Source organism: Falsiruegeria mediterranea M17 (assembly GCF_900302455.1).
Taxonomy (GTDB): domain Bacteria; phylum Pseudomonadota; class Alphaproteobacteria; order Rhodobacterales; family Rhodobacteraceae; genus Falsiruegeria; species Falsiruegeria mediterranea.
In genome coordinates this window covers 56380-114050 of sequence record NZ_ONZG01000007.1, presented here as the reverse complement: position 1 = coordinate 114050, position 57671 = coordinate 56380, and the positions used below count along the sequence as shown (strand labels likewise).

At 57.5% G+C, this 57671-nt stretch carries 45 protein-coding genes and 2 tRNA genes (2 of these 47 only partly in view); 18 read left to right on the top strand and 29 right to left on the bottom strand.

From position 1 onward, the window contains the following. The 3 genes from TRM7615_RS14520 to TRM7615_RS14510 form a co-directional block, all read right to left on the bottom strand. Positions 1-1544: the 5' portion of an AAA family ATPase gene (locus TRM7615_RS14520; protein WP_108788772.1), read on the bottom strand. 1081 nt of this gene lie to the left of the window's left edge; 1544 of the gene's 2625 nt are visible here — the first part of the coding sequence; the start codon lies at positions 1542-1544; its stop codon lies off the left edge, out of view. Beyond that, a complete protein-coding gene (locus TRM7615_RS14515) occupies positions 1541-2674 on the bottom strand; it encodes a metallophosphoesterase family protein (protein WP_108789102.1) in 1134 nt (377 codons plus the stop codon). The genes TRM7615_RS14520 and TRM7615_RS14515 overlap by 4 nt, the downstream gene beginning before the upstream one ends. A 140-nt stretch (positions 2675-2814) precedes the next feature. Continuing rightward, positions 2815-3789 carry a helix-turn-helix transcriptional regulator gene (locus TRM7615_RS14510; RefSeq protein WP_108788770.1) on the bottom strand — a complete coding sequence of 325 codons (975 nt, stop codon included), beginning with the start codon at positions 3787-3789 and terminating at the stop codon, positions 2815-2817. A gap of 536 nt (positions 3790-4325) precedes the next feature. On the opposite strand from TRM7615_RS14510, the gene TRM7615_RS14505 reads away from it, so the two are divergent. Together TRM7615_RS14505 and TRM7615_RS14500 are read left to right on the top strand one after the other, a co-directional pair. After that, entirely contained in the window at positions 4326-5354 is a 1029-nt protein-coding gene (locus tag TRM7615_RS14505; protein ID WP_108788768.1) for a hypothetical protein, read from the top strand. Between the two features lie 378 nt (positions 5355-5732). Further along, on the top strand, positions 5733-6116 hold the full coding sequence (locus TRM7615_RS14500; RefSeq protein WP_108788766.1) for a hypothetical protein: 384 nt from the start codon (positions 5733-5735) through the stop codon (positions 6114-6116). A 66-nt stretch (positions 6117-6182) separates the two neighbouring features. Here the strand turns inward: TRM7615_RS14500 and TRM7615_RS14495 are convergent, their stop codons facing one another. From TRM7615_RS14495 to TRM7615_RS14475, 5 genes are all read right to left on the bottom strand, one after another. After that, positions 6183-6596, bottom strand: coding sequence for a hypothetical protein (locus TRM7615_RS14495; RefSeq protein ID WP_108788764.1), 414 nt, complete (start codon positions 6594-6596; stop codon positions 6183-6185). Positions 6597-6606: 10 nt separating this feature from the next. After that, a complete protein-coding gene (locus tag TRM7615_RS14490; RefSeq protein ID WP_207775239.1) occupies positions 6607-6984 on the bottom strand; it encodes a hypothetical protein in 378 nt (125 codons plus the stop codon). A gap of 453 nt (positions 6985-7437) precedes the next feature. Then, complete coding sequence (locus TRM7615_RS14485; protein WP_108788762.1) at positions 7438-8769, bottom strand: hypothetical protein; 1332 nt, start codon at positions 8767-8769, stop codon at positions 7438-7440. After that, positions 8766-10871 (bottom strand): tyrosine-type recombinase/integrase, encoded by a 2106-nt coding sequence (locus tag TRM7615_RS14480; protein ID WP_108788760.1) that lies wholly within the window; start codon positions 10869-10871, stop codon positions 8766-8768. Before TRM7615_RS14480 ends, TRM7615_RS14485 begins: the two co-directional genes overlap by 4 nt. Positions 10872-10901: 30 nt before the next feature. Beyond that, on the bottom strand, positions 10902-11129 hold the full coding sequence (locus tag TRM7615_RS14475) for a helix-turn-helix domain-containing protein (RefSeq protein WP_108788758.1): 228 nt from the start codon (positions 11127-11129) through the stop codon (positions 10902-10904). Between the two features lie 268 nt (positions 11130-11397). Between TRM7615_RS14475 and TRM7615_RS14470 the strand changes: the two genes are divergently transcribed. From TRM7615_RS14470 to TRM7615_RS14440, 7 genes are all read left to right on the top strand, one after another. Next, positions 11398-13608 carry a hypothetical protein gene (locus TRM7615_RS14470; protein ID WP_108788756.1) on the top strand — a complete coding sequence of 737 codons (2211 nt, stop codon included), beginning with the start codon at positions 11398-11400 and terminating at the stop codon, positions 13606-13608. Between the two features lie 183 nt (positions 13609-13791). Then, entirely contained in the window at positions 13792-14178 is a 387-nt protein-coding gene (locus TRM7615_RS14465; RefSeq protein WP_108788753.1) for a transposase, read from the top strand. Continuing rightward, the gene (tnpB, locus tag TRM7615_RS14460) at positions 14175-14528 is read left to right on the top strand and encodes an IS66 family insertion sequence element accessory protein TnpB (protein WP_108788751.1); all 354 of its coding nucleotides are present in this window, start codon (positions 14175-14177) and stop codon (positions 14526-14528) included. Before TRM7615_RS14465 ends, tnpB begins: the two co-directional genes overlap by 4 nt. A 55-nt stretch (positions 14529-14583) precedes the next feature. Further along, on the top strand, positions 14584-16095 hold the full coding sequence (gene tnpC / locus TRM7615_RS14455) for an IS66 family transposase (RefSeq protein WP_108789100.1): 1512 nt from the start codon (positions 14584-14586) through the stop codon (positions 16093-16095). Between the two features lie 253 nt (positions 16096-16348). Beyond that, positions 16349-18307 (top strand): hypothetical protein, encoded by a 1959-nt coding sequence (locus tag TRM7615_RS14450; RefSeq protein ID WP_125133693.1) that lies wholly within the window; start codon positions 16349-16351, stop codon positions 18305-18307. Positions 18308-18321: 14 nt separating this feature from the next. Then, positions 18322-19827 carry a hypothetical protein gene (locus tag TRM7615_RS14445; RefSeq protein WP_125133692.1) on the top strand — a complete coding sequence of 502 codons (1506 nt, stop codon included), beginning with the start codon at positions 18322-18324 and terminating at the stop codon, positions 19825-19827. Positions 19828-19829: 2 nt separating this feature from the next. Continuing rightward, positions 19830-25349, top strand: a complete 5520-nt coding sequence (locus TRM7615_RS14440) for an ATP-binding protein (protein WP_108788745.1) — start codon at positions 19830-19832, stop codon at positions 25347-25349. A 13-nt stretch (positions 25350-25362) separates the two neighbouring features. Here TRM7615_RS14440 and TRM7615_RS14435 read toward each other — a convergent pair whose 3' ends face one another. Continuing rightward, positions 25363-26820 (bottom strand): DNA cytosine methyltransferase, encoded by a 1458-nt coding sequence (locus TRM7615_RS14435; RefSeq protein ID WP_108788743.1) that lies wholly within the window; start codon positions 26818-26820, stop codon positions 25363-25365. Between the two features lie 169 nt (positions 26821-26989). Here TRM7615_RS14435 and TRM7615_RS14430 point away from each other — a divergent pair, with 169 nt between their 5' ends. Next, the gene (locus TRM7615_RS14430) at positions 26990-27706 is read left to right on the top strand and encodes an HhH-GPD family protein (RefSeq protein ID WP_108788741.1); all 717 of its coding nucleotides are present in this window, start codon (positions 26990-26992) and stop codon (positions 27704-27706) included. Positions 27707-27802: 96 nt separating this feature from the next. On the opposite strand, the gene TRM7615_RS14425 is transcribed toward TRM7615_RS14430, so the two are convergent. From TRM7615_RS14425 to TRM7615_RS14410, 4 genes are all read right to left on the bottom strand, one after another. Beyond that, positions 27803-28498, bottom strand: a complete 696-nt coding sequence (locus tag TRM7615_RS14425) for a hypothetical protein (RefSeq protein WP_108788738.1) — start codon at positions 28496-28498, stop codon at positions 27803-27805. A gap of 146 nt (positions 28499-28644) precedes the next feature. Then, positions 28645-31035, bottom strand: coding sequence for a site-specific integrase (locus TRM7615_RS14420; protein ID WP_125133691.1), 2391 nt, complete (start codon positions 31033-31035; stop codon positions 28645-28647). Between the two features lie 120 nt (positions 31036-31155). After that, positions 31156-31230 (bottom strand) — tRNA-Asn (locus TRM7615_RS14415). Positions 31231-31323: 93 nt separating this feature from the next. Next, positions 31324-32235, bottom strand: a complete 912-nt coding sequence (locus TRM7615_RS14410; protein WP_108789098.1) for an MBL fold metallo-hydrolase — start codon at positions 32233-32235, stop codon at positions 31324-31326. A 44-nt stretch (positions 32236-32279) separates the two neighbouring features. Between TRM7615_RS14410 and TRM7615_RS14405 the strand changes: the two genes are divergently transcribed. After that, entirely contained in the window at positions 32280-33599 is a 1320-nt protein-coding gene (locus TRM7615_RS14405) for an ATP-binding protein (protein WP_108788734.1), read from the top strand. A gap of 94 nt (positions 33600-33693) precedes the next feature. Here TRM7615_RS14405 and TRM7615_RS14400 read toward each other — a convergent pair whose 3' ends face one another. The 4 genes from TRM7615_RS14400 to TRM7615_RS14385 all read right to left on the bottom strand — a co-directional run bounded on the left by TRM7615_RS14400 (position 33694) and on the right by TRM7615_RS14385 (position 38686). Continuing rightward, the gene (locus TRM7615_RS14400; RefSeq protein WP_108788732.1) at positions 33694-34725 is read right to left on the bottom strand and encodes an HNH endonuclease family protein; all 1032 of its coding nucleotides are present in this window, start codon (positions 34723-34725) and stop codon (positions 33694-33696) included. After that, entirely contained in the window at positions 34725-37040 is a 2316-nt protein-coding gene (locus tag TRM7615_RS25340) for an AAA family ATPase (RefSeq protein ID WP_125133690.1), read from the bottom strand. Before TRM7615_RS25340 ends, TRM7615_RS14400 begins: the two co-directional genes overlap by 1 nt. Before the next feature lie 15 nt (positions 37041-37055). After that, complete coding sequence (locus TRM7615_RS14390; RefSeq protein ID WP_165821442.1) at positions 37056-38504, bottom strand: hypothetical protein; 1449 nt, start codon at positions 38502-38504, stop codon at positions 37056-37058. A 108-nt stretch (positions 38505-38612) separates the two neighbouring features. Then, positions 38613-38686: transfer RNA gene (locus tag TRM7615_RS14385), tRNA-Ile, on the bottom strand. Positions 38687-38872: 186 nt separating this feature from the next. On the opposite strand from TRM7615_RS14385, the gene purM reads away from it, so the two are divergent. The 3 genes from purM (at position 38873) to rnd (ending at position 41796) form a co-directional block, all read left to right on the top strand. Continuing rightward, positions 38873-39919, top strand: coding sequence for a phosphoribosylformylglycinamidine cyclo-ligase (gene purM, locus TRM7615_RS14380; protein WP_108788728.1), 1047 nt, complete (start codon positions 38873-38875; stop codon positions 39917-39919). Then, a complete protein-coding gene (gene purN / locus TRM7615_RS14375; protein WP_108788726.1) occupies positions 39916-40512 on the top strand; it encodes a phosphoribosylglycinamide formyltransferase in 597 nt (198 codons plus the stop codon). Before purM ends, purN begins: the two co-directional genes overlap by 4 nt. Positions 40513-40635: 123 nt before the next feature. Further along, the gene (gene rnd / locus TRM7615_RS14370; protein ID WP_108788724.1) at positions 40636-41796 is read left to right on the top strand and encodes a ribonuclease D; all 1161 of its coding nucleotides are present in this window, start codon (positions 40636-40638) and stop codon (positions 41794-41796) included. Positions 41797-41811: 15 nt separating this feature from the next. Here the strand turns inward: rnd and TRM7615_RS14365 are convergent, their stop codons facing one another. Further along, entirely contained in the window at positions 41812-42336 is a 525-nt protein-coding gene (locus tag TRM7615_RS14365) for a hypothetical protein (protein ID WP_108789094.1), read from the bottom strand. A 149-nt stretch (positions 42337-42485) separates the two neighbouring features. On the opposite strand from TRM7615_RS14365, the gene TRM7615_RS14360 reads away from it, so the two are divergent. Next, a complete protein-coding gene (locus tag TRM7615_RS14360; protein WP_108788722.1) occupies positions 42486-42896 on the top strand; it encodes a SufE family protein in 411 nt (136 codons plus the stop codon). Here the strand turns inward: TRM7615_RS14360 and TRM7615_RS14355 are convergent. Both TRM7615_RS14355 and TRM7615_RS14350 read right to left on the bottom strand, forming a co-directional pair. Continuing rightward, the gene (locus TRM7615_RS14355; protein ID WP_108788720.1) at positions 42893-43609 is read right to left on the bottom strand and encodes a DUF1638 domain-containing protein; all 717 of its coding nucleotides are present in this window, start codon (positions 43607-43609) and stop codon (positions 42893-42895) included. The two genes, TRM7615_RS14360 and TRM7615_RS14355, sit on opposite strands and share 4 nt — an antisense overlap. A gap of 4 nt (positions 43610-43613) precedes the next feature. Next, the gene (locus tag TRM7615_RS14350; protein ID WP_108788718.1) at positions 43614-44312 is read right to left on the bottom strand and encodes a cobalamin B12-binding domain-containing protein; all 699 of its coding nucleotides are present in this window, start codon (positions 44310-44312) and stop codon (positions 43614-43616) included. Positions 44313-44668: 356 nt separating this feature from the next. Between TRM7615_RS14350 and TRM7615_RS14345 the strand changes: the two genes are divergently transcribed. Continuing rightward, a complete protein-coding gene (locus TRM7615_RS14345) occupies positions 44669-45757 on the top strand; it encodes a PA0069 family radical SAM protein (protein ID WP_108789092.1) in 1089 nt (362 codons plus the stop codon). Between the two features lie 7 nt (positions 45758-45764). Here TRM7615_RS14345 and TRM7615_RS14340 read toward each other — a convergent pair whose 3' ends face one another. From TRM7615_RS14340 to gltX, 3 genes are all read right to left on the bottom strand, one after another. Next, on the bottom strand, positions 45765-46982 hold the full coding sequence (locus TRM7615_RS14340) for a calcium-binding protein (RefSeq protein ID WP_108788716.1): 1218 nt from the start codon (positions 46980-46982) through the stop codon (positions 45765-45767). A gap of 495 nt (positions 46983-47477) precedes the next feature. Continuing rightward, positions 47478-48773, bottom strand: coding sequence for a citrate synthase (gene gltA, locus TRM7615_RS14335; protein ID WP_108788714.1), 1296 nt, complete (start codon positions 48771-48773; stop codon positions 47478-47480). Positions 48774-48896: 123 nt separating this feature from the next. Continuing rightward, positions 48897-50312, bottom strand: coding sequence for a glutamate--tRNA ligase (gene gltX, locus TRM7615_RS14330; RefSeq protein ID WP_108789090.1), 1416 nt, complete (start codon positions 50310-50312; stop codon positions 48897-48899). Positions 50313-50391: 79 nt separating this feature from the next. Between gltX and TRM7615_RS14325 the strand changes: the two genes are divergently transcribed. Then, the gene (locus TRM7615_RS14325; RefSeq protein ID WP_108788712.1) at positions 50392-52413 is read left to right on the top strand and encodes a ComEC/Rec2 family competence protein; all 2022 of its coding nucleotides are present in this window, start codon (positions 50392-50394) and stop codon (positions 52411-52413) included. Positions 52414-52416: 3 nt separating this feature from the next. Here the strand turns inward: TRM7615_RS14325 and lexA are convergent, their stop codons facing one another. From lexA to TRM7615_RS14295, 6 genes are all read right to left on the bottom strand, one after another. After that, positions 52417-53115 (bottom strand): transcriptional repressor LexA, encoded by a 699-nt coding sequence (gene lexA / locus TRM7615_RS14320; protein WP_108788710.1) that lies wholly within the window; start codon positions 53113-53115, stop codon positions 52417-52419. Positions 53116-53195: 80 nt separating this feature from the next. Beyond that, a complete protein-coding gene (locus TRM7615_RS14315) occupies positions 53196-54368 on the bottom strand; it encodes a molybdopterin molybdotransferase MoeA (protein ID WP_108788708.1) in 1173 nt (390 codons plus the stop codon). After that, the gene (gene moaC, locus TRM7615_RS14310) at positions 54365-54838 is read right to left on the bottom strand and encodes a cyclic pyranopterin monophosphate synthase MoaC (RefSeq protein WP_108788706.1); all 474 of its coding nucleotides are present in this window, start codon (positions 54836-54838) and stop codon (positions 54365-54367) included. Before moaC ends, TRM7615_RS14315 begins: the two co-directional genes overlap by 4 nt. Further along, on the bottom strand, positions 54838-55650 hold the full coding sequence (trpC, locus tag TRM7615_RS14305) for an indole-3-glycerol phosphate synthase TrpC (protein WP_108788704.1): 813 nt from the start codon (positions 55648-55650) through the stop codon (positions 54838-54840). Before trpC ends, moaC begins: the two co-directional genes overlap by 1 nt. Further along, entirely contained in the window at positions 55647-56666 is a 1020-nt protein-coding gene (gene trpD, locus TRM7615_RS14300) for an anthranilate phosphoribosyltransferase (protein ID WP_108788702.1), read from the bottom strand. The genes trpC and trpD overlap by 4 nt, the downstream gene beginning before the upstream one ends. Next, positions 56663-57244 (bottom strand): anthranilate synthase component II, encoded by a 582-nt coding sequence (locus TRM7615_RS14295; RefSeq protein WP_108788700.1) that lies wholly within the window; start codon positions 57242-57244, stop codon positions 56663-56665. Before TRM7615_RS14295 ends, trpD begins: the two co-directional genes overlap by 4 nt. Positions 57245-57420: 176 nt before the next feature. Here TRM7615_RS14295 and TRM7615_RS14290 point away from each other — a divergent pair, with 176 nt between their 5' ends. Next, on the top strand, positions 57421-57671 hold the 5' portion of the coding sequence (locus TRM7615_RS14290; RefSeq protein ID WP_108788698.1) for a divergent polysaccharide deacetylase family protein. 1231 nt of this gene lie beyond the right edge of the window; the window shows 251 of its 1482 coding nt (coding positions 1-251); the start codon lies at positions 57421-57423; its stop codon lies off the right edge, out of view.

The window sequence follows — 57671 nt, the reverse complement described above, 5'->3', positions numbered from 1 at the left end:
TCTTCAGCAGATTTGCGTTCTTTTTCAGACTGCCGGGCTGCCTGCAGCGTCGAGCAACCAGCCGCTTCGAGCGCAGCGTCGAATTCTGCCTGCGCCTCATCCAATGCGGCTTCCTCACGTTGTTCAGCCGGGTGCACGCGGATGGACCCAACTCCGGCGACAGCGATGTCTCCGCCATCGGGCAGGGCCACACGATGCCCGGGGGCCAAAGGATTGCCATCCAAGGACACCCGATCCTGTTGACCGGCATCTGCCGTCCAAGTGATGGCAGCGGCCGAGGCTTCGCGGGAACGCTTCAAAAGGTCGAGCTCCTGCCAAGCCTCTTCCAGTCGCTCCATCTGGCCGGCATCAGGGGACCCGCCGATCGTTTTTCTGGCGGCTGCGGCCTCGGAGGAATGGCCTTGGGCCTCTTCCAGGCGCTTTACCAACTCCTGCCGACGGTCCGCCCCTTTTCGGTCGGCCTCAGCAGCCTGTGCCGCATCACGGGTTTCTTCTGCAGAGATTTGGTTTTTTCGTGCCTCCTGCTCTGCGATCTTGGCCCTTTCCAAACCCTGTGTTGCCGCGTCCAGTTGATCCTCGGCCCCGGCAACGCTCTGCTGGAGTTCATCCAGTGCTTTCTTCGCGTCGCGGAACTCCGACAACTGTTCTTCAGCCGTTTTGATCCGGCCCTGATGGGCCTCCAGTACAAGCCGAGCTGTTTGCTGGGCTTCGTCCGCTTTTGCCTGGTTTTCCTGGTGGGCCTCAGATGCCTTCAATGCAGCTCGAGCAGCCTCCAACGCGTCCACTCTTTCCTTCATGGCAACGGGATCAACAAGCGCGGTTTTTTCGTCCTGTAACGCGCGCCGTTCCACCAGCTTGGCGCGCAGCTGTTCGACCTTGCTCCGCAAATCCACCCTCTGGTCGTCCAAGTTTGCGACGGTTTGCTCTGCTTCCCAGAGAGGCCCGTGTTTTTTGATGGCGCCTGACTTGGTCAGATAGGTCTCAAGATCGCTTTTCAACCTGGCGCGAATCTTCTCCATCTGGCGGCCACCGGTGATGTCTTCGATCTCGCCTGCCACGGAGGACAGCAGATCGCGCCGCGCGGCCAGCGTGTCGTCATCCTTCCCGGAATGGAGTGATGTCAGCCCCTGACGCACCCAAAGCAGGCCGGCCGGGCCACCATCCTTGGGTGGTTTGATCAGGGAGCGGATCCACTCCTCGGCGTCTTCGGCCTGCTTGATCAGGTGACCATCTCGATGAACCGTGACACTCTGTTGACCTTTCTTTGACGAGAACACCTTCGAAACCCGGTAGGATTGTCCATCCACTTCGATGTCGGCAGAAATTTCAGGGTTGCCACCTGCATGTGGTGCAAGGCTGGCCGCCTCTTTCTGCTTCCAGGATTTGGCCTCGAAGAAAAACAGCGCATGCATGGCGTCGAAGAGGGTCGATTTCCCCTGTTCATTCGGTGCTGCGAGCACATTCAGACCCGGACCAATATCAGTTATTTCAACGGGTTGCGTGAAGCGACGGACGTTGTTCATACGGATCGACAGGAGTTTCATTCCGCGGCCTCCTTCACAAGGCTGTAGAGTCGCGTCAGCGCCGCGTCGGCGATGTCCCTGTCTGATCGGGCAAGGTCGCCGTCATCTGCTTCTTCCTTCAAGGCCTCAGCAGCGATGCGAAGGGCCCCACCGCGGGCAATCTGATCCAGATCATCGGGTTGGTATTCAGTGTGAAGCTGGTGGTCGCTCCATTCGAAATGGCAAAATTCCGGGGCGATCCTTTGGATCTGCTCCATCAAAGCCATCCTCTGATCAAGGTGGACGTACCCCTGAAGGTGCAACTTGACGAGCGTGTTGCGCCAATTGCTGCTGTCGTCTGGCAGGAGTTCCATGAGATTGGATACCGCATCAAGCCCGGGCGACAGCGGCAGCTCCAGTTCCTGCCAGTCATATTTTCCCATCGGGATATCCGTGACCACCGGAACATTGCCCGCGGCGTCGAGCGAGACCAAAAGGCAGGTGCCGCGCCCAGTGTGCTTGAACCGGTCCCGTTCCGGCGCGCCCGAATAATGTGTGCGCGGCGTGATCTCCAGGGCGCCGTGCCAATCACCCAGAGCCAGGTAGTCCAGGTTGGCGCGTTCGGCACGATCGGGCGGGATGGTCTCTGCACTGGGTTCGTCTGGGCGGAAATCCACGACACCACCGTGCGCAAGGCCGATGCGCAAAGCCCCATCAGGTGTTTCTTGATGCATCATGGCCTCGGTCAGATCATACCCCGATTTTCGGCGCGGGCAGGGGGCGGGCAGAAGATAGGCCCCTTCGGTGATGGCGACTGGCGTATTGTCGCGCAGCACCTTCACGTTTTCAGGGGCATGTTCCGCGAAGGTCTGCCAGATCAGATCGGCCGTCAGGCTGTCGTGGTTGCCCGGAATGATCCACCAGCTCAGCTGATCCGCCTCTGCCATCGCCGTAATGGTTTGCCGAATGAGGCGGGGCGAAGGAGTTTCCTGGTCGAATGTGTCGCCGGCAAGAAGGATGTGTTCAACACCGTGTTCATCCGCGGCCTTGATCAATGCAGGAATGATCTCGGCATGTGCCTGGCGAAGATCTGCGGTCACATCCTCATCAAATCGTCCATAGGCTTTGCCCAGATGAAGGTCAGAGGTGTGGAGGAAACGAATTCCTGTCATCGTGCAAGCCTTTCGTGGCGAATGGAAACCCAGCGGGTGTGTTGAGGCCAACATGTCATGCGGGGGTGTCAAAACCTGTCATGGTCTTCGGTGGGTGTATGGGAAAAATTCTTGAGGTGTGGAACGTAATGTGAACATGTTCAGGGTAGTGCGTTGAAATCGCCGCGTTGGAATCCCTTCACCAATTTGGCCAGTTGCGGTGGGTGGAGGACTTCTACGCTGTCTCCCCACTGGTACAGATGCCACGCCATTTCCAACCAGCCAGAGGCTGCAAATCGAACGTCGAGTGACCCATCTTCTTGGAGTTCAGCCTGTTGGGCCGGATGGAAATGCCACTCCGCCGCACGTTGGGCTGCATCTGGAGTGAACCTCCAAAGAACCGGGCCATATTCATCGGCGCTCTGAAATGATCCGAAAGCATGGGCTGCGTGGTCGTTGAGATCAAAATTCGGATCGCGGTCGAAAAACTCGTCGATCACTTCAGCTGAATCGATCAAATCGAGCCGGAAATGTTTCATGGTCTGTTCGCCCGGGCTTTTCGCGACCAGGTATCGGCGGGCACCGAGGAGGACGCCGTATGGTTCAACCAGTCGTACCGTGCCTTTGTAGGAAAAGTGCAGCAGATAGGGACCTCGGATGGCATCCGAAATGGTTTCACTGATTTCCTTCGAAATTTGCGTTGAGGGTCCTGGCCTGGCTGCCACACCGTAAGCTTCCAGCATCCACTCAGCATCGGCTTCCAGGCGACGTGCCTCCCGGGTGGGCAGCGCTGCCATCAACCGATCCCGGAGCGCGGCAAGCGCATTCCTTTGTCGAAGGTCTCCGTTCTCTGACAGCCTTTCAATTGAGTAGTCGAGGGCTTCGAGTTCTTCGTCTCCGTGCATTTTCAGTCGGGCCAGCGGGGATTCGCGAAGGGTCCATCGTTTTGTGCGATCTGGATCAATCAAGATTTCAACGGCGATGGGAAAGGCTTGTTCCAAGGCGTTAGTCATGCGTTGTGCAGTACGTCTCGCTACCTGGAATTCATCTTCGATCTCTTGCAGGGTAACACCCCGATGCCTGGCTGCAGCGAAATCCGCAAGACGCAACAAATCAATAGCTTTTGAGTAGGACATTGATTTTCCGAAAAATAATGGTTTCGGACAGAGTATTGAATTGTGCGGAAGGGGGAGTCAATCGGTGGTTGTGGTGGGGCGCCTTTCAACCACAAAGGCGCTCCTTGCGGAATCTTCAAACCACAATTGCGATTCTTGGCCTTCGAAGGAAAAGTCGCTTAAGTGAGCTACAGGAGCGGCATCAAACCGTGACAGGTCCACCGACCTGTTTTCTTGCCATGCCCTACCATGGCCACAAAGTCCGGCCATTTCAAAGTTGCTTGTCGGATCGCACCAACATTTCCTTTTTTGTTTGTCATACAATGCCGGTAGGTCCACTGTGCGGTTATTTATTAAAATGGTTAACCCACTAACCTTTTTTCTCCGCTGGAGAAAAAACGCCACCCTCTGGCCAACGCCTGACGGCAAATGTTGAAAAATTTGATCCTGTTGGCTGGCTGCTCGGGAAAAACGTGCGCCGTTGGATTCCTGCTTGCATAGGGAAGATTGTCGCTTAGCATCACGACACCTCACTGCATGAAGGCGTTGGATTTGTGATGGCCGGTATCGATAATGTCTACCGCGACAGCGTGCGTGAGCGCGATCTCGACAATTTCCTCGTCGAGGAGCTTTTCGCGTCGAAAGAGTTTCGAGACTGGGTGCTGTCCCGTCTGGACGGAGCCTTCATTCCGCCCGGAGAAGGTGAAATCAAGCTGAGAAAATCTCCGCTGCGCGCAAGCGCGGACGGCCGTCAGACCGACGTTCAGATCGGATGGTTCGAACGGAGCGAATTGCGCGCCTGCGTTCTGATCGAGAGCAAGGTAGGCTCCGGTTTCACCCCGGGCCAAGCCGAAGCATATGCCCAAGAGATCGAGGCCGCGCGCGACCGGCTCGGAGCGACCGCGGCAGCGGGCTTGCTGGTCGCTCCCGCTGCGCGTTTCTCGGCCCTTGTCCATGATGGAGCGTTCGACGCCGAGCTCTCGATCGAGGAGATTGCCGAATTTCTCCAACAGCGGCGCGCGCATTTGCCCGGCAATGAGCTGGCGTTGCGGCTGGAGGCGCGGATTGAATTGCTCGACGCCCTCTCTGGGAAGCGTGCCGTGGGCAGATGGAGCGGAGGCGAGACAATTGAGGAGAAGCGCGATTTTGCGACGCCCTATGAAGAAATGGCCCGCAGGATTCTACCTGAACTCAGGGTGCGGCCTTCAGTAAACAGTAAGAAGGCCACCACCAGGATATTCGAAGGTTTGGAGGTGCCCGGCCTCCCGGCGCTCAAACTCCGGCACGAATTTGGAAAGCAGGAAGCTTGGAAATACGCCAATATCCAGGTGTCCGGAAGGGCTGATGCCCTTTCGGCTGTCCGGGCAAGCGGGCTTCTGGAAGGAACGACGTACAAAGCTGAGAAGGCCAACAAATCGCTTGCAATCAGGGTGATAACGCCAGGGATTGATGAGACGAAACCCTTCCACACCGAGCGCCATAAAGTCGAGGAATCTCTGCGCGCGATCCGTGACATGATCGACTGGATGAAAGCCAACAGCGCCGGACTTGCAAAGGTGCTCGATCAAGATCCACCAAAACGGTAAAAATGCGTCTTTGTCGATTCCCGCCTAAAGAAATCAATCCGCTGTCAGCGTATTTCCTGGCGCGCGCGCAGCTGCCGAGGTCGCATTGCTCGCGGAAGGGTCTTGTGCACCTCGCAGCGCCTTTCAACCGCAAAAGGCGCTCCTTGCTGAATCTTCAAACCACACTTTCGATCCTTGGCCTTCGAAAGAAAGGTCGCTTAACTGAGCAACATGAGCAGCATCAAACCGGGACGGGCCGAGGCAGCCTGAGAGGAAAAAACCGAACTTGTTGGGTGCGGGCCGGGGCGTTCACCCGATGGATCAAACAAAACGATTTCTCAAATTCCGCAATGAACACATCTCCTGTCCATCAATAGCAATGGAACAAAGGAGAACGAAATGCCGTTCCAGAATTTCTTGTCCGATCTCATGCTTGAGACCATTTCAAACGGATATCTGCTTCTCGAAGAGGAGAGGCGGATGGTGCGCTTCCGGCTCTTCACAGAAGAATGCTCGGTGTCCGGGCTTCTGTGTAGCCGCCCTGACTGGTCAGATGAACGCGGTCGTCCGGGGTTGATGCCCGTAATCGACGAAGTGGTTCTGATTGAGGGAGAATCCAGAACGACCGTACCGCAACCGTCAGACAATATGGTCGATGTCTACGATGTGCTTCGAGAGCGTCTGTCGCCTGAGAAGCTCTACACCAAGGACGATGAGCTGGGCTGGTTGTTGACCTCCTTCAAGTCGAAGCCGCTTTGTGAGGCCCAAGAAAAGGTCGCGTGACATCGATCGAAGACTAAAACAATGAAAGAAGCCGGCACCCGAGAGGATGCCGGCTTCTTTCTTGATTTACCCAGCAAAGAACGCCGCGATTTGGGCGGCACGACGCCTGTCGATAAGCATCTGCCGTGCCGACATGAAAGCTTTCCAGCATTCCATCAGCCAGCGCTTCTTTTCCAACTCGCGATCCCACAGGTCGTCGTAGCTGGTATCCGTTTCCAGCGCGTAGGACCCGTATCCGTCCCGATGCTCGTTGAGATCTTTGACGAGCGCCTTTTTCATCTTTGGCCAAATGTGCTCATCATGGATCGAGAAAACCTCGCCCTCATCCAACCGGATAAGAGTTTCGCCAATCTTGGCATGGGTCATCCCGTCCACTTTGGGCAGGATTTCCCGCCAATTCTTGGCGAGCGCCCGGCCGGATTGGATGGCCTGGAGGGCGAGGAATTCGAGGTCGGGCAGAGCTTCCTGGTCTCTTGTCATGACGTTCTCCTCATGCTGCCAGTTCGAAATCGAAGACCGGGATGACGGCCTCCTTGTCGATGGATTCCATGCGATCGCGAAGACCATCGGTCAGAAGGCAGATGTCTTCGACCATTGGCTCGGACGGGTCGAGGTCCGCGAAAAGCGCGGTTTCGAGCGTGTCCGGATAACCGACGTTTTCGAGAGACAGCACTTGATAGAGCGCGACGAGGTCGAGCTTGACCTTGCGCGTCAGGTGACGCGCCCTCGACAGGCTGTCGAGGAGCGACTGAACGCGTCGGAGCGCGGGAGCACCGCCGAGCAGGAGCGCTGCGTTTTGCAGGGCTTCATCGTGTGCAAATAGAAACTCCAACAGGGCACGGGTGGCCGGCGAGAGTTTGGTATTCATGGGCATTACCTCCAGTGGTTTCGGGGTGGGCGCCGCCCGGAATGGACGACTCAAGATTTCCTGGAGTGGTTGGGCCCGCTTCACTTGATGTGTTCTGTGGTTCTCCTTTTTCCTGATGAGGCTGGTTGAGGTTCGGGGATTTCCCTGTGTCTCACGGAAGGGACGCAGGGAAATTCCAGATCCCTCAATCCTGCCCATGAATTCATCGGTCGCCAGTCGGTTCGCGAAGGCGCATTGCGCGTTGCCCAAAGGCATTTCGTCGGTCGTTTTTAGGATGTTGAGCCGGGTCTGGATTTAGTGCGGCATGTTGAGGAAGTTCCGGCGATGGGTGGATTTTGTTGAAAACGGTCGCTGATCACCCCGTGCGGGTGATGATGCCCCTTTTTCAACATGACGCGGAAAATACAGAAATTACAGGGGTTTGTGGAGGCCAACGGGTTCCGCTGACCGCCGTTAGATATCCAGGTCCACGCCGGTTCCGCGGCAGGATGCGAGGAAGCTACCGAATTCCTGGGCAGCTCCAATACCTTCGGAATGGTCGTAGTGGCGGGCCGTCGTTGCCGCCGACTTGTGGTCGAGCAAAGACGTGGCAGCCCGCCCACCTCCAGCCAATGTTTCGCTGGCTTCGGTCGCAGCATTGTCTCGCAAGCGCTGAATGGGGATCCTGACCCCAAAGGCCTTCTCGGTCATGTTGCCGGTCAGCCTGCCAATTTGCTTTTCGCTGATTGCCGCGTTCCGAGATTTGACGGATGGGAACAGTACCAAACCGTCGTCGAAGATTGGGCGAAACGATTGGCGGTACTCCCGGAGCGCCGCTGCCAATTGGGCGTTTCGGAATGTCCGAATGAAAGGTTCACCTTGTTTTCGGTCTTCCGGGAGTTTCAGCATCGAAGCGGGGATGCAGACCTGGATCGTCTCGCTGTCGAGCAGCCTGATTGTGCTGTCGAGCTCGAAGCATGATAGGGCTCGAGCGCGCTGTGGCACCGCCGTGCCAGTTGCAAGGATCAAACCGTTCCGGAATTGCAGGGCTGCGTGCAGACCCCGCATTGAGCGCGATCTGGCTTCCTCGATGTGATGAAATCCGAGAGCATAGATTGCAGATGCGCCGACGAGTTGCGCACCCGTCTTGGTGCTCGGACCTTCGGTTTTTGCACGCTCGCGCCAGTCGTTGGCAACGAATTCGCAGGCAGGGGATGAGAAGCTTGGCTCTACAAGTGAAACGCCACCCAGGATACGCAACATGTAGTCTGAAACCGAACGAATGGTCGCGGCCTGCCCACGCGTTTCATCGCTTTCGAGTAGGCGGTTTCCGAAAGCTTCGAGCTTTGCACCGGTAGGCGACAGGTCGAGACCGGAATGAGAACAGAAGTCTTTCCATCTCCTCATCGCGTAGATGACCGATATGAAATAGCTGGCGCTCCAGATTTTGCTCCCTTTGACCCGCTTTCCCTTCCTGGACAAAACCATGTGTTCGGCCATGGGTTGCCGCCACGTTGCGGGTAGGTGCCAGATGGCTTCCTCGACCTTTTCCCATGCAGATTTGGGGGTCGGTTTCGGCGTGACACGATGGCTGCGCAGGATCTGCCCGAAATGCGTGGTCGGACTTGGCCCCCATTTTTCACTCGCCAAGCGTTGAACATGAGCGAATTCGGCCAGGGCTGTTGCGCCGACTTCATCAACGCGCTGTTGCAGGTGGGCCGACAGTTCGGCCCTCCCGGGGACTGGATCTTCCAGGGTTGCAGAACGGATGTCCTCGATGAGCTGAAGATGCTGGTTGTCGGTCATTTTTTGCTCCTTGTTGAGCCCCTCCTTGGCGAGGTGGCGTCGAAATTCACGTTCAGCTTTTCTTGCCACTCATCCAGAACGAGCGTTTCATCGAGCTCGGCGTAGTAGTCGAGGGTGGTTTGCAGGCTTTTATGGCCCAACAATCGCTGCACTTTTGGCAGGTTATCCGGGCTGTCTTTCAGCCAGATCCATCCGATTAGGTGACGGTAAAGATGGGGGTGAATGCTCACCCCGACATGCCTCTCCAAAAGACGGGTCACTCGCTTCAGCAGCGTGCTGAAGTGTTTGCTCTGCGCTTTCTCGCCTTGAGATGGAAACAGGTAGGGGTTTTGCTTGTCTTCTGGTCGGAGGATGCGTGGGCGAAGAACTTCGAGATAGTTCCTCAACAGGCGACTGGTTCGCTCACTCAGCGGAATAGGCAGGTCTGCATCGCCTTTACCGCGCATTTTCACCTCGATGGCCGGGATGGTAAGCCGGGCCCGGTCGCCTTGCCAGGAGACCCAATCCAGCCGAGCACGCAAAACGTTGTCGCTTCGGGGTGCTCGGCTCATCAGGATGTCGTGTGCCAATGCCGCCATCACGTCGCGGATCAGGTCACTATCCATGACATCGACCTTGGCAGGAAGCGTGCCTGTCTTCCTTCCTTGCAGACGCCGGCGCCTGTCGATCTCCGTGTTCACGTTCATGATCACGGTGTCCGTAAGGTTCATCGTCTGGAAGATCTTTTCCTCGGTGAACTGATGGAGTTTTGCCCGATTTCTTGGAGAAATTCCTTTGAAGCCGGGATTGTGAAGCGCGATGAGATCGGAAATCTCTGCCAGATCCTTAGCCGAGCGCCCTATGAAATCTGACGCAATCTTACGTATTGCCTTCAGGACACTTGAAACATAGCCGCTCGGATAGTCGCTCTTGTTACCGTCCGCGAGCGTTGCCGCACCGACTTCGAGAAACTCAGGGTCTGTGAGCTCGTCGATTGTTTCCGGGACAACGTCTGTTGCGGCGACAATGGCCTTTGCCATGGAGATGACATAGCCCCGGCGGCAAGCCAAAGTCTTGTCGGCCCACCGGCTTTTGCCGGTCAAAAACCCCTTCGAAGCCATGAGTTCAGGCGCGCCTATTTCTTTTGGTTTTCCAGAGCGGGCATGCCGTTTTTTCTTTGCGGCCCTAAGGCGCGCCATCTTCTCAGAAGCCGGCTTTTCCATTGCATCGAGAGAAGCGATGAATTCGGTTCGTGACAGCCCGTCTCGGGACATTTGGCCCGTGGCCCACGGCGCAACCCGATTGTCGAACTCTTCGAGCAACGATACGAGTTCGGAAACGCAGACGCCAAACTTGTCGCGGCCATCTTCGAAAGGGTGCGAAGGGGAGGTAAATCCGAACCTCGAGAATTCGGGGTGCTTGGACATGGTGCGCAGCAGGCTTGCAATCTCCCGGACGTGTTTTTCACATTGTGCTTCGCCCTTGGCAGAGACCTCGATCCGATGGCGATAGTATTCCGCCAATGTATCTGCTGAAATCTGGCCGGGTTGAATGCCCTCGTCATGCAGGAAGAGGAGAAAGGAACCGGAAATCAGTCGAGCGGATACAGGCAGATCGCTTTCCCGGATCGCTTCGTGGGCCTCTTTGTACACTCCGCAGATGTCGTCGATCCTACGACTGCGTTGCCGAGACTGCCCGCTTCCTACGGCAGCCACTAACATGGAACGGTAGGTAGACATGCTTCCCTTGCTAAGATTGAAGCTTGCAGGAGTATGGCGGTCAAAAAAGTCGATCACGTCCTGCTTGCAGACAACCTTCAGCTCAGGCACCCAGTCGGCATTCCGGCAAAGCCACCCCAACCGCGAACTCAGTGATTTGTTCCCGGCGTCCCTGGCTTCCGCGATCAGGTCCGAATAGGTCCGGGGAGGCTCGGCTCCAAGCTTTGAAAGATCCTGGCCTATGGCATCTGATAGGGCAACGAGAGTCGTGTGGCGGGGTTGAAGCCCGGGGATGTTTAGAATGTCGGCCACGGCTTTTGCGTTCAGCCCCGCACGTAGCGAGAGCGATCGCCGAGATTCACCGCTGGTTTCGAGATAGTCATTCAGGGTTTGCACAAGTGTCATCTTGCTTGCTCCAGCTCAAAGGGTGATTGGTTAATCGAGGTCGAGATCCGGCCTTCCGATCTCAGGCCGGACTCGAAGCTCGAAGACCGCGAGCCACTCGTCTTTGACTGTCCAGGATTTTCCCAGTTTTGCTGCCTGCAGCTTGACCAGCCCGTTCGGTGTCGGGCAGCCGTGGTTGATCCAGTCCCGGATCGTGTGCGGGTCGCGCTTGAATATTTCGGCGATTTCGTTGGTTGAGTAGTACTTTGGCGTTTTCATTGGTTTCCTCCCTTTTTCTGGAGAGGAAATGGTTCCCTGAAGCGCCGAGCGGAAATTTTCTAAGAAATAATAATTGCGGTCCTTTGTTTGTGTTCTTGGTCGCCGATATTTGTTTGTCGGAGCTTTGTCGTGACCGAAAAATGGGTCACGCCAGTAATAAGAAATCTATTTCCTGTCTGCCCCAAATCTTCCGGATCAAACCGCTGTTTCCGTGGTTTCCGCAACAGACCGACTTCCCCGTCAGTTGAAATGAAACGGAAAACTGACGATGAATATGAATTTCTCCTCGACTGGTGTTTTGAGGGACGGATCTGGAAGGTTTACTGGGCAGGGTGCATTCGACACGGACTTGCCAACGCCAAAAACCAAATTCACCACACTTACGGAGGTGGACGGCGATCTGCGCGAAGCATTGGAAGGTGCCGATGAGGTTCTCGCAAGCTGTGCAGAAACAACCTGCGGCGTTGCCACCGTTGTATGTCGCGCAAGCCCTGGGGCAGGGAAAAGCCGACTGGCAAGGCTATTGATGGCGGAAAAGGCGCGCCGGGACGAGGAATGCCGCGTGTCATTCCACTTGCCAACCTTGGATCTTGCCGAGGAAGCCGCCAACGAGGCTCGCGATCTTGGCCTGAAGGCGCAAGCAATACGTGGCCGTTCCGCTAAGCGCCCAGATGGCTCGGGAACGATGTGTGCTAAAGTCGATCTTGTTGAACGCGCCAGCCGTTTGGGGATCGGTGTTCGTGACAGTTTTTGTAGGCGCGTTGATGAGGATGGGAACGAGCAACGGTGCCTGCACTTTTCCCATTGCGCATATCTGCAACAATTCCGCACCGAGGCGGAGCACGCTTTCCTCGCTACAAACTACCTTTCACTGCCAGATCCGGTCGAGAAATGCGATCTGCGGATCGTTGACGAAACTTTTTGGCAGCAGTTCCTGTCGATCAGGGATGTTTCGACTGTAGCTTTCATCGAGCCTCGCACCTTTTTTCCAAGGTCAATGGCCAGCGACCATGCGGGCCTACTGGATGCCGCCAAGCAGGTCGTGGCGGCGTTGATTGACGGCTCGTCTCCGTTATCTCTTCCGTTTACATCCGAGGATTATTCCAAGTTTTCCGCCTTGGAATGGCAGGGAAAGGCACCAGACCCCGATCTGGCCCCTGATCAGAGCGGTGTTCTTCAAGACCATCTCCTGAAACATGCCGAGTTTTGCTTTCGTCAGGTCTCCAAGTTTTCGGCGATTTGGTCTGTCTTGGCTGATGCAAAGGAGGCCGGCCTTTCAGAGACAGAGCGGCTTCGCCTGCGCACGGATGGTGACAGGCATTTCATCCGGATACTGCGCCGCAAGGAGCTTTTACATTCCGAACCGATGCTGGTGCTTGATGCGGATGCCGACGACGACATCCTTTCTGCCCTCGGCTGTGATGTACGGGCAAAGCACGAAGTCGCGCTTCGTCCCAATGCAAAAATCACACAGCTTCATGACCGTCGCATGACGAATGGGAGCCTGCTGACCAAGCCTGGCATTCGGGAAACTTGGCGGCAGATCATCGCCCGGGAAGTGCTCATCGACAAGTTGGGACAGGGTAGTGGTGTGCTGGTCGGCGCGACACGCAAGGTCGTCCGTGCATTCTTCAAGGATGCCGGGCACTCCTTCGATGGAATGACCGAAGAACAGGTTTCCGAATTCATGCTCGAGACAAAGTTGCACGGAGCCCAATGGTTGTGGTTTGGAGGTCGTGCGCTCGGTTCGAACAGGTACAAGGACTGCTCGAGCGTCGTCGTCATGGGACGAGAGGAATTGCCGGTAACAGCGCTGGAGGATCAGGCACGGGCGCTTTGGGGAGATACTCCAGGGAAGCCGCTTGAACTAATCGAGCCTGATGAGACCGGTATGCTTCGGATGCCTACCGCCACGGTGCCTTACGAAATGACGAATGGATCAGCCAAGGCGGTACAGGCACCTTGTCACCCCGACCAGCGCGTCCGCCGTTTGCAGTTGCAGTCGCGCGAATTCTCAACTCGTCAGTTGATTGAACGCCTTCGTCTGGCCCGATCGTCCTATCCAAAACGGGTGATCATTGGATGCAACATTCCGATCCCGGGAATGCCGGTTGATGATTTGATTTCGTGGCAAGAATTATCTCCGCGTCGAATTGAAGCTGCGGCTATCGACGGTTTGCTCGGATCAGGTGGAGTTAGATTGTCGCCGGATGGCCTGGCGAAGGCCGCTCCGAATGTTTTCCCGACACAGGAGGCTGCTCGCACATATTTGAAACGGAACGAAGTTCGGTTCTCGTTTGCATGTGATAGTGATAACGGGAAATTCTTAGGAGACCGACTGCAATTTGCCTCCCTAAGGCGGAATGTTCGGCATGCGCGCAGGGAAAGCGCACTATTGTTGCGCCTTAGTGGTGACATCAGGGGTGACGCAGAGCGCCTGTGGGGTGACTTGAAAACATTCGAACTCGTGAAATGCTAACAAATCCCGGCATCGAGATTCACAAACCAAACGGAATTCCTTGTTCTCCTGAGATGATGGGCGTTGCTTATCGACTTTCGCATTTCAGCCACTTTAATCGTAACCGGTGTCGTGTTCCCACACTTACGGCATAGCGGCTGATCTGCGATTCATGGGCTTCTTTGAATTGTGGAGAGTTTCTCGATGGGAGCTACAAGCGAGTTTCTGGCAAGGGTGCCGCGGCGTTCGGACGGTAAGCGAGATTGGCCTCCGGAGCTGAAAGCGCGGATCGTGGCGGAGACGTTGATTGAGGGCGAGACGGTCAACGCGGTTGCTAAGCGATATGAGCTGATCCCAAGCACTGTGTCTGATTGGCGACGGATGGCGCGGCAAGGCAAGCTGGTTCTTCCAAATTTGGAGGGGATGGATTTTGTTCCTGTTGAGATCGAGACGCCTGCGCCTGTAGCCGAGCCTTTTCCCACCACGTCGTCCAGGACGATTGATGTGATCAAAGGCAATGTCACCGTTCGTCTTGATGCCACAACACCCGCGACACGGATTGCCGAGATCGCAAGGGCCCTGTCCACGTGATCACACCAACTCATAAGGTGCGGATCTTTGTGGCCAGCGATCCGGTGGATTTCCGCAAGGGCCATGACGGGCTGGCCGCTCTGGTGCAAAGCCACCTGCGCCAGAAGCCATTCGACGGGTCCGTCTATGTGTTCCGCGCCAAGCGGGCGGATCGGCTGAAGCTGATCTATTGGGACGGCAGCGGGCTGGTGATGGCGTACAAGCGGCTTGAGGATAACAGCTTCAAATGGCCCGCGATCAAGAACGGGGTGATGCGCCTGGAAGCGGCCCAGTTTGAAGCGCTCTTTGCGGGTTTGGATTGGCGGCGGGTGCAGCCCTTGGAGGTGGCAGAACCTGCTGCGGCGGAGTGACTCACGGAGGTGTTTGCGCGGGTCATTATCCTCTTGTTTTGTTATGGAAGCGGGCATGAATATGCCTGACGAATTGCCCGATGACATTGCCGAACTGAAGGCGATCATCCGTGCGCAACAGGACCAGAATGCGCGGCTTGAGGCCTTGGTCGCCTCCTTCAAGAAGGCACTCTTTGGGAGCAAATCCGAGAAAGTAGATCCAGCCCAATACGAACTGGAACTCGAAGATATCGAGACGGCCATCGCTCAGGTCGAAGCTGAGATTGATGCGGACGAACGCACCGCACCCGTTCGACCACCGAAGCCGCGCCAGACCAACCGGGGATCACTGCCCAGGCATCTGGAGCGGGTGGAAGTAGTCATTGAGCCTGAGCTTTCCTGCCCCTGCGGGGCCGAGCGTCATGTTATCGGCGAGGATGTCAGTGAACGGCTGGATATTGTCCCCGCCCAGTTCCGGGTCATTGTCACCCGCCGCCCAAAATACGCCTGCCGGTCCTGCGAGGTTGGGATTGCCCAAGCCCCGGCACCCGCCCATATCATTGCAGGCGGCATGCCAACCGAGGCCACTTTGGCCCATGTGCTCGTCTCGAAGTATGCGGATCACTTACCACTTTATCGGCAGGCCCAAATTTACAGCCGCCAGGGCATTGACCTGGATCGCTCGACCTTGGCTGCTTGGGTCGGCAAATCGGCGTTCGAACTGACCCCGGTCTATGACGCCCTGATGGTCGATCTGAAGCGTTCCACCAAACTCTTCATGGATGAAACGCCTGCCCCAGTCCTTGCCCCAGGACGCAAACGCACCAAAACCGGATACTTTTGGGCCTTGGCCCGCGATGACAGGCCATGGGGCGGCGAGGACCCGCCCGGTGTCGCCTTCACCTATGCGCCGGGGCGATCCGGTCAGCATGCGGACAAGATTTTGAACGGCTTCAGCGGCATCCTGCAGGTGGATGGGTATGCTGGTTACAACCGCCTGCTCAAACGCCCTACGCAGGATGTGACACTGGCCTATTGCTGGGCACACGCGCGGCGTAAATTGCACGATGTCACCCAGTCCAGCGAGGCTCCAATCGCGCAGGAAGGCTTGGCGCAAATCCAGGCGCTCTACCGCATCGAAAAAGACCTGCGAGGCCTGAGCGCCGACCAACGCTATGCTGCACGACAAGAACGCTCAAAACCCATCATCGATGACTTCGAGCTTTGGCTCGCCCAAAACCGCGCCCGCGTCTCGGTCAAATCGCCAACCGGAGAAGCCCTGAAATACATCACCAAATATTGGGACGGGTTGATCCTGTTCCTCGCCGATGGCCGCATCGAGCTCGACAACAACGCAGTCGAGCGCACCATTCGTCCCATCGCCCTGAACCGCAAAAACGCGCTCTTCGCCGGTCACGATACTGGCGCACAAAACTGGGCCGTCATCGCGTCCCTGATCGAGACCTGTAAACTCAACGGGCTCGAGCCCCATGGCTATCTGTCAGGTGTCCTGACCGCCATCGCCAAAGGTCACAAACAAACGGACATCAACGAGTTGCTACCCTGGAACTACCCCAAACCCGTGTGACCAGCGCACCGGTTACCTTTAATCTGTTCTCGAGAGCAATTGAGTTTCAAGTAGTTACGAGGAGCTCTGGGCGTATTCATGGCCTTGGCGAATTGGATTATCAGCATGCCTTCAACGAGCTTGGATAACCGCCGAAACCGTGCGAGAAAGATCTCGTGGAATATTCGCAAGAGTTGTGTTGAGGCTAATGTCATACTCAGACTGGATACTTGAACGTTCATTTGGGGGCCTTGGAACTGCCGCTGCGCCTGGCGTGGCAGCCTCGGTCGATGGATGGGTCGATGGCCCATCGGCACCCGGTGCTTTGGAAGCGTGTAATCGCCTTGTACTCAGTGCAACTCGTAAAGATTCTTCGGACTCGGTTTCGACCATAGTGTTGTTGGTTGGCGGAGCAGGTAACGGCAAATCTAAACTGGCCGCCGACACCATTCAGAGGCTTGAGACAGCCAAGTTGATTGGCCACGCTGGAGGTGTTCAGAGACTTTACGAATACGAGCTCGAGTGTGGAAAGCGCCTCAATGTCTTGAACGACGCCACTATTCAGCCCGAAGGCAAATCTACATCCCCGCTGGTGAATGATCTGGTCCGCTCGATGGAGCGGGGAGATCACATGCTCGCATGCGTCAACAGGGGCGTTCTAATCAATGAAATGAGAGGTCTAAGTTCGATCGCGTATAAGGGCTACGAGGCTGCCGCCGGGGCTATCATCGCGTGGTTGCTTGGTCAAGAATTTGAGAAAAGCTGTGAATTGCATTTAGAGGTGCAGGAAATGGCACAAACGGACCATTACTCCTATGGGGTTATCAAGACGGAACAAGACACGGTAGCCGAAGTCCACGTGGTTTTCATGGACCATGCCTCGCTCTTGGAAGAATGGCCCTCAGTGCGAGAGAAAGCGGGAAACCTTCAAGGCCCGGTTTGTTTAGACCCGATTGATGTAAGGCCTCTCGATGCCGAAAGTGGCACGGAAACCAAGCTGGCATTTGGGGTGTGCGTATCTGGGACAAGTGGAAATTTCTTGGATGCCCATGGTGACGATGAGCTCGATCCAATATTGGCCAATGCCAAGGTTCTTTCGTCTTCATTGGTGGCCAGGGGCTGGTGCGCCGTGGCCAGGGGGGCCGAAGTTGTCTCGGGCACCCATTTTACCTATCGCGAATTGTGGGCGCTGTATGTCCATTCGATCGTTGGTCCTGCCGCCCCTGAAACTCTTGCCAAGCTTTCGAGCCATGTGGAACGCTTGATTGGTAAAGCGAGGTCAACAGATAAGGATAAGAGACTTTCGGCCTTGTTGGGGCTCGGTCGATTGAGAGCTCACATGTTGCTCTTTGATGCCGGAAAGCCAAGCGATGCCGATGACGATCTTGTGCCGGTAGACGACTTTGATTGGCCATTGACCTCGAACGAAGCGCTCGCGGCCATGACGCTGGCTGACCCGCTTCGTGATTTTGGCCCAAGCGATGGCGAAGGCTATCGCGAAATCGCAGAACTTGTTTCGGAAATCGAAGAAGGGCGAAAGCCGGGAGAAATGCTCGCGGCGAAGGATCCCAGGTTTGCTGCTATCTGGACTCCTCTTGATGCAGAAATCGAACGAGCGGTCCTACAAGAAACCAAGCCAGGGCGAGACAAGGCGACGATGAAAAGACGTAATTGGCTCCTGGGTTGGTATGGTCGGTACTTCTACAGGATGGTCGGTCTCGCGCGTGGTTGGCCTGCACATTTCAGTTTGATTTCCGAATGGCAAGAATCTTGGCTTGACGCTAACAAACGAGGGTCCCTGTCATCGGCTCTCGAGAATGCATTGTTTGAGATTGTCATGCCAGGTGATGGCCAGCGGGGTGAAACATATTTCTCGATACTCGGCCCTCGTGTTGAACCTGCCAATGGGGCCGCAGCCGGTTCCTACATTGAATTGTCGCGCAGGGATTTTGACTTGAGAGCATCGACAGCAGGAGACCGTATTGAGCTTACTTTTGAAAAAACCATGCGTGGCAGAGAACCGAAACCGGTTGTCGAAGCAGTGCTTGATTTTCACCTCCTGAGGGAAGCGGTTGCTCGCAAAGGTGGGCATGGATTTACGGATTCTCTGTCATTGATCGAACCACGAATTGAGCGCATGCGAGCAGGTCTTGTTGCCGGGCAGCTCGCGGATCGAGACAATTCGAGACGATACCAGTTTATCCGCGGCCGCCACGTAGTCTCGTCGCGATAGTAGAAAGAATTAGCATGGCGAAAGACACCTCATTCCTTGGTTTGAACCGCCCGGAATATATCCCTTCGCGAGAACTTTTCATGTCTGAGTTGGCGTGGTCCCTTGCACCACCCCATTGCGCTTCGAAGTTGGATGAAGGGGGAGGAACAAAAGGAATTGTTTATTCTGTTCGAAATGTAACCAAGCCAGGGAACCGAGTTGACCCTTTTCAAACGCGACCAAAGATGGGCGATGAAAGGTTTTTGGAAGTAGCTTCGGTGCTGGAGCAACAGTTGGGTATCAGGAAGGCCGAAGACCGAGATGTCGCGGTAAGGTGTCTTCTTGATGATATTGAGGCACCCACTTCCCGAAATTCGGCGCGCACAACTGCAACCCCACTCATGATAGAAGCCGCGTTGCTTCAAGAAAGACGCGGTGTAACGGGCAAAGACAACCCTGCAAATATCGCTCGGATCGTGGAGCAGATGTATGCACTGGGTGGAGGTTCGAGATCGGCGGCGTCCCAATGGGTAGGGGCCGTCAATGGTGCTGGCCAAGGAGGAATTCCGGCCTGGGCTGTTGAGGCCATCAAAGTGCTCTTGCCCACAGACTTGAAAGACGCGCCAGCAGCGATCGTCGAGAAAAGCACGCAATCACTCAAAACAGGAATTCGGGTTCCGAGATGGCTCGAACAATACCCAAGCACACCGTTCCATTGGTTTGCCGAGAGTTGGGGAAACCTTTGTTCATCCGGGTGGATTGACGCCATGCCGAGAAGACGTTGGACGGATTGGGCTTCATGTATTGCACGTACAGCCATCGGGGCTGGTTTTCTCTTCGAGATGCACTTGGCGAGGAGAATGGTCGCTGGTCTGGTGGCAGAACGAAACCCGGAGAAAACCGTGTCCATAGCTATGGACGAGGGAAATCGCCTCCTGGCCTGGGATGACAGGCACGGCACATCGGAAGCAGATGTTGGCCCAACTATTAACAGGCTCGTGGCGGAAGGATCTGCTTGCTTGGAGCTCTTGGATAGGCTGGCGAAACCGTCTGTCGAAGACGGGGTAGAAAAGCCACCCGTAATCAGGCCTCCTTGTGATTTTGATGACGTTGAGAACGGTCTCGTTGAATGGCTGCGAGCCGCGCGTGGTGCAATTGAGGAGTCCGGGCAAAACATCGCGCAAGATGTCGCCGAAGCGCTCGAGGCGGATATCTCCGGGGGGGGCAAAAACCTAAAGGAAACGATCCGGTATTCTCTTCTTGATCGGAGCGAGAACAAGAAATCTGACTTGTATGCATTACTACGTGGTGCGGGCCGTTTCACGGTTGTTGAACCCGGGCAAGAATGGCTGGTGGCAGTGGCGAGCATGTGCGCGTCCAAACCCGGGCGCATTGCTCGAATGGCGGATCTGCAGAAGTCCCTAAGAGCACTTGGAATGGAAGTTGCCCAATCTACGCTCGTGGCTCGCCTCGAGCGATTTGGTCTAACCAGGAGCAGTCACGATGCGGATGAGGCTTTGGAAATAAGGGCGGGGTTCTGAGTATGAGAGAGAACATCCTGGCGCATGCCTTGGGAACATTGTTGTCCAGCACACCTGGGCTTTACAGGATTATCCTCCCCGTGTCTTTTGATGAGGCGTTTAAGCGCGTAGTTGCCGGAAGCTTGGCGGAGCTTGGCGGGATCCCTGTAGTCGTCGACGAGGTTTCGGGGCCCACCGCCATTGGGGAAGCGATCGCGAAGCGAACTGTTGATGACGGCGCGAAAAATAAGGCTGTCGTCCTAATCGCGACGGAAGGTCGGGTGAGCGAGATAAAATCACTCGAGGCCTATCGTGACGTATTGGCTGATGGGCTTCCAGGTGGAGCAAACCGAGGACCCGCGATCGTGACGGTAAGTGCGCTCGCCGAAAGGATCGCAAGTTCCACCTACCCAGGGTTAGACAGCAATGGTTTGGCCAAGACGCTCGAGTTTGTTTTCAAGTTCTTGGCGAAAGCGCACGAGGAAGTTGGGAACGACGGTCTTAGGTGGACTTCTTCATTCTGGGACCACATCGATAGACTTTGCAGTGCGCTACCCGCTGCCTTGTCGGTCATTCCCGAAGGTTTCCCTCATAAGGCTCGGAACGCTGTATTCATGGCAGCAGGATTGCCGAGGCCGGATGGTGGGGATGTTAAATACGCGGACAAAAATAGCCCAGAGCGATATGGTAAGCGTATTCGGGATGGTTGGACCAAGCGTGATGAAATTGAGCTTAGTATCGACCTGATCGACCAATTGGAAGGTGGCGCGGACGGACATCCAATTTGTGAGCTGCCGATCGAAGAATATCCCAGCGTTCGTGCGAATTTCGGCCACCCCGTGTTGGCCTCGTGTTTCCTTGGAAACGATGAAACAAGGTTGAAAGCATGGCAAGGCACGTCGGAAAAAGCGTTCTTCTCCGCGAGTGTTCCTGATACACCGGATCATGTCTTCTACGAATTGGACGCAGAAGATGCAAAGCAGCGCATGAAGCAAGTGGACGTTCGGGGAATAGATTACGTATTACCTCGAAAATCCGGCGCGAAGGTCAATGACAAGCAAGTTTCCTTGGGTCGTTTCGTCTTGGAAATTCGGGGGGTGAACTTCCCTGAAGGTGTTACGGATCCCTGCAAAGTCAGCACGAAGCTGCATTCGAAAACCAAGGCAAAGTTGCTTAAAACACTTAAAGCCGAGGATGGAATTGAGGTCGAGTTCGAGTTGCATCGAACCGTCAAGAAGCAGGGCGAAAAATGGCGCGAGAAGCCGATCGTCCTCGTCGTTGAGCCCACCGACGCAAGCCAGTGGAAACCAGTTCAACTCAAGCTTTTTGTGCCTCACCCAGGGCGGGTATCCATTATCGCGATCGAAGAAAAAGGTGCACGAGGAAACCCGAGTGCAGTTTTCTGCGATGAAACACCGTTCAATTTTGACGAAAACACGTCTGTTGTAACGATTGATCGAGAAACAGCTGGCGAGGTCAAGCTACAGCTAACTGAGCCGCGTTCGAATTCCGATCTCATCGTTGTTGGGAACAAGTCAGTTCCCTCTTGGAGCGAAGGATCTTCGCTGCGTGTGGCGTCTCCCGAGGAGAAAAACAGGTATAGGCTGGGAAACATCGGGGGCGATCGAGAGCTTTCAATCGACCAAGACGTATTCCAGATTTCAGCGCCCCAAATCGAACATGGCCAAGTAAACCCGGTATACGCTGCGGTACTGGGTGACAGTGTCGTTCCAGCAGGAGATGATCTAAGGAGGGAACTACTTTTTGATCCGAGGGGATACCTGGAAGCTTGGTACCAGGAGCAAGTTCTCGCCACGGAGCCAAGTGAACAGGTGAAATCGTGTCTTGGCACAGTTGTATTGGATTCGAATTCCCAGAATGGAGACACGATTGCCTGGAATGAGCAGGTAAGTGCCTTTGCAGATTTCCCAGGGATCGTGAACGTCCGGTACCCACAAGTTACAGATTACAATAAGTTTTGGAGTGCATTCGCCAACCTGGGACTTGGGGCCATTGGCGGGACAACCGACATTTCCCAGTGGCCGAGTGCGCTCGACTTGAGAAATATCGAGATCGAATGCGTCGAAGCCTACCTTGCAGCATACGATGATCTTCTTGGCGCATCCGATGGGACCGCGGCAAGTAGGATGCATGCCTACCCGTTCTCCGCCATACTCTTTGACAGGGGGCGCGGTGACCCAGAGGGAGCGTTGCTTTCCCCTTTGCATCCACTCCGTTTTGCTTGGCTTTGGAGCATCCAGAATGCAACCGATGAGATCGCTCGAAGCGATATCTATGGAAAGGTCTCCGGGTCCTTCTTGCGTTTCATTGACGGTGAGATGTTACCTGTCATCGGGCCTTCCGTTCGCGATGCAACACGATGGATCTCGATGGGCTTGGCAGCGGGACCTCAAGAGTTCTTCGCGGGTTGGTCCCTGCTGGTTGGAACCGAGTTCCACGTAAACCACCGAGGGCGCGCGATACACCTCGTGGGTCGTGACCTGCCTTTTGGAACGCCATCTGGTTTGGACCAAGGGGGCGTTGAGGCTGCCTTGAGGGACTTCCTCAGGGTTTTCCCCGCCTCTCCGCAGCTTCGAATTTCCCTAACCGCGCCTGCCAATGGAGAGCGCTATGCTGAGACAGACGAGGCGATCGTCGCCGCGGCGAGCCAACTGTTAGTTCGAAATACCAGTACGCTCCCAGGTGGGATCAGAATTTTGGACGATAACCGGAGAAAGGGGCTCCCTCCCTCCGCCTCGTCTGTTCTTGGTCGCATTGATCCAGATGCTCTCTCTGTTCGATCACGTGGTGGAAATGTCCCGTTCGAATGGACCTCTTTGCCAGGCTCAGCGGCGCGCAAACAAGTGGACGTCCAGTTCATAGAGGACTCCATCGTCACGCTTTCTGCGCCCGAGGTTATGGACGACGGGGAAACGATTGGAACCTCGGGTGGAGGTTTGCCAATTTCTCGGCAACGCATTTGGAGCAACAAGGGGCTAAGCGCCAATCAATCCAGTTTTGATGTTTCCCTCGGGGAAAAGTCGTTCGTTGGACTTCAGGGGTTTGCCTCAGCATTGTCCGGTTTTGAAAGCTTGGGGCTAACGGGTGGACACCCACGGTTCATGGCTGGCGTATCTATCGGCGATAACCTTCTTTCTGGCACTGCGCGTTGGACGATAACCGGGAACCGGCATCTTGACCCCTCAGCTCTATCTCTCCAGCTGCGAAACCTTGCTGCAGGTCTTTACCTGTGGGAATGGAGGCCAGCTTTCCTATCGCGCGAAAACCAAAGTGGTGCGATATCGTCGATCTCCTCGACGCATCCATACACGGTCTTGGCTAAGCCGTCTCACGCGCTTGCCGAGGAAGTTGGTGGAATTCTGGACAAGGCGGGAATGGCTCGGTCAACAGACGAGGTTGCCCAACTTGTAGCCTCGCTGGGCACACGTGGCATCGGGCTTTCGTCGTTGCTGACCATGGGACACACGCAAAGCCAAGGCGCCCTGGGATTTTGGTTGGCGTTCTTGACGTTGATGTCCTGGGAGAAAAATGCGCCGGAAGGCGAGGCCCGATGCGTCGTTCCCGTAGACGCGGTTTACCCGTTGCTGGACCTAATTGGACACGGTGCGAAAAAGGCTGACGAACAAAGAAGGGCCGACCTTCTCCTGTTGTCTTTGAAATCTGGCGGCGACAAGACTCAGGTCTTTCTGCACCCTGTGGAAATCAAGATGCGAGGAGGCGACAATGGGAACAGTTTCCCCGGGGTGGGGACAGATAGTCTGAGCGATCCGTTGGATCAACTCTCGTCCTCAGCCGATGTATTGAGGCGGGTTTGCACGAATTACGAGGCAACTGAGGGCGGTCTCCAATTGGTCAATGCCGCAATCGCCAGCCTCGTCGAGGTTGCCTTCGCATTGCGACCTAAGGGCGCGGCTAAAAACGTCGAACAGGATGTCAAGGCGTTGGAGGCAATCGGGAACGGCCAGGCGGTATTGCACACTTCTCCGGGCACCTTGTTGTGGTTCCAAACGGGCGCATCCGCTGGAGGAGGGGATCTTTACGAGGTACGAAGCGGGGCGACGGGTGCCCCGGACCAATTCTTTGCAAACCCGATAGTTGTTGATGACCCTGACAAACTCGCGGCGCTGAGAACAGAAATCGAAACTTCCGTGTGCCAAGAATTGTCGCCGCTGGTTGAAAAGACCCTGAAAGAAAATCAGGATCCAAGACCAGAAAAAGGGGGAGAACGACAATCTGCGGAGGAACCGGGAGTCGAGGAGTCGAAAGACGAAGTAGTTGCCGAGTCAGAAGGTGCTAAAATCTCTGATGAAACAAGCTCAGTGACCGAGGGTGTTGCGGTGCCGAGCGCCCAGCTCCCAGGCCGAGGCGAGGTAGTTTCGCAGGGCATCGAAGTGCTCGTCGGCTCTGACGAGCGCGGAAGCAAAGTAGGGAGCGTATGGTTCAAACCAAGTGAGACGCGGTTGAACCAACTCAATGTCGGCGTGGTGGGCGATCTGGGGATGGGGAAAACCCAGTTTCTCCAATCTTTTGTCTTCCAGATTGCAAATTCAGGTGCGTCGAACAGAAACGTGCCCCCAAAATTCTTCATCTTCGATTATAAAGAAGACTATCAGAAACCTGGGTTCATTGAGGCGGTCGGAGGTAAGATCCTTGATACTCACCGTTTACCAGTGAATTTCTTTGCCATTCCTCCCGCGTTGTCGGATGCGCGCTCAGTTTCACGGGACAAAGTCAGACGTGCGAATTTTTTCGCTGACCTGCTGAGACGAGTGGCAAAGATTGGCCACGTGCAACGCAATGACCTCTACGCGTCGATCATGCAGGCTTATGATGACTGCCCAGAGGGCATTTTCCCCACCATAGATGACGTTTTCAACCAATATTCCACTCATGGAAAGAGTGACTCTGTGATATCTGTCCTAACGTTGTTGAAGGACTTGGAAGTTTTTGAAAAGGATAGTTCGAAGACAGCGAGCTTCGTCGAAGTTTTTGATCGGACAACAGTGCTCACACTGGGTGACCTTGCTGACGCTGGTCAGGATATCGTCGATATCGTGGCCACTATGTTTCTTGATCATCTCTATGCAGATTACATGAAAACTCGACCTAAGTCGCCTTTCCTTAAGGGGGAAGATGGCGTCACCCGGAGACAGGTCGATTCCTTCGTGCTGATCGACGAGGCGCACCACGCCATGAACCGCGATTTCGATGTGCTTATGAATCTTATGCTCGAAGGGCGAGAATTTGGGATGGGGGTCGTGCTATCTTCTCAGTTCCTATCGCATTTTGACGCTGGAAAGCACGATTGGTCCGAAGCTCTTTCAACCTGGGTAGTCCATGGGGTCAGATTCGCAACTGCCAAGCAGTTCGAGCGCATCGGCTTTCGAGGAAACCTTGCAAGCATGGCCGTAGATGTAGCTGGCTTGAAACCCCACATGGCCTATTTCCGATGTGCCAACGGATACAACGATGGATTGCTGATGAAAGGAAAGCCGTTCTTCGAGTTCTTGCAAGAAGGTTAGCGGGATACTCGCTTCACGCACTTTGGGCGAGTTGATTGTCCTGTTCCGTGTTGCATTGGTTTTGGCTCAGGATCGCCCGAAGGTGGTTGCCAATTGCCTTTGCGAGGAGTGGAGGTACGGCGTTTCCAACCTGCGTGTATTGAGGAACCTCGAATTTTCGCCGAGGACCGCCAGTCGTTTCTTTTGATCGGAACTCGAAAGTATCCGGAAATGACTGGAACCTGGCCAGTTCTCGCACGGTCAAAGTACGAGCTTCGAAGGGATGTACGAAGTCATCTGGAAGGCTAACAACTGTCGGGGCTGGCTGTTTTGGGTTCAGGGCTCTTTGGCTGTGCTTCTTGGTTCCGAGGCGAAGGCTGTCTTCAATCAGCTTTCGCGCGGTCTTCTTATCAAACCCAAACTTTTCTTGGGCTTGTGAAATTTTCAACGTTACGAATTCCCGTTTCTGCGTAGCGCTCATCTCGGTGTCAGCTGACACCGTCAAAATCAGGGGGTCGATCTTGTATTCCGAGAACTGGTGGTAGAGGCGAAAGCGATCCTGAACCCTTTCCCCGTGCTTTCGCCTAACGTGATTACGAAGCACCTTGGCCGTCGCGCCCGCGAGGGCTTGGGATGCAGGGACCAAAACTCGCCCATTCAAATCCTTGACATACGGGGAGACAAATGCGGAGTTCGTGTTCTTGTGAAACGCCAGATCAGAAATCGCGTCCCACGAGGGTATAAGCTCTGTTCCTTCGGGCAAGCCATGCGTTGCCCATGGAGCTAAGGTTGGTCGCATATCTTCGCCGCTGGCGGGGTCCAAGTCACGATGTGAGTCCCAGGCTTCGGCAGTGAAGACCATGTTGTCGGTAGCGAGATCCGCTCTCAAGCCAACCAAGAATACTCGAGGCCGGTTTTGAGCGACACCGAAGTGCTTCGCGTTAAGTGCCATCGGCTGTACTTTGTAACCGCGGCCAGTTTCCTCGAGGGCGCGTTGCAATTCTTCAAATGGAGAAGCCTTCCCGTGTTTTCGAAAGGCCTGCCGCATTCCCGCGACGTTTTCCATGACGACCGTCTTTGGTTGTACACGTTCAACGAATTCGAGGAATTGCCAGGGAAGGTCATTCCGTTTGTCAGAGGGATCTCTTCGCCCAGCAAGTGAGAATCCTTGGCAGGGTGGACCACCAGCAACAAGGTCTATTTCCTTTTCACGAAGGCTTTCGAAGATCCTATCGCTGTCTAAAACTTTCTGGAGTTCGCCTACAACTAAACCCCTGACGAATTGGTCGTCGATAGAATCTGATACGTATCCCGGCCATTCGTCTTCTGTTTCCAATCGCTTTACGAGATTGTGAAAAAACGTTTCCGCGGCCATTTCGGATTTTTCCACGGCGAGCACGTGCGAGAAGCCCGCTTGCTTTAAGCCAAGAGATAGACCGCCGCATCCAGCAAAAAGATCTACGCTCCGCAACTTCTCGGGCGTCTTGTTCATTCAAATTTCTCCAAGCAAGACGTCCTACGCCAGTAAGCAGGCAATACTCGAACGCCAGTGTTAAGCCAAGGTGTCAAGGACATTTTCTGGCGAATGGCATTCATCCTGGAGGCCGCTGATCGGCGAGGTTACCTCGACTACGCTACGTCATGACGGCTAAGGTATCGCTATGGCCAAGAAGAGTGGAAACAGGCGCGACCAGCTCACAACTGGGCAAAAGAGAAAAATATCGCGACTTCGAAAGGACCTCGTGCGCTGGTACCAGGTTCACGGTCGCGATCTTCCTTGGCGTCGAGATGCGGCAAAAGAATATGAGAAAATTTGTGTCGAGGTTCTCCTGCAGAGAACGCGCGCCGAGGTTGTAGCAACGATTTATACCAGCTTTTTTCAACGCTACCCCACGTGGAATTCCCTTGCGGGAAGTGAGATTTCAGAACTCGAAGAAGTCCTTCGACCGCTGGGTCTCTGGCGACGCCGGGCCCAATCAATTAAGTCGTTGGCTACCTATGCTGCTGAACACGACGGGGTGTTTCCTTCGGTCGAGAGTGAGCTTCGGGGTGTTCCCGCGGTTGGCCAATACGTGGGAAACGCAATTCTAATGTTCCAGCATGGACAAGCCCGTCCTCTTGTTGACGTCAACATGGCGCGCGTCTTGGAACGGTTTGTTCGGCCGCGGCGATTGGCGGACATTCGTCACGATCCTTGGCTCCAGGCCGCCGGTCAGTGGTTGGTCCAAGCCGGTGACCCGTGCGAAGTAAACTGGGCAGTCCTTGATTTCGCGGCCCTCGTGTGCCGCGCACGACAGCCAACTTGCCTTGAGTGTCCGGTGAAAGCACGCTGTAAACAAGGTGCAGGGGTAATATCCGGACGAGTTGGTGAAACCTGATAGAACCCTTGTCGAAACGAAAATGGCGCCGGAGATCCGAAATTCCCGGCGCCTTGTTCATGTTCTCGAAGTGCTTGGCCGCAGCCAGGGCGGAGGTTACATCGATGAAACTCCAACTTCCTTGAACGGTAAGCCCGTTGGACACCCGGCAGAGTCTCCATTTCCGTCCTGAGGGGGCAGATTTTTTCGTCTCTCCAACTCGTGAACCAAGGCTTCAAAATTTCGTACGTCGAAAACCAACCTGCCGACGGTGCGGAGGTCTGGAATTTCCGGAGACTCGTCCAGTTTAGTGGCGTCGAGCAGAAACAAGCTGGTCATTGTTCCAATGGCTGATTTCAAAAAGTTGTCCTTTTCTGACTGAAGAGCCTCGATCCTCCAAGCTACATTCTGCTCACGCCGAAGATGTTTGAGAGCAAAATCGTCGCCGCTAAGCTTTTCCAGGAGACTGATGTTGGCCACGAGTTCACCTCGTTGAACTTCTGGCAGTTGTAGTTGTTCTGCCGATGATCTCATGAACAGAAATATCTCCGGCAAAACCGCTTCACACTGACCGATAAAATTTTGAAGTCGAAGCAATTCGTCAAAGAAGTTGTTGTCTTCGAACAGAGGGAGCTTCAACGTCTGGAAGTCAGCGAGTGGCCTTTTGAAGCACCTGGTGACCGAGAGCGTCATTTCCCCACCCTTGTAGTAGAGCGCCAGCTTCAAGCGCACACCGTCGTCTAACATGACTTCGGCAAAGATATTCTTGAGTTTGCAGTCACTCGCGTCTGCACGGATTTTCATTTCGTTCATTTTGATCTCCTGGATTGAGGTTTGACCAGGCAAAGGCCTGAGTGTTGCGTGGTGAGAGATCACCCGCACGTCGGTAGGTTTGTGGTTGTCGTGTGTTTGAGTGGTGAGGCTTGGGGTGCCCTGCCCGAAACAGGGCCACCCAAAGGTCAGATGGCCCGAAGACCGAGTTCCTGGGCCCGTTTCTGGGTCCCGGATTTCGCACCCTTGCGGATCGGGCTCTGGATGGCCGCAGCGTTGAAACGGATCCGGGAAACGGTCTCGTGGAGGGTCGCCAGGGAAATCCCGTTCTGGGCGTAGGAGCGTTCGCCTTCGTCGAGCGGCTCGTGACCCATGAGCTTGCGCCGGATGTAACCAGGTGTGCTGAGATCCATCAGGTCGTGGTGAAAGGTTGTCCGCGTGGCGTGCAGGTCCAGACCGTGCCAGTAGACATCGTGAGCCTGCCGGTAGCGCGTGAACTCCTTGGTGAAGATCTCGGTGAAAGTTTCCTTGGTCTGACCGCGCCGGAGGTTGCTGAAGAGGCGACGTTTGCCCTGCTTGCGGCGCAATTCGACGAGATCTATCAACCCGAGTTCGATCAGGGCCGGGTGGACCGGGAGGACGCGCTCGCCAGCTTCCGATTTGACGGAATTCCCCGGGCCGTTGTGGATGCGCATGTAGTGGATCCCGTTCTTCTCCCCGAAATCATCAGGGCCGAGCTGCAGGCCTTCTTCGCCGCGCAGCCCTTGGAGAAACCCGAGCAGGGGAGACCAGAACAGGGGATCTCCCTCGTCGCGGGTGTCTCCATGGAAAACGGGAGTGTCAAAGAGCTTTTCGGCCCTATCATCCCAGCTCTGCCGGGCCATTTTTGCTTCACCAGCCTTGTAGCTCTTTTCCTCTGCGTTGGTGAACGTGCAGCTTGAAAACGGGTTTTCCTGGACGATGCCCAGCCCGATCAACATCTTGGCAACCCTGTTTATCGCCCGAACATGTTTGAAGAAGGTTTCACCCCGCAAGGGAGGAATAGCTTTTTTCCGCCGGGCCGCCTCGACCGCGGCCTGATCGGTCACGCCCTTTCGTTTCAAGTCCAGCTCGGCGTCATTCATATTCTTTTGCTCGATGAACGGGACACGCTCTACGAGGTCGCGGTAACCACCTGATGGAGAAAGCTCCTTGGATTTGCCATGGAGCTTGGGAATGCCCTGGATCACCGTGATGCAATCTACCACGTCGTCTTTGCGCGCCTTGCAAAAGCGTTTGTTTGCCTGGAGATCGACCCAGATCTTTTTCCCGGTTCGCATGCCCGGCAAGGTGGACTTGGTCCATCTTTTTCCGGCATCCGGGTTGCGCTTTTGGAACTTCTCCCACTCTTCGCCATAACCTTGGGACTTGAGATCAAAGTAGGCGTCGAATGCCTCGGAGATGGTGATGTTGGAACCCTTCTTCAGGGCGGCAATGGTCTCGGATTTGCAGTTTTTCAGGACAACGCGCTCGGCAGCTACGGCAAGGGGATCGTTTTCTTCGGGCTTGGCCTTGGTTTCGAGTTTCGGCGTGCCAGGTGGCGATGGCTTCGCGACCACAGCCTCGGGCTCTGCGGCCGGTTCCTGCTTCGGCTCCGGGACGTGGTGTTCGGACGTGGCTGCACGGAAGAAGGAGGACGCGCCTTGCCAGAGTGCGCTTGGGGATAGGGTCATATGTGGATCCTGTACTGTGGATGGGGTTGGTGTCATCGCTATGCCACCCACCGACGCCATGCCCAGGGAACAGTGCATGGTTTCAACAGGTTGCGGCGCGATGGCCTGGGTGAAAAACGGGCTTGGTCCGTTGAACAGGCCTCGCTCCCTGCGTTCCCGCTCTTCGCTGAGATTGAGAAGAACCCGCGTGGCCTCGTAGGCCAGGAGTTTCCAATCCTCTCCATCCTCGGGCAGCTCGATGCCGAGTTGCTCCGCGACATGCTGCAAGGGCAGGCGCGCCACCTCCCGATTTCTCAGGAGGAGCGCTTCCCTGAGCGTATTCTGGATCGCGCGCTCCCGGCGAAGGACGAAGTCCGCCGCTTCGGGGGTGCGTTGATCCTCCAATGCCCGGATGCGATCGGTCGCTTCGATTTCGAAGCGGGCGAGCGTCGTCAGGATGTCGGAGACTTGTGAAGCCGTCAGGGTCATGTCGATCGATGCGTAGTGAAAAGCGAGGGATGCGAGGGAGGTAAGGCGCTCGGCCAATTCCCGGGCGGCGGCATAGCCATGGGTTTTCAGGGAAAGCAAAAGAAATTTGCGATTGGCCGATTTCCTTAGGTTTGAATCCTCTGAAAAAGGGCCGAAATTGAGTATTTCCCGCAGATTTCCAGCCTCTTGCGGCACATCTGATGCTTTTTGGCGACAGCTGCGAAACAGGATTTTCGTCGAATCGGAGAGGCATTTCTGCTGGGATTCGGACACGGATTCGGCGCGGTGCGCGGGGATGGATTCTGCCTCGCGGCAGGTCAGACTCCGCGGCAGGCGGCGGCGCCAGACGTAACCGGATTTCCGGTATTCGAGGTGGGGGATTCTTCGACTCCGAGGCATGGTGTGACTCCCTTTGTGCCAGCATGTGCCACGCGGAGTGCCATTCGATGTGCCCGAAACGAGAAAAGCGACCCGGGTTGGGTCGCTTTTTTATTTGAAATCAAGCCCTTGCGGGTGATTTGGCTCCGGCGGTAGGGATCGAACCTACGACCAATTGATTAACAGTCAACTGCTCTACCGCTGAGCTACGCCGGAACGGTTCGCGCCGTATAGCAATGGGACTTTCGACCGTCCAGAAAATTTTCACCGAATTCGAGAACTTTTTTTACGCACCCTTGGAAAGGCTCATCAGAGCTTTGAAAACTCGGCTGTGGCCGCTAGCTGGCCCGCTGGTTTCACCCGGGATTTTCCGAACAGATCCACCAAATGGGCAAAGACGTTCCGCTCGGCCGCGGGCAGCAAGGCGGGCGGCGTTTCCGTGTAGATGTGTTCTGCCAACCCGCGTGCCGTGGCAGGCCCTTGGTCGAGTGCGGTCAGGATTTGCGCCTCGCGCATCAGGCGGTGCTCGATCAGCCAGTCCAAACGTCCCGCAGGATCGTCGATGGGGGCGCCGTGGCCGGGGTGGAACACCGACCAGGAGCGGGCGCGCAGGCGGGTGCAGGCGTTCATGAAGTCGGTCAGGTCCCCGTCTGGGGGCGAGACCAGTGAACTGGCCCATCCCATCACGTGATCGGCGGTAAAGCAGGCGTCCCCGAGGGCCAGAGCGATGTGATTGCCCAAGTGGCCCGGCGTGTGGATCACCTCAAGTTCCCAGCCGTCACCTTCGATCACCTCGCCATCTGCAACGGTGACGTCAGGGTGGAACCCTTTATCGATCCCTTCGCCGCCGCCAGCCAGCCCGGCTTGTGCCAGTTCGGACATGACTGCACTGCGCCCGTCCTCGGCCCCGCCAAAAGCCCAGATCCTGGCACCGGTGCGTGCAGCCAAAGGGGCGGCGAGGGGGGAATGATCGACGTGGGTGTGGGTCACGATGATGTGGCTGATGCTCTGGCCCGGTTCCAGCGCGGCCAAGGTCGCTTCGAGGTGTTCTTGCGAGGTCGGGCCGGGGTCGATCACCGCCAGCTCTCGATCCCCGATGAGGTAGGTGTTGGTACCACGATAAGTCATCGGCGAGGGGTTCGGCGCCAGAATGCGGCGGACGCCGGGGGCCAGTTGTATCGGCTGACCAACGGGGGGATCAAAATCGTCTGGTGCTTGAATCATCTGGTCTTTCTCTTGGCTTGGCTGCCCGCTAGGCTTAGCGCATGTCTTTCGGTTGGCTCAAACACTATATGCCGCGCAGCCTGTATGGCCGGGCTGCGCTGATCCTGGTTCTGCCGGTTGTTGTGCTGCAGTTGGTGGTTTCGGTCGCGTTCATCCAGCGCAACCTGGAGGACGTGACCAAGCAGATGACGCTGACCATCGTGCGAGAGATCGAGATGATCGGGGATCAGGCCGCGCGCGCCGAAACCCAAAACGAGATGCTAAGCGCGATGCGCCCGTTTTTGGCAGCGTTGCACATGCAGGTTCGGTTCCTCAATGACGAGGCAGCACCCGACAGGGATACGCGCCGTTGGTACGACTATACCGGGCGGATCGTGACGCAGACGTTTCATACCCGGCTAGAAGGGACACTGGCTGTTGCGCTCAGTAACAGCCGGTTGGCGCAGGTCTACATCGACAGCGATCTGGGGCCGGTCGAAGTGTCGTTCGACCGCCGTCGCTTGTCCCCCGCAGCGCCGCATCAGTTGATCGTCACGATGGTGTTCTTCGGAGTTTTGATGACGACGATATCGTTCCTTTACATGCGAAACCAACTACGTCCGATCACGCGGTTGGCCAATGCAGCCCAGGCATTTGGCCGGGGGCGAAACGTGCCTTATTGGCCTTCGGGCGCGATCGAGGTTCGTGCTGCCGGCAGTGCGTTTCTGGACATGCGTGCCCGAATCGAGCGGCAGATCGAGCAACGCACGATGATGCTTTCCGGTGTCAGCCATGATCTGCGCACGCCATTGACCCGGCTCAAGCTGGGGTTGTCGATGCTGGACGAGGACGATGCAGAATTGCTGCTCAAGGATGTGGATGAAATGCAGCAACTGCTGGACGCGTTCCTGGAGTTCTCACGGGGCACGACCGAGGCGACGCCCGAATTGATCGATCCGTCTGATCTGATCCGCAGGATCGTTGAGGATGCGAAACGGGCCGGACGCGATGTTTCACTAGGTGAATGCCAAGTAGAAGGCGAGATCCTGTTGCGACCACTGGCGATGCGGCGTGCTGTCGAGAACTTGATTGGCAACGCCGTCCGCTATGGCACGCGGGCGCGGGTCAGCGTCGTGATGACCCCGAAATCTCTCAGGCTCAGGGTCGAAGATGACGGGCCGGGCATCCCGGTCGAGATGCAGTATGAGGCGATCAAACCCTTTTCGCGCCTGGATCCCGCCCGCAATCAGAACCAGGGCTCGGGCGTCGGGTTGGGCCTCGCGATTGTGGCAGACATCGCGCGCGCGCATGGCGGCACGTTGCGTTTGGGCCAAAGCGAGGACCTCGGCGGTCTTTGCGCCGACATCGTGATCGGACGCTGATGCCACCGTGGCAGGAATGCGTGACTTGTCTGGCGCAGGCAAGTGCAGGCTGTCCACATGTGCTGACGTTTGCGCCTGCGCTTTCAAGCACTGCTTAGCCTGCCAACTCGCTCTTGAATGTCGCGCGCCAGGCTTGGACCATGCTGGCATAAGGCGCGTCGTCCCGGGCCATGACCGCAATTTCCTCGGTGATCTGATCGGCCAAGGCACGAATCTTTTGCGTGCTTTTGGCGAGCAGGGTGGAAATATGCGCCTCAGTTGTTGTGGCCTCTTCAATTTCGTCGGCTAGGGCGTGCAATTGGACGATGACGGATTTCAGGAACTCCAGCCGCCGCAACAGTTCGGTTCTTGCCTGTACCAGATTCAGGCGATTGAGGCCGTAGACATGGATCGATACCGCGCCCTTCAGGCTCAGGTCGTCGTCGCCGCGATATATATCCCCTTCGCCGTCAGCCAGTTTTGCGGGCAGCATAAAGGACACCGGCGCAGGGCGCGCGCCATCCACGCCGTCCGTGACCGAGGTGAAATGATGCGTCAGATGCGCCGCGGGCCGGTCGTTGCAGGGGTTCAGTAACAGCGGTTCTTCCTTCAGCAACCCCGGGCTGGACAGGGCGATCAGGTTGTCCTTGGCCCCGGTCGGAGCGTCAAAGATCCGCTCGCCGGTTTCTGTGATCGGAAAGCTGTCCTTTTTGCCCGAGGCCAGCACTTTGGATTGGCTGAACTCCGGTGTTCCGTTTTGGATCAGCGCCACTTGGCGCACGTCCCCCACAGGGGTGATCTGCTTGCGCTTGCGGTTACAGTCGATGCAGGACGGCAGCAGGTTGTCCCACTTCATCGCCAGCCACCAGTAGCCATCATGGTCGTCATCCTCGGATACCGCGCCCTTGGGACGGTAGTGTTCGACATCCATCGGCTGGGAGGCGGAATAAAAGGTCTCGCAATAGGCGCATTTGCCGTGGAACATGTCCTGCAAGAGCTGTTTGATCTCGGGCCGCTTGTAGGTCTTGAAGGTAAAGCTCTTGGTCTTGGTCGGGTCATTTCGATGGGCCAGGACGTCGTCAAATTCATCCTTTGCGCGGCCTTCAAAATCCTCAGGCACCTCATCGCTGCGTTGAACGAATCGCATCACACCCCCTCAAGCGCTGCAAGGATGCGCTTCTTGGTCTCGTCACGCAGATCACGCAACCGGTTCTGTGTGACCGTTCGCCGCCGGGCCAGGAATTCGGCGATGGCCTGTTGCACAAGGCGGTGCACTTCGGTGTCGCCGATGGGGAGGGCGGCGCTCATCTCGGACAGATAGTCACGCACTGCCTGATCGTCCTCGGGGCGCACCCCTCGGGCCAGCTTGTCCTCGACCTCGGCCTGCGCCTTGCGGGCCTCGCCGCTTTCGGTGGACTGCAATTGAAAAAAGTCTGCCGTCAGAAGCTGCTGAATGGTCCAATCCTTGTTGTCCGGCAGGTTCACCAATGTTTGCGTGTGCACCGGCAACCCCTGTTCGCTGACCTCGCGTACCCGTTCCAGCACCAGAACCTCGTCCTTGCCCATACCACGCAGGCAGAGCGGATCGTGCGAGGTGGCGATGAAGCAGACACCGGGCAGGGCGCTGCGCAACCCGGACATGATCGACACCTTCCAACGCGGGTGCAGATGCGCCTCGATCTCGTCGATCAGCACCAGCCCGCGCGCGGTGTCCAGCGTCTGAAACGACGGGTTGATCTTCTTGTTCATCAGTCCGTGCATCACATCGCAGAGCATCGCCAGCACCGACCGGAACCCCGATGACACCAAGGACAAGGGTGTTCGGGTCTTGGGTCCATCGGGCTGCGAGCCGATGGCGCCCACGATATAGACCTCCTTTTCGTCGCGTTCGAGCACGTCGAACCCGCCCTCGATACTGAACACATCGCGCAGCGCGCGCGCGACCATTTCGAAATCATCGTTGCTCAGCCGCACCAGCCATTTTTCCGGGTTCGACAACAGTTCGTCCGGCTCAAACAAGGAACGCACATGGCGATGACGTACATGGCGCCGCTCCGAGGTTAGATATTGCCTGAACGCCCCATAGGCAAAGACGGGCAGGGCGTTCTTGATCCCATCGTCCCGGAACCCGGCAAGCGTGTTGTCTTGCGCGCGACGAATGGTCAGGGTCTTGTCGTCCGTATCCCCATAAGAAACGAGAACCTGCGCCAGTTCCAATGGATCGGCGTCGCCACCCAGATACTTGGGGTCCAGAACCATCTTGTTCGGGTCCAACCCCCGCAAGGCCCGCCGTGTGCCCGGATCCATGAGGGCCAGGGCCATCGCTTCGAGGATCGTGCTCTTGCCGGCGGCATTTTCGCCCAGGATCAACAGGGACGGGGCCGCGCGCGGCTTGTCTTTGGGGGGATCTGGCAGGGACACTTCGATCTTTTCCAGGGATTTGTAGTTGTGGATCTCAACCTTGCTGGGCAAGTCATAGGTTCGGTCCCGGATGCCCATGCCTGCGCGCAATTGCTCTTCGGGGTTGATCGCATCATCCACGTACCACTGGTGTTCCGCTGCCGACAGCTGCCCGATCGCATCGTTGAACCTGTCCATGGCGTCTGGCAGATCCTTGAGGCGGTTCAACTCACGCCCAAGGTTGTCGGACGGGCGGGCGCGGCCAAGGGCATTGCCCAGAAGTTCACGCAGGGCGATCCGCCAACCGCCGAAATGCGGTAGTCGGCCGGGGTCCAGCAACGCCGTTGGTGCCGTGGCGTTGGCGTTCGTCAGGTATTCCTTGACGCGTTCGGTGCCCCATTCGAATGTTGCCTCTCTCGCGGCCTGCAAGTCAGCGCGGTTCAGGTCGAAGTGTTCGATCGTTTCGCGACCGCGCCGGTCGCGGCCATCCAGCAGTCCGTGGGGGAACAATCTGAAATGCCGCCACAGCTTGCGGTCATAGCAGGGATCGACCAGCACCGGGTTTTCATCCAGTGGAAAGCTGGGCCAACGGCCATCGTCTCGCTCGGCAAAGGCCACCAGATCCTCGTGCTGGGGCAACGGAGCGCGCCGGTTCGATGTTACCGGAAAGTGAAACGGGTCTTTGGGGCGGCAATTCTCACAAATCGGGTAAAGGTTCTGCCATGCTTCGGCCAGCCACGCGTAATAGAGGTGAGCAGAACTGGTATCCATTACTGGCGTGGCGCTTGAAGAAGGGCGGAAACGATGCACGCTTAGCCCGGCGGAGAGTTCGCTTTCACAGAATGCACAACACCCTTCGAAGAGAGAGTGAAGAGCTTCGGCGACTTCCAGTTGCGAGCTGTCCTTTGTGTAGGAAAACTCGACGGGTTCAAAGCTGCGGGTTTGGCTCAGGCTCTTTTCGTCCATCCCGAAATAGTCGACCAGCATGAACCGGTTGTTGCGGGCCTCTTCCATTGCGAACCATTTGGGTGGGGCCACTCGATCTCGTTCGACAAAGCGCATGTTTCACCTTTTGGGTCAGGGTTGCAGGATCGCCAGTGCGCGGCGCAGCTCGGCGATGTGATGGGGCACGTCGGGGTGACCCGTGTCGCTGCCCTTTTTCGGGTTCCAATAGTTGTTGTGCGAAAAGAAGGTGCGGTGGTGTTTGTCCGCTTTTTTGCCGTCCTTGGTCAGTGCAGGCAAAACGCCGATGTCGCGAATGCCGCTGACAACGGTGCCATCAACATCAGCGCCAAAGGCTTGGCCGACGGGGCCTGAAATCAAATCGCCTGTCAGCAAAAGCAGCTCGTCCGAATAGAGGTTGGTCCAGCGCGTGTAGGCAAACAGCGCCGCGTGATGCGGTTGTCGTGGATGTGCCGGGGTGCGCTTTGAGGTGTAGTCAGGGTCGTATGAAACGTGTCGCAGTTTGGTTGTTCCGTCATGTTCGGGCATCGGCGGGCAGGTCGGCATGAGGCGATGCGCCTGCCGTTTGCGCAGATCCGCGTGGCTTTCGGACATCAGGAACTCGGCGTGTGTCAGGGGCGACCCCAGCGTGACGAAGTCTGAGATGATCCAAGAGCCACCTTGCGCCCGGAGCTCGGCCAATGCCTTTGCCTGTTGCACCTGATAGGCGTCGACGTCCATTGGGCGCCCTGAACCATCGGCTCCGGTCGACAGGGGCAGCCCAGCGGCATCGCGGATCATGTCTTCGAGCTTTTCGCGCTCGGGTTGGGCGCCCTTGGCGATGGTGCTCAGGGTCTCTAGCTCGTTGTGTTCGGCAAAGAGCATCGACAGAATGTCATAGGCCACAATCGTGCCCAGTGAATGCGCGACAACAACGATCCGGTCATATTCCCCGGACTTGATCAGCCGTTGCAGCAGGTCCACCCCGTTTTTGCGGATCTCTTGCCGTCGGTCCACGTTGGGAGGCAGCGCCTTGACATAGCGGGCCACGTCGCCGAACCGTTTGATCAGCACGTTCGACACAAAACTGGCCACGATCAGCCCGGCGATCCCGGACAGGATTGCCTGCGTGGCGGTGGGGGGCACGCCGTCCGACGGCAACATCCCCTTGAGCGTGAAATACACTGTGACCGCAGCAATGATCCAAAGAACCACCCAGGCATGAAAGACCCGCCTTGGCACCCGCTTAAGGGGGTTGCGGAGCAAAAGATCCATGATCCAGCTCTGAACATGTTCCCACGTCGTGCCATGCATCAGATGCGCCCAATAGTATTCATAAAAATCGGTATAGTTGCCCGCGTCATCCCGTTCGGTGGTGATCCTGCGCAGCTCGCTCGATGTGTTGCGGTTGTCCGGTTTGGCCCAGAATGCATTCTCGGATCGCGCAGCGCCCGTATTGGGGTCCGGTTTGCTTTGATTCACCAGTGATGTGTCCGTGGTCCAGACTGCATCGACAAAAGTGTTGAGGGTCTGCATGGGGATTTGTTCGCCCATGCCGTGTATTATGACAATCGCCTGCTTCATCTCAAATCGCCTTGCTGAAATGCCGCGATTATGGCCGATTTTGCCACAAATGTCATGGGTCAAAGGGCCCAGCGATGGCAAGGCAATGTGATGGAGAGGGGATTATCCTAGGGGATGAGGGACTTGAACCCCCAGCCAAAGCGTTATGAGCGCTCTGCTCTAACCAATTGAGCTAATCCCCCAGGAACAGGCGGTGGTTACAACAAAGTCTTTGCGCCGCCAAGGTTTATCGCGGCGCCATCGGCAAAAATTTTCCGCCCTCCGTGGTTGCGGAAAACCGGCTATTTCCCCCCGGGGTCACCCCTGACCGTTGCATGCAAGGCCACAATCGACTAACCCGCGCGCAAGCAACTCACGAGGATGGACCGATGACAGCGGGCAAGAACGGGATGACCTATGCCGAGGCAGGCGTGGATATTGATGCAGGCAACGCGCTGGTCGACCGGATCAAGCCCGCCGCCAAACGTACCAATCGTTCGGGCGTGATGAGCGGTTTGGGCGGTTTTGGCGCCCTGTTCGATCTCAAGGATGCAGGCTATAGCGACCCGATCCTGGTGGGGGCAACTGACGGTGTTGGCACCAAGCTGCGGATTGCCATCGACACCGGCGTGGTGGACGGTGTGGGCATTGACCTGGTGGCCATGTGCGTCAATGACCTGGTCTGCCAAGGCGCCGAGCCTCTGTTTTTCCTAGATTATTTCGCCACCGGCAAGCTGGAAACCGAAACCGCTGCCCGCATCATCGAAGGCATTGCCGAGGGCTGCGTGCGTTCGAACTGTGCGCTGATCGGGGGCGAAACAGCTGAGATGCCTGGCATGTACCCCGAAGGTGATTTTGACCTCGCTGGATTTTCGGTCGGCGCGATGGAACGCGGCGCGACGTTGCCTGCTGGTGTCGCCGAGGGCGACGTGCTGCTGGGGCTGGCGTCCGATGGCGTGCACTCCAACGGCTATTCGCTGGTGCGCAAGCTGGTCGAGGTTTCGGGCCTGACATGGGATTCGGACTGCCCCTTTGGCGAAGGCACCGTGGGTGAGGTTCTGCTGACCCCCACGCGGCTCTATGTGAAATCCGTGCTGGACGCGATCCGCGCAGGCGGTGTTCACGCGCTGGCCCATATCACCGGCGGTGGTCTGACCGAAAACCTGCCGCGTGTTCTGCCTGACGACATGGGTGCCGAGATCGACCTGAACGCCTGGGACCTGCCGCCCGTGTTCAAATGGATGGCCGAGACCGGCGGTATCGTTGAGAGCGAGATGCTCAAGACCTTCAACTGCGGCATTGGCATGATCGTTGTCTGCGATGCAGAGCAGGCTGATGCGCTGACCGCATTGCTGGGTGAGGCGGGCGAGAGCGTCTCGCGCCTGGGCACCGTCACGGGCACTCCGGGCGTGGCCTATTCGGGCCAGTTGCTGTGAGCCACAAACGCGTCGCGATCCTGATCTCGGGTGGGGGCTCCAACATGGTGGCCCTGCTCGACAGTATGGTGGGTGACCACCCGGCGCGGCCTTGCCTGGTGCTGTCCAATGACGAGCACGCCGGTGGTTTGAAAAAGGCGGCCGAGCGTGGCGTTGCAACGGCTTGGGTCGACCATCGCCCGTTCAAGGGCAATCGGACCGCGTTTGAGGCCGAACTGATCAAACCCATTCTTGAGGCCAAGCCGGACATTGTTTGCCTGGCAGGGTTCATGCGGGTGCTGACCGGGGACTTCGTCTCGCACTTCCAAGGCCGGATGCTGAACATCCACCCCTCACTTTTGCCGAAATACAAAGGCCTCAACACCCATGCCCGCGCCCTGGAAGCGGGAGATGCCGAGCACGGATGCAGTGTGCATGAGGTGACGGCGGCATTGGATGATGGCCCAATCCTGGGTCAGGCGCGGGTGCCAGTTCTGGATGAAGACACGCCAGAGACGCTGGCTGCTCGGGTTCTGACGCAAGAACACCTCCTTTACCCGGCGGTTTTGCGCCGTTTTGCTGAAAAAAACAGCACTCCGGTTCACTTGGGGTGAGATTTTCACCAATCTCGGGTCAGCGGATTTACACAGTCTTGTGAATAGTCATAAGATTGTAACAATGACCCTGAAACGCCGGGGTGAAGGCGTAGAAACAAGAAGAAAAAACATACTGGCCGGATGAAAACCCTAACAACGACGCAAGACCTTGCCGACTTTTGTACGGCGGCAGCACAGCACCCCTATGTCACTGTAGATACCGAGTTCCTGCGGGAGCGGACGTATTATTCCAAGTTATGCTTGGTACAACTGGCATATCCGGGCGAGGGCGATGAGAATGCCGTTCTGGTGGATCCGCTGGCCGAAGGGATGTCGCTGGAACCGCTGCACGAACTGTTTCGCAACACGGATGTGGTCAAGGTGTTCCATGCCGCGCGTCAGGATCTGGAAATCTTCTGGATCGACGCGCAAGTGTTTCCCGAACCGCTGTTTGACACGCAGGTCGCCGCCATGGTTTGCGGCTTTGGTGAACAGGTGGGCTACGAGACGCTGGTGCGCAAGATCTGCAAGCAGGGGCTCGACAAGACATCGCGCTTTACCGATTGGTCGCGCCGCCCGCTGAGCAAGGCGCAGCAGACCTATGCCTTGGCCGACGTCACCCATCTGCGCAAGATCTACGAATATCTTGCGGCCGAGCTGGAAAAGTCGGGCCGCAGCCGTTGGGTCACCGAAGAGCTCACCATCCTGACATCTCCGGCGACCTATGATATCCGCCCCCAAGATGCCTGGAAGCGCGTGAAGACACGCACGACGTCGGGCAAGTTTCTGGCCGTCGTCCGGGAACTGGCGCAATTCCGCGAGGAATATGCCCAGGCCAACAACGTCCCACGCAACCGGGTGTTCAAGGACGACGCGCTGGTTGAACTGGCGTCGACCAAACCACGCAGCGGCTCGGACCTTGGCAATTCGCGCCTTTTGCTGCGCGAGGCGCGCAAGGGCGCGATTTCCGAAGGGATCCTGGCGGCGGTGAAACGCGGTGTCGATTGCCCGCCTGAAGACCACCCCAAGATCGACAAAAGCCGTGACAAGATGCAGGTTAACCCGGCGTTGGCCGACTTGCTGCGGGTGCTCTTGAAATCCAAGACAGAAAGCGCAGGCGTCGCAGCCAAGCTTATCGCCCCCAGTTCGGATCTGGATGCGATTGCGGCCGGCATGCGCGATGTGCCCGCGCTCAGCGGGTGGCGGTATGAGGTCTTTGGCGAGGATGCGATGCGCCTGTGCGAAGGCGAGATAGCGCTCACGGCCAAAGGTCAGGCCGTGAAAGTTGTTTCACTGGGCTAAACGGGTCCGGCGTGGTTAGCCGCGCCGCCGTGACTCACGTACGTTTTCCTGACCGATCACACGGATCACACGCACGTTCTGCAGGTCCTGTCGCGACAGGCTGATGGCTTGACGGATGGTGCGTGTGCGTTCCGAACCTTGCGGTGTTGCGTTCTCGGGGTAGGTCACAAAGAAAGTGTAGGTCAAAACACCTTTTTCCGCATCTTCTTCGGACGGGGTCAGACGCAGCTCGGCGTTAAAGGCCCCTTGGCGATTTGCCACGCCAACAACTTGGATGATTGCACCGCTGTTGGTGGGGTCGATTTGCAACTCGGTCACCTTGGTGATCGCGACACCGCGATCTTCTTCTTCAGGACGCGCAAAGATGCCGCGGCGGGACTCGGGGACCAGCGGGTTGGTGTTGACCGTCTCTGTGGTTTCGACCGGGGTCGAGGTGCTGCCGCCAAACCAGTTGGTCGGATTGACACGCGAGTTGCGCCAGCTGTTGCATGCCGACAGGGTCAGCCCCGCGATCAATAGAACTGCGAGAGGTTTGTTCATCATACCGGCCCCGTACTGACGTCTTTGTTGCAAGTCTTTTCGTATCCTTCGGTTACCGCATCTGGAACCGCTTGAAAAGCCATGGCAGGTCTGGACAGAGACCACAGGGCGGCTTAGGTCACAGCTGGACAGATGGAAGGATACGGAACATGGCCACGGCGGCGTTCGAAGAGTTGGTGGAAGATTTTGAATTCCTGGACGACTGGGAAGACCGCTATCGCCATGTGATCGAACAGGGCAAGGCTATGGAGCCTCTGGACGAGGCGTTCAAGGTGCCCGCCACCAAGGTGCACGGATGCGCCAGCCAGGTCTGGTTGCAACCCAGCATCGAAAATGGCGTGTTCCAGTTTGACGGTGACAGCGATGCGCTGATTGTGCGTGGCCTGATCGCAGTTCTGCGCGCCCTGTACAACGGTGTGCCGGTGTCTCAGGTCGGGCAGGTGGACGCACGGGCCGAGTTGGAGCGCCTGGGTTTGAACGAACATCTGTCGGCGCAGCGGTCAAACGGGGTTCGGTCAATGATCGAGCGGATCAACGAGGTAGCGCTGGCCGCGGCTTAAGTCGGGGGGCGTTTGGCCCAGGCCGACATGGTGGTCTCCAGATCGCCATAGCCGGTAAAGCGTCGCTCGAATTCCAGTCCCATGCGTTCTGCAATCTCACGGGCGCGTTCGGTCAGCGTGGGATCGTCGATCTGTGCCTGGTAGACGACTTTGGTATAATTGCCGAAATACATTTCCAGCAACTCGGGGTGGCGATCCAAGCCCATGGGTTTCCAGATAAAGGCATCAAACTGCCGGGCCAGGAAATCCGTCAGGTAAAAGGCCGTAGTCTCATCCTCTTTGCGGGCGTCGAATGCATCGTTGCCTTCGAAGAAGGAATAACAGTGGGGGCCTTTGACCATCTCGACGCCCAAACGCTCGCAAGCCGCCTGTAGATGTCCACCGGTGCCACAGTCGGCGTAGACCACAAAGATCTGGTCATACACCTTGCGGTGACGGGTCACGGCGTCTTCGACCGCGTCAGTGATGCGTTCGGGGTGAACGTGCAGGATTGCGGGCAAACAAGTCAGGTCCATATGGTCCCAGCCGTTGCGTTCTTTCACCGCAAGGATTTCGCGCGCCAAGGCGCCGCAGGCGATCAACAGGATGCGATCGGTCTTGCGCTCGGGCGGGGCCAGCCCCTTGTCTGTCAGGCTTTGGTCCTGCAACGAGCGACCCGTTGCACGCAAAACGGCCCGCCTTTCAGGGCGAGCCGTTCTGCTGCGTCTGACCATCGGCTCAGGCGCTGAGTTGGTTGTGCTTGCGACCGACGAAATCCTTGGCGGTTTCCACGGCAACAGCAGCGTCGCGGCAATAGGCGTCTGCGCCGATCGCCTTGCCGAACTCTTCGTTCAGCGGCGCACCGCCGACCAGAACGATGTAATCGTCGCGAATGCCCTGTTCGACCATCGTGTCGATCACGACCTTCATGTACGGCATGGTGGTGGTCAGCAGAGCGGACATGCCAAGAATGTCGGGCTCTTCGTTTTCCAGCGCTTCCAGGTAGTTTTCCACCGGGTTGTTGATGCCCAGATCGACCACCTCGAAACCGGCGCCTTCCATCATCATCGAGACAAGGTTCTTGCCGATGTCGTGGATGTCGCCCTTGACGGTGCCGATAACCATCTTGCCAACGCGCGGCGCACCGGTTTCGGCCAGCAGCGGTTTCAGGATGTGCATGCCACCCTTCATCGCGTTGGCAGCCAGCAGAACCTCGGGAACAAAGAGGATACCGTCGCGGAAGTCGGCGCCCACGATGGTCATGCCACCAACCAGGGCCTTGGTCAGGATGTCATAGGGCATCCATTTGCGCTCGAGAAGAATGTTGACGCCTTCTTCGATCTCTTCTTTGAGACCGTCGTAGAGGTCGTCGAACATCTGTTGGACCAGTTCTTCGTCGTCGAGTTCCGACAGGATGATGTCTTCTTCTTCCGACATGGTGCGATTCCTTAAGCTGTGCGGGGCGCGCCCCGACTGATGGCCGTTTTTTCTGTTTTTGCCGTTTGGCCGCGTTTCGACTGCGTCAGTTGCGACACAGACGGTTCTGCAACCGACCTATAGGGGTGAATTTGAGCGATTGATAATGAGAAATTCGCAGAATGATCTTTGAAATGATGCATGTCCGGGCGCTTGGAACCGCTTTTGCATACACCAAATCCGCGAATCTGTTGTTTCCGGCTCCATGTACGCGGGATCGTGAAATACCCAAGGAATCAGCAGGTTATTGCTGCGGCGCAGAATGCCTGTTAGAATTGTGGGTTGTGAATGTTCGCATTTTGTTCCAATTTGGTGCGATGAAACGTTTGGACACAGAAAAGCTGATAGGTCGACAAGTGCGCGGGCGCGGCGTGGCGTCGAATGCGGCGGGTCGATACGAAGCAACAACCCGTGCGGGTTTCGACGACGGCTGGGCCACGGACGATGGTTTGCCGCCGCTGCGCACCGAGGTGTCAGAGGAAGTGGCGCGGAGCCTGATCACATACAACCGATCCCCGGATCTGCCATTCGACCGCTCGATCAACCCCTACAGGGGGTGCGAGCATGGATGCAGCTACTGTTTTGCCCGTCCAACGCATGCCTATCTGGGACTGTCGCCTGGGTTGGACTTTGAAACAAAGCTGATCGCGCGCCCCAATGCGGCCGAAGTTTTGCGCAAGGAACTGAGTGCGCGTCGATATAAGGTCGCTCCGATCGCGATCGGAACCAACACAGATCCCTATCAACCGATTGAGCGGGACAGGGGGATCGTGCGTGAATGCCTGCAGGTGTTGGCCGAGTTCAACCATCCTGTTGCCATCGTCACAAAGGGAACACTGATCGAGCGGGACATCGATGTTCTGGCACCAATGGCCGCACGTGGGCTTGTGCGTGTTGGCATATCGCTTACCACTTTGGACCCGGGGCTGTCTCGGCGGATGGAGCCGCGTGCACCCGGACCGATCCAGCGTTTGCGGGTCATTCGGGCGTTGACCGGGGCAGGGGTGCCAGTGCGGGTCATGACCTCACCTTTGGTGCCGGGCCTAACCGATCACGAGCTCGAGGCACTGCTGGCGGCCGGCAACGACGCTGGCGCCGATGCCGCAAGCTGGATCATGTTGCGCCTGCCACGTGAGGTGTCGGCCTTGTGGCAGGAGTGGTTGGCCGAACACGAACCCACCCGGTTCGATCGCGTCATGGCGCGCTTGCGCGAGATGCACGGCGGGCGGGACTACGATCCGCGATGGGGGCACCGGATGCGGGGCGAAGGGCATTACGCCGAGATCGTTGCGCAGCGCTTTGAGAGTGCCACCCGACGGTTGGGACTGGCTAGCAAAACAGCCCCTCTCAGGACCGATCTGTTTGCCGTTCCTAAACAATCGGGCGACCAGCTTTCGCTGTTCTGACGCATGATCAGACGGCGAATGCGCTGTCCGATCCGCGTTCAATCAAGACCACGTTGCTGGCCGACAAAGACGATGCGGTCACCATTGCAACAGCTGCGCCATCCGCCAGGATGGTGTGCGTGCCATCGCCGTTGTCCGTCACGCTGATCATGGGCTCGGTCTCTCCTTCGTCGTAGACGTAGACGATTGAATCTTCTGTCTCGTCATAGTCGAGAATTTGCGCAAGATCTGCCAGTGCGCCATCGAGAAGCACAAAATCGTCCTGACCACTTCCACCGGTGCCGGAGTCGTTGTCACCGAGATAGAGGTCATCATTACCTGCACCGCCATTCAGCACATCGGCAACACCGTCGTCGTTCACAGCGAGCGCTACACCAGCCGGCAAGACAATCGGGTCGCCAGCCTGCAATGTGGCGCGGGTTGCGATCAATTCATCCAGGGTCAGGCTGCGCGATATGTAGTCGCCCGAGAACAACAGATCGTCGCCAGAATCGCCTGCGAGCGTATCAGAGCCGTCACCGCCCAGCAGGGTGTCGTTGCCTCCGCTGCCTTCGATGTCGTCATTTCCCGCATTCCCTTCGATCCAGACCGTGCTGTTCGGATCATCAAAAGAAAACGGCAGAACATCGTCGTTGCCCTCACCAGCCTGCACCAGGTCAATTCCGCCTGCGTGCCGCAGAAGGTCGTCCCCAGCTCCACCTGAGGTGATATCGTCCCCCGCTTGGCCGAAGACCGTATCGTCGCCCGCGCCCGCGAGGATGATGTCATCCCCTTCGCCGTCATCCAGAGAGTCATCTCCTTCTCCGCCGTCCAAGCTGTCATTTCCAGCGGCGCCCGACAGGCTGTCATCACCCAAAGCACCTGACAGCGTGTCATCGCCGTCCATGCCGTTCAGGGTGTCATTGCCGTCGCCGCCCAAAAGGCTGTCATTGCCGTCGTTTCCCAACAGCTCATCATTGCCGGTGCCGCCATCGATGGTGTCGTCGCCTCCGGCGCCATCGACCGTGTCATCTCCACCCGCTGCGTTGATGCTGTCGTTTCCAACAAAGGCCAAGATGGATTGAGACTCGTCCGTTCCCTGCAGCGGATCATCCGGAGGGGTCGGCTCATCCGGATCCCCTGTTACCGCATCGACAGTCTCGTTCTGGCCGTCTTCACGACCCCATTCGTAGACGCCATAGATTGCCAGGGCACCCAGAAGGCCCATCAGATAAATCGGCAGCATAATCACTTCCCCCAAAGTAAAAAACTTAATAAAAACATATATCAAAGCGTAAATGCGTCAATGTTTGTATATTTCGTCGTTTCCTGTCGGAAGACAAAGAAGATGCAAGGGATACACGCAAAGGGTGAACTCAAGCGAGGGAAGTCGGGGCTGACTGGGGATGACGGTTCCCACGTCGAGAACCGATCAGATTGAGCGCCGTTGATCGGCTGTGATTTCAGAATTCAGCGACAAACGGACAGAGCGGCGGTTCTTCAGGCTCACCTACCGACAACTATCGATTTTGTGCCAGACATGGTGAAGTTGCTTTGGGCACAATTCAATCCACACGCATAGGTGGATTCATCTGGCGATCTATGACACGAAGTAACAGATACAAACACGTCGATTGTCACCGAAACGAGAACAGTAGGTGGCAAAAAAGTCGAAGGCGGAAAAGAAAAACCCGGCCTTTTGCAAGGCCGGGTCCGCGTTCTTGTGAAATAGGGCCGCCGATCAGCGTTTTTCGATGTCGACGTAGTCGCGTTCGGTCGAACCCAGATACAGCTGACGCGGGCGACCGATTTTGTTCTGTGGATCGCCGATCATCTCTTTCCACTGCGAAATCCAGCCCACGGTGCGCGACAGCGCAAAGATCGGGGTGAACATCGAGGTCGGGAAACCCATCGCCTCGAGGATGATGCCCGAGTAGAAGTCGACATTCGGGAACAGTTTCTTGTCAGCGAAGTAGGGGTCGTTCAGCGCGACTTGCTCCAGCTCTTTGGCAACTTGCAGCAGCGGGTTGTTTTCTACACCCAGCAGATCCAGAACCTCGTCCGCCGACTGTTTCATCACGGTCGCACGCGGGTCGAAGTTCTTGTAGACGCGGTGACCAAAGCCCATCAGGCGGAACGGATCGTTCTTGTCCTTGGCGCGGGCGATGAACTCGGGGATGCGATCCGGGGTCCCGATTTCCTTGAGCATCTCCAGGCACGCCTGGTTGGCGCCGCCGTGGGCAGGGCCCCAGAGGCAGGCAATACCGGCCGCGATGCAGGCAAACGGATTGGCACCCGAGGACGATGCCAGACGCACGGTCGAGGTCGAGGCGTTCTGCTCGTGGTCCGCATGCAGGGTAAAGATGCGGTCCATCGCGCGGCTCAGGATCGGGTTCACCTCATAGTCTTCGGCCGGCACGGCAAAACACATGCGCAAGAAGTTCGAGGCATAATCCAGATCGTTGCGCGGATAGATGAACGGCTGACCGATCGAATATTTGTACGCCATGGCCGCAATGGTCGGCATCTTGGCGATCAAGCGATGCGAAGCGATCTCGCGCTGGCGCGGGTCGGCGATGTCGGTCGAATCGTGATAGAACGCTGACATGGCGCCAACCACGCCCACCATGATGGCCATAGGATGCGCATCGCGGCGGAACCCGCGGAAGAAGTTGTGCATCTGTTCATGCAGCATCGTGTGGCGCGTGATGGTGCTTTCGAATTTTTCAAGTTCTGCAGCGGCAGGCAGTTCACCATAGAGCAGCAGGTAACACACTTCGAGGAAGTGCGATTTGCCAGCCAGCTGATCAATCGGATAGCCGCGGTGCAACAGTTCACCTTTTTCACCGTCGATATAGGTGATGGTGCTGTCGCAGCTTGCGGTTGAGGTGAAGCCGGGGTCATAGGTGAACACACCCGCAGTGCCATAAAGCTTGCGAATGTCGATGACGTCCGGACCGGTGGTCGGAGAAAAAATGGGCAGCTCGTAGGATTCGCCATTCAGGCTGAGGGTGGCTGATTTCTTGCTCTCGGTCATAGATGTCCCTTCCTCTGTACTTGCACAACGTGCGCCAATGGGCAAATCCCGGCGCCACAGTCGTGCGGGCAGCGCCTGCGCGGCTGTCGCGCAGGTCCGTCGTATCTGTGCAGCGTTACCCGTTTATGAAGACTGGGCTTTCTCCGCTGCGTCCTGAAGCCGTGCCAGGCTTTCGTCCTTGCCCAACACCAGCATCATATCAAAAACCGAAGGTGTTACTGCTCGTCCTGCCAACGCAGCCCGCAAGGGGCCGGCCAGTTTTCCGAACTTTGTCTCTCGTGCTTCGGCAAAGCCGTTCAGAGAGGCCTCCAGATCGTCTCGGGTCCAGCTAACATTTTGCAGATGCGGCGTCAATTCACTCAGTATACCATTGGATACCGATGCAAGCGCTTTCTCGGCTTTCGCATCCTGCTCAATTGGGCGGGACGTCAGGGCAAAGTGAGCCTTTTCAATGAGTTCCGGGAATGTGCGCGCCCGATCCTTGAGGCAATACATCGCACGCTCCAAATCACCAGATTGTGTTTCCGTGAGAGCAGGCTGATTTGCCGCTGCCAGATAACCCTGAATCTCTTTCTGCAGTGCGGCATCCTCTGCAATTGCAATGTGCTGGCCGCACAGGTTTTCCAGCTTTTTGGTGTCAAAGCGCGCCGGGCTTTTTCCGATTCCGTCCAGATCGAACCACTCTTTGGCTTGGGCGTCGGTAAAGAACTCGTCATCGCCGTGGCTCCATCCCAGACGGGCCAGATAGTTGCGCATGCCAGCCGCCGGATATCCCATGGCCTGATATTCTTGCGCCCCAAGCGCGCCGTGGCGTTTCGACAGCTTCTTGCCATCGGGTCCGTGGATCAGTGGGATATGCGCCCAGACCGGTACGTCCCAGCCCATCGCCTCGTAGATCATCATTTGGCGGGCGGCGTTGTTCAGGTGGTCGTCGCCCCGGATCACATGGGTCACGCCCATGTCGTGGTCGTCAACAACCACGGCCAGCATATACACAGGCGTCCCGTCCGAGCGCAGCAGGATCATATCATCGAGCTGATCGTTGCGAATGGTCACGTCGCCCTGTACCTGATCGCGGATTACGGTGGACCCATCCTGCGGGGCCTTGATGCGGATCACAAAGGGCGCGTCGGGGTGGGTAGCCGCATCCGCCTCGCGCCAGGGGCTGCGGAACAGGGTCGATTTGCCCTCGGCCCGGGCTGCGTCGCGGAAGGCGGCGATCTCTTCCTGGGGCGAGAAACATTTGTATGCCTTGCCCTCGGACAGCAGTTGATGGGCGACCTCAGCATGACGCGCAGCGCTTTCGAACTGGCTCACAACCTCGCCATCGTGATCCAGGCCGAGCCATTCCATGCCTTGCAGGATGGCTGCGGTCGCTTCGGGGGTCGAGCGTTCGCGATCGGTGTCTTCGATCCGCAGCAGGAATTTGCCACCCCGGCCACGGGCATACAGCCAGTTGAACAGGGCCGTACGGGCCCCGCCGATGTGCAGAAAACCGGTGGGGGACGGGGCGAAACGGGTGACGACCTGATCGGACATATGCGGCATTTACCTTTTGGTAACTATGGTGGCGGTAACGTTTCCGCCTGTCTAACCAGACGGACGGATAGGAGCAAGCATGCGCGTTCTGGTACGGACCGAGGCCGCCCTGCAAGAACAGCGCGGGTATTTGTTCCCCTGGTCGCCTGTCTGCCTGGGCATCGGGATCGGTTTGTATTTTCTGCTCAAATCCGAACCCGATTGGTGGGCCTACGGGCTCTTGTCGGTCACTGCCGGAGCGGGTTTCTTTCGGGCCTTGCGATACCCGGATGTCTGGACCCCGCTGATTGCCTGTATCTCTCTGATCTCCTTGGGCTTTGTGCTGGCCGGGGTTCGGGCACACAGTGTTTCAGGGCCGGTCTTGGAGTGGCGCTATTACGGCCCGGTCGAGGGGCGCGTCATCGCCATCGACCGCTCTGCCTCGGACGCGGTGCGGATCACGCTGGACCATGTGCGCCTGACTCGGGTGTCGCCAGATGAGGTGCCCCACAAGGTTCGCCTGTCCTTGCATGGCGCATCACCTGTGCTGACACCTGGCGATGTCATCATGGCGACCGGTCACCTGTCGCCACCACAAGGCCCGGTCGAGCCGGGCGGTTTCGATTTCCGGCGTCATGCCTGGTTTCTGGGGCTTGGCGCCGTCGGATATACGCGAACCCCGGTCCTAAGGACCGGAGCGCCGGACTATGGCGACTGGGGTGTCTGGATCTACCGGCTGCGTTTGTCGACCTCGCGCCACATCCAATCGATCCTGCCCGGAGAAGTTGGGGGCTTCGCTGCCGCCATCACCACGGGCGACCGCAGTGCCGTAAGCCAAGAGACGTTGCGGGATCTGCGCACAAGCAACCTGGCACATCTGTTGGCGATCTCGGGCCTGCACATGGGTTTGCTCACAGCTTTTGTGTTTGGAGCTTTGCGCACAGCGTTGTCGTTGATCCCGTCGCTGGCCCTGCGGATGCCTGTCAAAAAGATCGCAGCCCTCGGCGCTTTGGCCGCCGCTGCGGTCTATCTGGCCCTGTCAGGCGGCAACGTCGCAACCGAGCGCGCCTTTGTCATGGTCGCCGTGATGCTCTGTGCTGTGTTGGTGGATCGCCGCGCGCTGTCGCTCAGGGCCGTTGCTGTGGCGGCGATGATCGTTCTCGTACTGCGTCCCGAAAGCTTGCTGGGGCCCGGGTTCCAGATGTCTTTTGCTGCAACCGCAGCGTTGATCGCGGTGTTTGGCACGATCCGGGACATGGCATGGTCCATGGGGCCCAATTGGCTCAAACCCATCCTGGGCGTTGTCATCAGTTCTGCCGTGGCGGGGTTGGCCACTGCGCCCTTTGGGGCGGCGCATTTCAACACCGTTGCCAGCTATGGGCTGATCGCCAACTTGTTGTCGGTGCCACTGATGGGGATCCTTGTCATCCCCGCGGCCGTTTTGGCGGCGTGCCTTGCGCCCTTGGGGCTGGAATGGATCGGGTTGGAGCTGATGGGGGCCGGATTGCGGTGGATTCTATGGGTCGCACATTGGGTGTCGGATATGGAGGGCGCACAGCGGCGCATCATGTCTCCGACAGAACTGACGCTGCCGCTGCTATCGATCGGGTTTCTTTGGCTCATGCTGTGGCGTGGGGGGCTGCGTTGGATGGGCGTGGTTCCAGCGGCCGCGGCGCTGGCGCTTTGGACCCAGGCAGAACGGCCCGGTGTTCTGATTGCGGATACCGGCGGGTTGGTCGGCGTACTGACTCAGAATGGCCGAGCGTTGAGTAAGCCCAAAGGGGCAGGGTTCATCGCAACGGTTTGGCTGGAAAACGACGGGGATGCAGCGGATCAGCAGCACGCGGCCTTGCGCTGGACCGATGGTGAAGACAAGCAACGCCGAATGACCGTCGGTGACTTGGAAATCATCCATCTGTTGGGCAAGCGTGCAGTTGCCGGGTTCGATCGCTGCAAAGCGAACCAGATTGTCGTCACCTCGGTTCCGGCAACGATCCCGGGCGGGTGCCACTCGTTTGATCCGCAGCGACTGCGCGAAACGGGGAGCCTCGCAATCTCGGACGCGGGCATGAAAACGGCGGCCCAGATTACGGGCCGCCGCTTGTGGAATACGCGAGAGTGACGTTCAATAAGTGCGGATCAGACCGACCAGACGCCCCTGCACCTTGACCTTGTTGTCAGGGAACATGCGTGTCTCATACGCGGGGTTCGCCGCCTCTAGCGCGATGACATTGCCACGGCGGAAGAACCGCTTCAGCGTGGCTTCTTGATCCTCAACCAGAGCAACAACGATGTCCCCGTTTTCAGCGGTCGAGGTTTCACGAATGACCACGACATCGCCATCGTTGATACCCGCGTCGATCATGGAATCGCCCTTAACTTCAAGGGCATAGTGCTCGCCGTTGCCCGAAAGCATCTGCCCGGGGACCGCAACCTGGTGCGATTGCTGGTTGATTGCTTCGATCGGCACACCGGCCGCGATGCGGCCCATGACAGGCAATTCGACCGCGTGAATGGTGATGGGCTCGGAATTGGCGAGGCGTCCCGCTTCGGGGCGGTCGCCTTCGATCACGCGGGGGGTAAAGCCGACCGAGGGCTCGCCACCCAGACTTTCGGGCAGCTTCACGATCTCGATCGCGCGGGCCCTATGGGCCAACCGCCGGATGAACCCGCGTTCTTCCAGGGCGGTGATCAAACGGTGAATGCCGGATTTGCTGCGCAGGTCCAACGCAACCTTCATTTCGTCGAAACTGGGGGGCACGCCGTCCGCTTGGAGCCGTTTGTGAATAAACTCCAACAAATCCAGTTGCTTCTTGGTCAGCATTACGTCACCTCAGGATCTATGCGTTTACATTTGTTCTACGCATGTTCCTGTTTTGTGTCAACGCTTGTTCTTGAGCCACCTTACAACGGCAGGTAGTGCAATGTCTCTCCGGCGCTGCGTGCAGGATCATCCGAAGCGCGGACTGCCAGTGCATTTGACTTAGAAAGAACCGACAAGAGCGAGCTGTCCTGATTGTCGAACACACTGATTTTGCCACCTTCGACGCGGGCGCGCATGTAGTGCTGCCTGGGGCCGTTTTGCGCGATATCATGGCTCAGGGTCGCGGTCACCAAGGCGTCAGCCTCTTCGCTTTGTCCCAGCATCTTGCGCAGCATCGGCAAGATGAAGACATAGCCGCAAACCATTGCAGAAACGGGATTTCCAGGCAGTCCAACCATTGCGGCACCCGCCAAACGGCCCGCCATCAACGGTTTGCCGGGGCGCATCCGGACCTTGTAGAACGACCGCTCCATCCCCAGTTGCTGCGTGGTCTGCGCCACCAGATCGTGATCCCCGACCGAAGCGCCGCCAATGGTCACCACCAGATCAGCGCCTTGTGCCAACCCAAAGGTGGTCTCGAGCGAGGCGACGGTGTCTCGGGCAATGGGCAAAACACGCACATGGGCGCCGTGGCGTTCGAACAAGGCCTTAAGCCCAAATGTATTCGACGCGATGATCTGATCGGGACCCGGAACCTCGCCGGGCATGACCAGTTCATCACCGGTCGAGATCAAGGCAATCACCGGCTTGCGGCGCACCGGCACGCGGGGGATGTTCATCGAGGCCATCAGCGCCACATCCTCAGGCCGGAGAGGGCGCGGGGCCGAGATCGTGTCGCCAACCCGGAAGTCGACGCCAGCGGGGCGGATATTGTCCTTGGATCCTGGATCGTCCGAGATCGTGATGAGGTCGCCTTTGCGATCGACATCTTCCTGGATGACAACAAAGTCAGCCCCTTGCGGGATCGGCGCGCCGGTAAATATGCGGACCGCCTGACCGGCCCCAACGGTGCCGTCAAATCCATGCCCGGCCGCTGCTTCGCCGATGAGTTTGAACATGGCGTGCTGCTCGACTTCGGCAGCCTTGATGGCATAACCGTCCATGGAAGAGGCCGCGAAAGGGGGCTGATCGCGCGTAGCGGCCACGTCACTGGCCAACACCCGGGTGGAGGCCTGGGCCAGCGGAACCTCTTCTATCTCGCCGGTTTGAACCAGATCCAAAAGCAGCGCGCGGGCTTCGTCTACGGTGATCATTTTGCCTCGTAACGGCCTGACTTTCCACCGTCTTTCAGCTGAACGTGAATGCCACCGATTTCCATGGATTTGTCGACGGCCTTGGACATGTCATAGATCGTGAGCGCAGTGGTCGACACCGCAGTCAGTGCCTCCATCTCGACGCCGGTTTGGCCGGTGGTCTTAACCGTCGCCTCGATCCGGACGCCCGGCAGATCCGCGTCCAACTCCATCTCGACCGAAACCTTGGTGATCGGCAGCGGGTGACACAACGGGATCAGGTCGGCGGTTTTCTTGGCGCCCATGATGCCCGCAAGACGCGCCACACCCAGAACATCGCCCTTCTTTGCGCGACCTTCTGAAATGATATCAAAGGTTTCGCGCTGCATCTTGATGTAACCTCGGGCCACGGCGATGCGGGACGTCACGTCCTTGTCGGACACATCCACCATATGCGCGTCGCCCTTGCCGTCAAAATGCGTGAGCGCCATTACATCGCCCCCGGAACCAGGGGATTGGCCAGAATCTCGCGCGTCGCTGCGGTCACGTCGTTCTGACGCATCAGGCTTTCGCCGATCAGGAAACAGCGTGCGCCATACCGGGCGATGTCGGTGAGGTCGGCGGCACTGTTCAGGCCACTCTCGCAGACGATCGTACGGTCGATCGAAACCAGCTTTGACAGACGCTTGGTGGTGTCCAGCGAGGTTTCAAAGGTCTTGAGGTTGCGGTTGTTGATGCCGATAAGCGGGCTTTTCAACTGCTCGGCGCGCTCCAGCTCGGCCTCGTCGTGCACTTCGATCAACACGTCCATGCCCCAGTCAAAAGCGGTCTGTTCCAGCTCGGCGGCTTGGCCATCCTCGACCGAGGCCATGATGATCAGGATGCAGTCGCCGCCAAGCGCGCGGGCCTCGACCACCTGATAGGGATCATACATGAAATCCTTGCGCAATGCGGGCAGGCTACAGGCGGCCCTTGCTTCAGTCAGAAAGGATTTGTCGCCCTGAAAACTGGGCGTGTCGGTCAGCACGGATAGACAGGCTGCGCCACCCGCCTCATAAGCCTGCGCCAGGGCTGGCGGGTCGAACTCGGGGCGGATCAAGCCTTTGGAAGGGCTGGCTTTCTTGATTTCGGCGATCAGGCCATAGCCGTCGCGGCTGGCGTCGAAGAGAGCCTTGGAAAAGGGGCGCACAGGGCCAGCATCGCGGGCCTCGGCCTCAAGCTCGTCCAGTGATTTTTTGGCCTTGTCAGCGGCCACTTCTTCCAGCTTGTAGGCCTTGATTTTGTCCAGGATAGTGTCGGTCATGTCGTGCCTTGTGTAATACGCGCCAGGGCGGTGATCTTGTCTTTGGCCTTGCCGCTGTCGATGCTCTCGGCTGCCATCGCGACACCCTCGCGCAGGTCCGAAACGGCCTCGGCCACCACCAAAGCTGCGGCAGAGTTCAGCAGCACAGCATCGCGATAAGCTGAGGGCGCGCCGTCCAGCAGCGCGCGGAAGGCGACAGCGTTTTCTTCAGGTGTGCCGCCGACGATGTCTGCAAACGGGTGAACCGGCAGGCCCGCGTCCTCGGGGTGCAGTTCCACCTCTTTCACGGCGCCGTCTTCCAAAGCGGCAACCCAGCTGATGCCTGTGATGGTCAGCTCGTCGGTGCCGTCCGAGCCATGGACCAGCCATGCTTTGTCGGATCCCAGCAGACCCAAGGTTTCCGCCATGGGGCGGATTAGGTCGCGGGTAAAGGCGCCGGTCAGCTGGCGTTTTACGCCTGCTGGATTGGTCAGCGGCCCCAGGATGTTGAAGATCGTGCGCGTCCCCAGCTCAGCCCGCGTGGGCATTACATGGGCAGTCGCCGGGTGATGCATTGGGGCCATCATGAACCCGATCCCGGCCTCGGACAGCGCCCGTTCCACCACATCCGGGCCAACCATCACGTTGATCCCCATCTGCGATTGCAGATCTGCGGTGCCCGATTTCGAACTCAGGTTGCGGTTGCCATGCTTGGCCACGACCACACCGGCGCCAGCCACCACAAAAGCGGTTGCGGTCGAGATGTTGAGCGTGTTTTTGCCATCGCCCCCAGTGCCGACAATGTCCATCGCCCCTTTGGGCGCGCGCACGGCGTTGCATTTGGCGCGCATGACGGCAGCGGCAGCGGCGTATTCATCCACCGTCTCGCCGCGTGTGCGCAGGGCCATCAGCAGACCGCCGATTTGGGACGGCGTTGCCTCGCCATTGAAAAGAATTCCAAAGGCGGTCTCGGCCTCGTCACGGGTCAGGGCGCGCTCGGCTGCCGCGCCGATGAGCGGTTTCAGAGCGTCACTCATGCCGGGACTTTCATCTCATTGAGGAAGTTTTGCAGCAAGGCGTGACCATGCTCGGATGCAATCGATTCCGGGTGGAACTGCACACCGTGAATGGGCAGCTCCTTGTGCTGCAGGCCCATGATGGTGCCGTCTTCCAATTCTGCCGTGATTTCAAGGCAGTCGGGCAGGGTGTCGCGGTCCACGACCAACGAGTGGTAGCGCGTCGCCTGAAACGGTGACGGCAGCCCTGCAAACAGTCCTTTGCCAGTGTGGGACATGGTGCCCATCTTGCCATGCACGATCTCATGGCAGCGCACCACATCACCGCCGAACGCTTGACCGATGGTCTGATGACCCAGGCAAACGCCCATCAGTGGGGTACGCGTCTCAGCCGCTGCCTTGGTCAAGGCCAGGCAGATGCCCGCCTGATCGGGGTCGCAGGGTCCGGGGCTTAGCAGGATACCGGCGGGGTTCATCGCCATCGCCTGTTGCACGTCGATGGCATCGTTGCGGTGAATTTCGACCTCGGCCCCAAGCTCGCCCAGATAGTGCACAAGGTTGTAGGTAAAACTGTCGTAGTTGTCGATCAGCAGCAGCATGATGATCCGTCCATTAAGGGCTGGTGCCAAAAGCCTCAGCCGCAGTATAGTGTTGGCGTATACATGTTCAGGCTTGCACGGCAGCGTCAAGGGCGCTTGTCAGGGCAATTGGTATCGATCATCAACGCCGCTTAGACGGTGACAGGAATGCAACGGGCAAAAGGGGCGCGGCAGCGATGCGTGGATTTTTCGGAGGACTTCTGGTCGGGGGCGTCGTGGTGACTGGCGCGGCGGCAATTTTGTCTTTGTCGTTCCCATTGCCTCAGCGGCCCGAACTGGTGGCCAACACGCCCAAAGCGGGCAGCGATCCGGCGCCGACCGAAGAAGGCAGCGGTCAGGCCCCGGCGGGCAAGGATGCGGATCTGGTCGAATTGGCCCCGCGCGCGCCGGATGCCGGTCAGACCTCTGGTGATGATCTGGACGCCAT

Excerpts from the sequence above, each read along its gene's own strand:
- TRM7615_RS14355 (WP_108788720.1), bottom strand. The coding sequence starts at position 43,609 with ATGGTCAGACGCAGCAGAACGGCTCGCCCTGAAAGGCGGGCCGTTTTG.
- TRM7615_RS14505 (WP_108788768.1), top strand. The coding sequence starts at position 4,326 with ATGGCCGGTATCGATAATGTCTACCGCGACAGCGTGCGTGAGCGCGAT.
- TRM7615_RS14345 (WP_108789092.1), top strand. The coding sequence starts at position 44,669 with ATGAAACGTTTGGACACAGAAAAGCTGATAGGTCGACAAGTGCGCGGG.
- TRM7615_RS14500 (WP_108788766.1), top strand. The coding sequence starts at position 5,733 with ATGCCGTTCCAGAATTTCTTGTCCGATCTCATGCTTGAGACCATTTCA.
- TRM7615_RS14495 (WP_108788764.1), bottom strand. The coding sequence starts at position 6,596 with ATGACAAGAGACCAGGAAGCTCTGCCCGACCTCGAATTCCTCGCCCTC.
- lexA (WP_108788710.1), bottom strand. The coding sequence starts at position 53,115 with ATGCTGACCAAGAAGCAACTGGATTTGTTGGAGTTTATTCACAAACGG.
- TRM7615_RS14390 (WP_165821442.1), bottom strand. The coding sequence starts at position 38,504 with ATGAAGCAGGCGATTGTCATAATACACGGCATGGGCGAACAAATCCCC.
- rnd (WP_108788724.1), top strand. The coding sequence starts at position 40,636 with ATGAAAACCCTAACAACGACGCAAGACCTTGCCGACTTTTGTACGGCG.
- TRM7615_RS14420 (WP_125133691.1), bottom strand. The coding sequence starts at position 31,035 with ATGCCTCGGAGTCGAAGAATCCCCCACCTCGAATACCGGAAATCCGGT.
- TRM7615_RS14405 (WP_108788734.1), top strand. The coding sequence starts at position 32,280 with ATGTCTTTCGGTTGGCTCAAACACTATATGCCGCGCAGCCTGTATGGC.
- moaC (WP_108788706.1), bottom strand. The coding sequence starts at position 54,838 with ATGGCGCTCACGCATTTTGACGGCAAGGGCGACGCGCATATGGTGGAT.
- tnpC (WP_108789100.1), top strand. The coding sequence starts at position 14,584 with ATGAATATGCCTGACGAATTGCCCGATGACATTGCCGAACTGAAGGCG.
- TRM7615_RS14325 (WP_108788712.1), top strand. The coding sequence starts at position 50,392 with ATGCGCGTTCTGGTACGGACCGAGGCCGCCCTGCAAGAACAGCGCGGG.
- TRM7615_RS14315 (WP_108788708.1), bottom strand. The coding sequence starts at position 54,368 with ATGATCACCGTAGACGAAGCCCGCGCGCTGCTTTTGGATCTGGTTCAA.
- trpD (WP_108788702.1), bottom strand. The coding sequence starts at position 56,666 with ATGAGTGACGCTCTGAAACCGCTCATCGGCGCGGCAGCCGAGCGCGCC.
- TRM7615_RS14400 (WP_108788732.1), bottom strand. The coding sequence starts at position 34,725 with ATGCGATTCGTTCAACGCAGCGATGAGGTGCCTGAGGATTTTGAAGGC.
- TRM7615_RS14360 (WP_108788722.1), top strand. The coding sequence starts at position 42,486 with ATGGCCACGGCGGCGTTCGAAGAGTTGGTGGAAGATTTTGAATTCCTG.
- trpC (WP_108788704.1), bottom strand. The coding sequence starts at position 55,650 with ATGACCGACACTATCCTGGACAAAATCAAGGCCTACAAGCTGGAAGAA.
- TRM7615_RS14435 (WP_108788743.1), bottom strand. The coding sequence starts at position 26,820 with ATGAACAAGACGCCCGAGAAGTTGCGGAGCGTAGATCTTTTTGCTGGA.
- TRM7615_RS14470 (WP_108788756.1), top strand. The coding sequence starts at position 11,398 with ATGAATATGAATTTCTCCTCGACTGGTGTTTTGAGGGACGGATCTGGA.
- TRM7615_RS14350 (WP_108788718.1), bottom strand. The coding sequence starts at position 44,312 with ATGTCGGAAGAAGAAGACATCATCCTGTCGGAACTCGACGACGAAGAA.
- purM (WP_108788728.1), top strand. The coding sequence starts at position 38,873 with ATGACAGCGGGCAAGAACGGGATGACCTATGCCGAGGCAGGCGTGGAT.
- TRM7615_RS14485 (WP_108788762.1), bottom strand. The coding sequence starts at position 8,769 with ATGACCGACAACCAGCATCTTCAGCTCATCGAGGACATCCGTTCTGCA.
- TRM7615_RS14430 (WP_108788741.1), top strand. The coding sequence starts at position 26,990 with ATGGCCAAGAAGAGTGGAAACAGGCGCGACCAGCTCACAACTGGGCAA.
- TRM7615_RS14425 (WP_108788738.1), bottom strand. The coding sequence starts at position 28,498 with ATGAACGAAATGAAAATCCGTGCAGACGCGAGTGACTGCAAACTCAAG.
- gltA (WP_108788714.1), bottom strand. The coding sequence starts at position 48,773 with ATGACCGAGAGCAAGAAATCAGCCACCCTCAGCCTGAATGGCGAATCC.
- TRM7615_RS14365 (WP_108789094.1), bottom strand. The coding sequence starts at position 42,336 with ATGAACAAACCTCTCGCAGTTCTATTGATCGCGGGGCTGACCCTGTCG.
- TRM7615_RS14475 (WP_108788758.1), bottom strand. The coding sequence starts at position 11,129 with ATGAAAACGCCAAAGTACTACTCAACCAACGAAATCGCCGAAATATTC.
- TRM7615_RS14510 (WP_108788770.1), bottom strand. The coding sequence starts at position 3,789 with ATGTCCTACTCAAAAGCTATTGATTTGTTGCGTCTTGCGGATTTCGCT.
- TRM7615_RS14440 (WP_108788745.1), top strand. The coding sequence starts at position 19,830 with ATGAGAGAGAACATCCTGGCGCATGCCTTGGGAACATTGTTGTCCAGC.
- TRM7615_RS25340 (WP_125133690.1), bottom strand. The coding sequence starts at position 37,040 with ATGCGCTTTGTCGAACGAGATCGAGTGGCCCCACCCAAATGGTTCGCA.
- TRM7615_RS14340 (WP_108788716.1), bottom strand. The coding sequence starts at position 46,982 with ATGCTGCCGATTTATCTGATGGGCCTTCTGGGTGCCCTGGCAATCTAT.
- TRM7615_RS14465 (WP_108788753.1), top strand. The coding sequence starts at position 13,792 with ATGGGAGCTACAAGCGAGTTTCTGGCAAGGGTGCCGCGGCGTTCGGAC.
- gltX (WP_108789090.1), bottom strand. The coding sequence starts at position 50,312 with ATGTCCGATCAGGTCGTCACCCGTTTCGCCCCGTCCCCCACCGGTTTT.
- TRM7615_RS14515 (WP_108789102.1), bottom strand. The coding sequence starts at position 2,674 with ATGACAGGAATTCGTTTCCTCCACACCTCTGACCTTCATCTGGGCAAA.
- TRM7615_RS14445 (WP_125133692.1), top strand. The coding sequence starts at position 18,322 with ATGGCGAAAGACACCTCATTCCTTGGTTTGAACCGCCCGGAATATATC.
- TRM7615_RS14295 (WP_108788700.1), bottom strand. The coding sequence starts at position 57,244 with ATGCTGCTGCTGATCGACAACTACGACAGTTTTACCTACAACCTTGTG.
- TRM7615_RS14480 (WP_108788760.1), bottom strand. The coding sequence starts at position 10,871 with ATGACACTTGTGCAAACCCTGAATGACTATCTCGAAACCAGCGGTGAA.
- TRM7615_RS14490 (WP_207775239.1), bottom strand. The coding sequence starts at position 6,984 with ATGAATACCAAACTCTCGCCGGCCACCCGTGCCCTGTTGGAGTTTCTA.